This window comes from Pseudoalteromonas fenneropenaei (assembly GCF_042643375.1).
GTDB classification, from domain to species: Bacteria; Pseudomonadota; Gammaproteobacteria; order Enterobacterales; family Alteromonadaceae; genus Pseudoalteromonas; species Pseudoalteromonas fenneropenaei.
On record NZ_JBHRSD010000017.1, the window covers coordinates 115,344 to 172,254 of the forward strand.

Below are 56,911 nucleotides of genomic sequence, written 5' to 3' on the forward strand. Positions count from 1 at the left end.
TTTGCCGCCTCAGACCTTAAATCAGGTCACGATACTTAAGGCCCATCAGCCCTTGCAAACCACCGGTATGGATCATGACGATTTGACTACCACGAGGAAAATAGTCCCGCTCTACTAGCTGCCAAAGCGCATAAAAGTGTTTTCCGCTATAAACAGGTTCAAGTGGGATGGCAAACCGCGCTCTGAATTGTTGGCAAAATTGCCAGAGTTCAGGGCTAAACTTGGCATAGCCACCACCATGAAACTCTTCAAAAATAGTCCAGTTTGCTTGTTTGGCTGCTTCGGGGTTAAGCGCCATAACTTGCTCTTTGAGCGCTGCTGCACCTTTGAGTACCGCTATACCCAATATGTGAGTGTCAGTAGCCACCCCCTGCAGTAGCCCTGCCAATGTGCCACCGCTGCCGACCGGACAACTGATGTAATCAGCTGGCGGTAAAGTCTGAGCAAATTCGGCAACACCTAGCAGGGCAAGCGTGTTGCTGCCACCTTCTGGCACTATATGTAAATCAGGGTGAGAGGCTTGCAATGCTGCTAAGTAGTCTGGATCATGGCGCAGACGATAGCTTTGTCTATCCACTGCCTGTAAAGTCGCACCGCAAGCTTGTGCCACTTTGAGCGTGGGATTGTGCTTATCAATTTGATCGGTTCTTACCATAAGATGGCAACGTAAGCGATGAAGGCGACAGGCCATCGCTGTTGCGTAGAGATGATTTGAAAATGCCCCGCCAAAGCTTAAAATACCTTGAAAGCGCTGTTCTTGTGCATACCGAAGATTATACTTAAGTTTATGCCATTTATTGCCGTTGACGAGCGGATGGCAGAGGTCGTCCCTTACTACTTGGATCTCCAGACCTTTTGCGGTTAGCCAAGGATCTTGCAAAATTTGTCGAGGGGCTGGTGAATAAATCGACATCGGGCTACTTAAAATAGTCATCAAACCTGCCTAGTTTAACAATAGCCTCAGACAAAATGCTAAAAATTCCCAACAAAACTGGTCAGATGTACTCTAATGGTTGTAAACTCAGATATTAATTGCGCAAAGCTTGTGTTTTAGGTGCTAAGTACATAGCATAAAGCCCTAATTATAAAAAATAACAATGACCAAATAATTGCCGCTTTTGGGAATGGAAACTATGCGAATCGCTCCTGTAACTTTTTTTGTGACTGCTGCTTTGCTGGCATCCAGTGCCTTTGCACAGGACACAGCAACAGTAACTGCCATTGAAACTGAATTGTCCAGTAAACAAACCGAACTCGATAATTTCACCCAAATACTTGATAAACATATTGCGGAAGAATCCCGCTTACAAAGCCAGTTGGAATTACTACGCCAGCGTTCAAGCGAGTTAGAAAAAGAAAAGAATCAAGCGCTTGATGCAATGAATGAAATGTATCGACGCCTTATCGACGACCCCAGTCTAGATATCTCTGCGGCACAAGGGAGATATCAACAAGCGGTTGCCACGCATAAACAAAACAAAGACGACATCGCGTTGCAATTAGGAGCAATTGCAGGCCAGCGTAAGGAAATAGAGCAGATCCGCGTCGCCAAACACACTTTGGTCAACACCTTAGAAAGTTTGAAAGATCAATTAAGTACTGCACGAGTTGAACGTTTACGCAACGAGTTTACCCGTGAAGGTACGCTAGAAATAGAGCACACCGTAAACTGTAAGCGCACCGAAACACTAGCAGCGTGTGAGCAGCGCGGTCAGCAATTAGGGCTACAAAAAGCCACAAAACGCTTTATCGACCAAGTTTTTGCAAATTTATCTGAGCAACGTACCGTTGAGCCAAAGCGCAATATTGCAGGCGCTCAGGTACAAGTGATGAGCAGTCATGTAGTGAATAGCTCATTCAGTGGTCAAGGAAACTACAGTGTTAACTTAAGCGTCACGATGCGTGGCGATATCAATGGCAGCCGTTTGTGTAGTTTACTGAATATCGACAATCGCTTCTGTGCTGAATATGGCACGCCACTGGCGATAGGTTACCAGCCTAGCTACCCTAGCACTTTTAGTGACACCCAAATTAATTTCAGCGACGAGCCAGGCACAGCCTCTTTCATCACCCCAGCAAGTAATAATGAGGTCGTGAGCGTGGCAAAACTGAGCACCCCAGCCATAGTGGAAACGGTCGTAAAAAAGACCCAGCCTCTACCGGAAAAAAAAACACTGGTAGAGTTAACTATACGTTCCAACGTACTTGACGATGAAGTGTTTATTAATGGCGTGAGCTTTGGTTCAACTAAACTCGTAACTAGCCTTGCGCCTGGCTTGCATAATATTGAAATCCGTAAACTGGGTTACGAAACTTATTCAGCGCAACTGGATTTAAAAAAAGCGAAAACATTACGCGCTAAATTAGTTAAAAAGCCAGAAGCAATTGCGGCGGCAACGCCAACTGCAAAAACCGCTACCAATGTGGTTGCAACGGATAACAAGCCACAAAACAAAGTAGTGGTAATCCCAGCGGGCCAATTCAAAATGGGTGATTTGACGGGCAATGGTTTAGCGAATGAGCGGCCAGTTGTGGAAAAAGTGCTCAGTCATTCATTTGCGATGCAAAGTACAGAAGTTACAGTGGCGCAATTTCGTCAATTTATCGAACGTACTGGCTTTGTCACCGAGTCTGAAAAAAGTAAGGGCTGCGCCTATTACAAAAATGGTGAGCCAGTATGGGAAATTGATTATAACTGGAAGAATCCAGGTTACACCCAACAAGAAAACTTTCCCGTTGTATGTGTCTCTTATGAAGATGCCAAAGCCTACTCAGAGTGGCTTTCTGGTGAAACGGGGCTACAGTACCGGTTGCCAAATGAAGTGGAGTGGGAATATGCCGCTCGCGCAGGCAAAGATTCTGAATACCCTTGGGGTAACGAAATCGGCCGCAACCTCGCAAACTGCGGGTGGTGTGGCTCTGAGTGGTCAAACAAAAGCCCTGCAGCTGTTGCAGAGTTTGCGCCTAACGGATTTGGGCTTTACGACACCGTGGGTAACGTCTGGGAATGGACACAAAAGCGTGCATCTCAAGAAGATGTCACGGTTCGCGGTGGTGCTTGGAATTTTGCACCTAGCCTAGCGCGTGTTTCTACGCGTTTAACATTAGCGCCAGATTTTCGCGCTAATTACATCGGTTTTAGGTTGATCCGAGAAAGATAATTGAGCTTACAGCAGTGAGCGGGATGGCGGCTGTGGCTGCCAATAGAGTAAAGATTTCAAAGGTTGTTCAGCCTCATGTTTAAAAAATTACGTGGTTTATTTTCAAATGATTTGTCTATCGATTTAGGTACGGCAAATACCCTGATCTATGTTAAAGAAGAAGGTATCGTGCTTAACGAGCCTTCGGTTGTTGCGATTCGTCAAGAACGTGCAGGGGGTCCGAAAACGGTTGCTTCTGTGGGTACTGCGGCGAAGCAAATGTTAGGTCGTACACCGGGTAATATCAAAGCGATTCGGCCGATGAAAGATGGTGTTATTGCCGACTTTTACGTGACTGAAAAAATGCTTCAGCATTTTATCAAACAAGTACATAACAATAACTTTATGCGTCCTAGTCCACGTGTGCTTATCTGTGTGCCATGTGGTGCCACTCAAGTTGAAAAGCGTGCGATTCGCGAGTCAGCCATGGGGGCGGGTGCGCGTGAGGTATATCTGATTGAAGAGCCAATGGCGGCGGCAATTGGCGCTGGCTTACCAGTATCAGAAGCAACCGGTTCAATGGTCGTTGATATTGGTGGTGGTACGACAGAAGTTGCGATTATCTCGTTGAACGGTATTGTGTATTCATCTTCGGTACGAATTGGTGGCGATAAGTTTGATGAAGCGATTATTAACTATGTACGTCGCAACTTTGGTAGCTTAATTGGTGAAGCTACGGCTGAGCATATCAAGCATGAAATTGGTTCAGCGTGGAAGAGTGAAACGCCTGTTGAAATCGAAGTACGTGGTCGTAACTTGGCTGAAGGTGTGCCTCGCTCGTTTATCCTTAACTCCCATGAAATTTTAGAAGCATTACAAGAGCCATTGATGGGCATTGTAAGCGCGGTGCGCGTTGCACTTGAGCAATCGCCTCCAGAGTTGGCGTCTGATATTTCAGCCCACGGTATGGTCCTCACTGGTGGTGGTGCTCTGCTTAAAGACATCGACCGTTTGCTGATGGAAGAAACGGGCATTCCAGTGGTAATAGCGGATGATCCGCTGACTTGTGTTGCTCGTGGCGGTGGTAAGGCACTAGAAATGATTGATATGCACGGTGGTGATGTTTTTAGTTACGACTGATGAATTTACTCTTTGGCCGCACCATATCTTTACAACTGCGACTGACTGTCGCAGTTGTGCTTAGTATTGCCTTGATCGTCGGTGATAAATACACCGTTGGTGGCTCGCTGGTGCGCACAGGGTTGAATACCTTGATTAGTCCAGTGTTGTATCTCGCCAATGTGCCATACGAGATGCTGACTTTTACGGTGCAAGGCTTACAAACTAAAGAGCAACTTCGTGAAGAAAACGAGGCGTTACGCTTTAAGCAGTTGCAACTCAGTGAACAGCTCCAACAACTCGCATTCTTACAAAAAGAAAATGCTGAATTGCGCGCCTTATTAGGTTCATCCGCGCGGCAGGCAAATCGTCGCTTGATAGCGCAAGTGCTTTCTGTGCATTCCAATCCATATAGCCATCAAGTGGTGATTAACCGCGGCACTAATGACGGCGCTTATGAAGGTCAGCCTGTTATTGATGAAATGGGGGTTGTTGGACAAATTCTCCAAGTTGGGACAACTACCTCTCGGGTGATCTTAATGACTGACACCACCCATGCTACCCCAGTGCGGATTTTGCGTAATGATGTTCGTACTGTGGTTGAAGGTATCGGCAAAATAGACAAGTTGCGGCTCTCTCATGTACCGCATAGTTTAGATATTCGCATTGGTGATGTATTGGTGACATCTGGGCTTGGGGGGACTTTTCCGGAAGGCTATCCGGTGGCTGTGGTCACGGAAATAAATCGCGATGAAGGACGACCATTTGCTCAGGTGTATGCCGAACCGGTTGCTCAATTAGACCGTATTCGTTTGCTGGTGATGCTGTGGAAACAAAACAGTGAGGAACCGCAATGAATCGTTCTAGCCATTTGCTAATCGGCTTTTCTGTCTTTTGCGCGCTGGTAATGGCATTGATGCCTCTTCCTTTATCCGTTGAGCCGTTTCGACCAGATTGGGTACTGTTGGTGCTGATGTATTGGTCCTTAGCTGTGCCGCACCGAGTGAATTTGGGTTGGGCGTGGTGTACTGGGCTTATCATGGATTTAGCGATGGGCTCAACCCTTGGCGTGAATTCCTTGACGTACTCTGTTTGTATTTATATCACTGCCAGTAACTATCAGAAAATTCGCAATTTTTCCCTCTGGCAACAAGCGTTTTTAATCGGCTTGTTCCTGACTCTTTATCATTTGCTGCAGTTCTGGCTCAATCACTTCTTGATTGATATCTATTTTAATCCGCAATACCTCTGGCCTGCTGGGGCTGGTATGGTGTGCTGGCCATGGATTTTCTTACTGCTGCGTAAATATCGTCGTCATTTTAGGATCCGTTAATGACAGTGCAAGTTTATCTCGCTTCTGCATCGCCGCGCCGCCGTGAGCTGTTGCAGCAATTAGGTTATGAGTTTCAACAATTCAGTGTGGATGCCGACGAAAGCCAGTTTCCTGATGAGTCGCCAACTGTTTACGTCGAGCGTTTAGCCCGTTTAAAAGCCCAGACTGGCGTGGCTATGGGTTATTGCGACTATCCTGTGCTGGGTAGTGATACCGTAGTGGTCATTGATGGCCAAGCACTTGGTAAGCCAAAAGACTACGCTGATTTTAAGAATATGATGACGCGTTTATCTGGCCGCAGTCATCAAGTCTTAACCGCCATTGCATTTGCTACACCAAGCACTACGGTCAGTCGGGTGGTCAGCACAGAGGTGACTTTTAAAACCCTAAGCGAGGCGGAAATTGCTGCTTATTGGCAATCAGGTGAACCACAAGACAAAGCCGGCGGCTATGGTATTCAAGGGCTTGCAGGACGTTTTGTCACTGAGCTCAAAGGTAGCTATTTTGCAGTGATGGGCTTACCTTTAAATGAAACAGATGAATTATTAAGCCTTTGCCAGCGAGCGTGAGATGAGTAGCGAACTATTAATTAACGTAACGCCCAGCGAATGTCGGGTAGCTTTGATAGAAAATGGCGTGCTACAAGAAATTCAAGTAGAGCGTCAGGGCAATCTAGGTATTGTTGGGAATATTTACTTAGGTAAAGTCAGCCGAGTGTTACCAGGAATGCAAGCTGCGTTTGTCGATATAGGATTAGAAAAAGCTGCGTTTTTACATGCGTCAGATATCGTCAACAGCGCCTCTTTTGAAGAAGGTGTAGAAGAGCAACCAGTCAAAAAGGTTCAAGATATCCGTGAATTGGTAAAACAAGGCCAGTTTATTATGGTGCAAGTGGTAAAAGATCCGCTTGGCACTAAAGGTGCGCGATTAACCACAGATATCACTATTCCATCGCGTTATTTGGTGTTTATGCCAGATGCCACGCATGTCGGGGTCAGTCAGCGGATTGAAACTGAGCAAGAGCGTCAGCGCCTGAAAGTGATAGTACAAGCGTATAATGACGAGCAAGGTGGTTTTATTGTCCGCACTGCCGCAGAAGGCGCGAGTGAATCGGAATTGCAACACGATGCTGAATTCTTAAAGAAGGTTTGGCAGAAAATCATCACCAAACGCCGCAAAACCAGCAAAGCCACTATTCTGCATAAAGATTTAACCCTCGCGTTTCGTACCTTGCGGGATTATGTCGGTGAAGACATGGAACGCATCCGCGTTGACTCTAAACTCAGTTATCAAGAGTTAAAGCAATTTACCGAAGAGTTTGTGCCACAGCTTAGTAATGCGTTGGAATACTATCCGGGCGAGCGGCCAATTTTTGACTTGTTTGACGTCGAAAACGAAATTCAAAAAGCCTTACACCGCAAAGTGGAATTAAAGTCCGGTGGTTATCTTATCATCGACCAAACCGAGGCCATGACCACAGTGGATGTGAATACCGGAGCATTTGTTGGTCATCGCAATCTCGAAGAAACCATTTTCAATACCAATATCGAAGCTACATCGGCGATAGCAAGACAACTAAGGCTAAGAAACCTCGGTGGTATCATCATTATCGATTTTATCGACATGATTTCTGATGAACATAAGCGTCGCGTATTGCACTCTTTGGAAGTTGCCTTGTCTAAAGATAGGGCTAAAGCCAATATTACGGGTTTGTCGGCGTTAGGTTTAGTGGAAATGACCCGCAAACGTACGCGCGAGAGCTTAGAGCATATTTTGTGTGATACTTGCCCAGTGTGTTCTGGCCGCGGCTCATTAAAAACCGTGAAAACCGTGTGTTATGAGATCCTAAGAGAAATCGTGCGCGTTAACCGTGCTTATGCTGCGGATAAATTTATGGTTTATGCATCACCTGCGGTGAGTGAAGCGTTGCTCAACGATGAATATCACAATTTGGCCGAATTGGAGTTATTTATCGCGAAGCAAGTAGTGGTGCAAACTGAGAGTTTGTATAGTCAAGAGCAGTTTGACGTCGTCATGATGTAAAGCTTGGATGTGGTATGCGATTAAAGACCGTCGGATTTTATATGCTTCGCAAAGTGTGGCAGTGTTTTGCTGTCACGCTGGTGCTATTGGCGGTTTTGATCTCGGCGCTCAAATATACATTACCGTACGCGAATGACTACAAACAAAATATAGAAAGCATTTTATATCAACAGTTTGATGTTGATATCGCAATTGGTTCTATTTCTGCCAGTTGGCAGGGCAATGGTCCTGCATTAGTGCTTGAGGACCTCTCCTTTGCTGATAACGCCACTTCACCCATCGCACTCACCATAGCCAATACCAGCCTGCAGCTGAATCTATTGGAATCAATCAAAAACGGCCAACTACGCTCCAGTTACTTTGTCATTGAAGGGCTTGCTGCACAAGTTGATGTAGAGCGTTTAGATGCGGGGAGTAGTGGCGATTTTGAGCAGCAAAGCCTGTTAGAAAGCTTATTTTTAGGTGAAACCGGCCGCTTTGAAGTTAAAGATAGTCGCTTACAGGTGCGACTTCGTGACGGTAAACAACGGGTATTGTTGATTGACAGTTTGCGCTGGCAAAACCAGCCGCAGCAGCACCGTGGTTTTGGCAAAATCGCTTTACCAGGCATCAGTGAAGGTGAGATCAGCGCCAACTTAGCTTTAACTGGGCGTTATCTTAAGGATGTTGCCGGTGATATTTTTATCGCCGCCCAAGGGGTGGATGTCGCCACTTGGTTGGCTCCTTGGCTGGATAAAGAGAAGAAAGCGTTAAATACCGACCTTAATGCTAATTTATGGCTAAGCGTCACTGGCGGCAAAATCAATAGTGCACAGTGGCAATGGCAACCGAGTTTTATTCACTGGCAGCAACAGCAGCGGCCGCAGCAATTGAGCCTAGATAGCGGCATGTTCAGTGCACAACTTACCAACCAACATTGGGATATCCAGTCTACCCCTTGGCAATTTAGTGACGGTGGGAGAGCCTTACCTGAGCTGAAATGGCAGGCCAAACTCGGCCCTGAAAACCATGCGCTATGGTTGGAGGAGCTGAGTATTCCGCTGCTTACACGCCTTGCAGACTTAGCTGCGCAGCCTGAGCTTAAGCAAGTCTTAGCGCTGCAGCCAACGGGGCAAGTGAATGTGGCGCGATTTGAATGGCACAGCAGTGCCGATTGGCGCGTCTATGCTGGTGTCGGTGAGTTTGGCTGGCAACCGCAGGGTGGGATCCCCGGCGCACAAAATTTGCGCTTAGAGGTTTCGGCGCGCCCAGATGCGATGCGAGTCACGTTAGACGGCGAAGCCGATTATTTGTTGACTGGCGAACTCTTTAGTCGAGCACTCGCTTTTGACCAACTTCATGTCAGTGCCGATATTTATACCACAGAGCAAGGCTGGCAAGTCAGTAGCCACGATATTTGGTTTGCCAACCCAGATTTAACTGTAGCCGCAGAGCTTGGTTTAGCGCTCAGCGATACTCCTAGTATGGCGTTGTATGCCGAAGTTAATGGCGGCAATGCCAACATTGCTGAACATTACTTTCCGCTGACAGTGATGGATGCTGATTTGATTGCGTATTTAAAGGGGGCAATCCAAGCAGGGCAACATCGTAAATCACAAGTGTTGTTCAATGGCCCTTTTGCACATTTCCCATTTACGACCGAAAGTGGCCAGTTCGAAGTGCGCTCGCAGCTTGAGGAAGTCAAATTTGCCTTTGCCCCAGGTTGGCCGGCGGTTGAACAAGCCTCGGTAGAGCTTGCTTTTGTCGACCAGCGTATGGATATTTATGCCCATAGTGGCAAGCTTATCAATCAACAAATAGCGACGCCTGTCACAGTCAGTATTGCCGACTTAATGGACGCCAAAACCCTGTTTGTCGATATCAAACATCAAACCGAAGCGGCGAGTTTACAGGCTTTTTTTACCGAAACACCGCTTAAAAAGCCGCTAGCCGAAGTGCTTAATGTTGTCCAGGCAACGGGGCCGGTGAATGGCGATGTGCGGCTTGCTGTAGATTTAGGCAATGGTCACGTAAAAGCCACAGGCGTAGTGGATTTTGTCAATAATGTGGTACATGTCACTAAACCGGGTCTGGTTTTAAAACAAGTCAACGGACAACTTGAATTTGCCGATGAGCAAATCACTTTAAATGCGTTGTATGCCAATTGGCTTGGGCAGCCATTAGAGTTAAAGCTAACAGGACAAAGTGATGCGCAGAAAAATTATCAGTTATTGCTAAGTGCCAATTTACAAGGCGATGCAGAGCGGCTTGCCGATGCAAGCCAAGGCTTAACACGCTCATTTATCGTTGGTAATACCGCAGTGAATACGGCCATTGAGCTTAACTTTACTGCGCAAGGGTTTAACTATCGCGCCACGGCAAGTTCAGATCTTACCGGATTGAGTAGTAGTTTACCGGCACCTTATGGCAAAACCAGTCAAACCAAGTTACCACTCAATATTGAGGTACAAGGTGATGACATTTCCAATCTCATTACGGCCAACATTGATAAAAAACTGTTTTTCAATGGTATTTTGGACAACCACAATGGCGTTTTTGCCAATGCGCAGCTTGTCGTGGGTGAAAAGGACTTGGGTCTGACGAATCAAGGATTCGTGGTCGCAATTGAGCAACCACAATTTGAGCTTGAACCTTGGCTGCCATTTTTAGATAACCTACTGACAGTGACCAGTGGCGTTTCACCTAGTGGTGTGCTGCCGCCACTTAGTTTAGTGAGTGGTCAATTTGCGCGTGTGCAAGCTGGACCTTTGCCGTTTAATGACGTGGAATTTAGTCTAACGCCCAGCACGGATGGCTTTAGCGCAAAAATTATCGGTAAGGAGTTACGTGCGACGGTGGCTATCCCACGGCACGGCTCGTCACGCCCAATCCTGATTAATGCCGACTACCTACGCTTACAACCTGAGGTTGCAACACCTAATTCTAAACCTGCACCGCAACCACAATGGTTAACACGCTTGCCGGCGATTGAAGCGACTTGTCTTGATTGTAAATTAGCGCAATACCAACTGGATAAAGTGAACTTGTCACTATTTGGTGATGGCCAGCAATTACAAGTTACGGAACTGCGAGTTGATAAAGGTGAGCATGTGCTGAGCGCCAATGGTCGCTGGGTCGATGGTCGCAGTGAATTTACTGGTAAGCTGAATAGCAAAAACGTCGGCATGTTACTTGATGAATTTGACATCACCACCAGTATTAAAGATGCCAGTGCTGAAGTGGACTTCACGCTTAATTGGCAAGATGCGCCGTATAGCTTCGCGTTGCCAACACTTGGTGGGGAAATTAACTGGCGTTTGGGTGAAGGGCATTTGAGTGAAATTAGCGATGGCGGGGCTAGGGTGTTTTCTTTGCTGAGTATGGATTCTTTGGTGCGTAAGTTGAAACTGGATTTTCGTGACGTATTCTCCAAGGGGTTTTTCTTCAACCAAATGCAAGGCAATATGCAATTGCAAGCGGGGATAGCTTATACAAAAGATGCCAAGCTTGATGGTGTGCCTGCCGACCTCACTATCAGTGGACATGCTAATTTAGTCAGCAAAGAGATCAATTACGACCTTGCGGTTGCACCGCAAGTGACCTCTAGCTTACCTGTGATAGTGGCATGGATGGTCAACCCCGTGTCTGGACTTGCGGCACTGGCACTGGACAAAGTGATCCATTCCGCACGAGTGATCTCAGAGATTAAATTTAAAGTCACAGGCACTATGGATAACCCCCAAGTGCAGGAAATTGACCGTAAGAGTCGTGAAGTTGAGCTACCGCAAGCCGCGCAAAATCAGCCTTCCGCAGAGCCGCTAGCCGCGGATGTCCCACAGGCACCAGATAATCAAGGACCCGCAACATGAGCGCAACGATTTACCTGATCCAAATGACCACCAGCTGCAATGCGTTAGAGAATGTGGAGTTTGTTGCTGAACAATTGGCAAAACTTCCTGCTGGTGGTGAAAAGTTAGTGTGCTTGCCAGAAGCTTGTTTGGCATTTAACCGCTCAATTGTAGAGAATCAGCAGTTGGCCGAAAACCATTTACACTGGCGCGCAAGGTACGCCGAATTGTGCCAAACTTACGGCGTATGGTTAGCCGTTGGTAGTATGCCGGTGCCCGCTGCGGATGGGCGTTACTATGCAGCCTCGATTTTATTTAATCGTGAAGGCAAGGCTGTGGCTGAATATCACAAGCTTCATTTGTTTGATGCCGATGTCAGTGATGGTACTAAGCGTTATCGTGAGTCGCAAGGTACAGCACCTGGACAACATCTTGAAGTGGTGGATACGCCATTTGGCCGCATCGGCATGGCGATTTGCTACGATATGCGTTTCCCAAGTTTGTTCCAGCAGTTACGCAAGGCAGGTGCTGAGTTGATTTTAGTCCCCAGTGCATTCACCACAGTAACTGGCGCCGCCCATTGGGAAGTGCTACTGCGTTCCCGAGCAATTGAAACCCAATGCTTTGTGATAGCGGCAGCGCAAGTGGGGGTACATCAAAATGGCCGCGAAACCTATGGCCACAGTATGGTGATTTCGCCTTGGGGGACAATCTTGGCTGAAGTACCAAAAGATGTCACAACGCTGGCCGTTGAACTAGACTTTACAGAATTACAGCGGGTAAGGCAGGCAATGCCTTTACCTGAGCATAGCCGATTTGCAGAGCAGTTAATATGAATCAAGTAGAACAGCATTTATTAAGTGACAGCCAGTTATGTCGAGAGCAATTAGCCGCGACCTTGGCCTATATTCACGGCCATAAAGTCGATTATGCCGACTTATACTTTCAATCTAGTTACCACGAGACTTGGGTATTGGAAGATGGCTCGGTTAAAGAGGGGACTTACAATATCGAACGCGGTGTTGGCGTGCGCGCTGTAAGCGGTGAGAAAACCGGGTTTTCTTATTCAGATGCTATCAATATCGAAGCACTCACGAAAGCGGCAGAAGCGGCGCGCAGTATCGCCCAAGCAGGCGAAGAAAAGCGCATTGAAGTATTTAGCGACGTAACCGCGGTGCAACAGTTCGCACCGCGTCAGCCGCTTACCTCGATGAGTGACGCAGAAAAGGTCACTTTGCTGCGCGAGGTAGAAAACGCCATTCGTGAATTAGCCCCCGATGCTGAGCAAGTGGTGAGCTCTTTGTCTGCGGTATATGAAGAAGTGCTAATTGCTGCCAGTGATGGCACCTTTGCCACTGATATTCGCCCGCTGGTGCGGTTAAATTGCTCTGTGCTGCTGAAGCGCGATGGTCGCCGTGAGCGTGGTAGCGCAGGGGGTGGCGCGCGTTTGGATTATCACTACTTCCGCGAATTGGATAATGGCGAACCGCGCTGGTTACAGTATGCAAAAGAAGCCGTGCGCCAAGCGCAGGTGAATCTTGATGCTGTTGATGCCCCAGCAGGTGCGATGCCTGTGGTACTCGGTTCAGGCTGGCCAGGCGTGTTGCTCCATGAAGCGGTTGGTCATGGCCTAGAGGGCGACTTTAACCGTAAAGGCGCTTCTGCGTTTAGTGGCAGGATAGGTGAGCAAGTCGCGTCCAGCCTTTGCACTGTGGTTGATGATGGTACTTTGCCAGATCGCCGTGGTTCGCTGAACGTGGATGATGAAGGTACACCTGCTGCGTACAACGTGTTGATTGAAAAAGGTATTCTCAAAGGCTATATGCAGGATAAACTCAACGCTCGGTTGATGGGGGTTGCGCCAACGGGTAATGCGCGGCGCGAGTCTTACGCCCATTTACCTATGCCACGTATGACTAATACCTATATGTTACCAGGTCAACATAGCCAAGCCGAACTTATCAGCAGTGTCAAAAAAGGGATTTTTGCCAGCAACTTTGGTGGCGGGCAAGTCGACATCACCTCAGGTAAATTTGTGTTTTCTGCTTCTGAAGCTTACCTCATTGAAGATGGCAAAATCACTCGCCCAATTAAAGGTGCAACTTTAATCGGCAATGGCCCAGAGGTCATGCAAAAGATCTCTATGGTGGGTAACGATCTGGCGCTTGATAAAGGTGTTGGGGTGTGTGGTAAAGATGGTCAAAGCGTCCCGGTTGGAGTTGGTCAGCCAAGCCTCAAGATAGACGAAATCACCGTCGGCGGTACTGCCTGATAAACATCGAAAAAGCCCGTCGTGACGGGCTTTTTCGTATTTAGCGTCCAACCACAGGGCTTAAGGTAGAATCGCTTCTTTCAAATATTGGAACAGTTCTTTGTAGCTTTTTGCGGGCTTTTCAGCCTGTACTTCTTTGCTCGCAGCGCGGATCAACTGACGCAATTTTTGGCGCTCAAGTGCTGGATATTGCTCAAGCAACTCGTTGGCTTTGTCATCGCCATTTTTCAACAGTGCGGTGCGGATCTGTTCAATTTTATTGATTAACACATCCGCTTGGTTATTTTTGTTCATCAATACGTCAAGCGCAGCTTGGATCTCAGCCACGTTTTCCGTGGTCCGTAAAGTCTTAGAAATATAATTTAAATGACGGCGATATGCTTCGTGTTTGCCTTGCAGTTTATCTGCCATCGCCATGGCTTCTTGTAACACTGGCGATAACGGCAAACGCTCGCGCTGCTTTTTACCTAATGCCACAAGATCAAGCCCCAATTGATGGAGCTCTTGAGCGTCACGTTTTAGCTCGCTTTTGGAGACGTAGATGATCTCTTCATCGTCATGGGGTGGTTGGTTATTTGCCATGGTGGCCATTCCTAATCTAACTTTTAAGTTATTATACCAGAGAGTGCGCTAAGCGCAGCAAGCAAAGTAATTCAATCAGTGGAGATTCGTGTGGTTTTCAAAACGCGAGGGCGTTATCAAGCGTAATAGCGCGGCTTATTGGTGTTGAAACCTATGCCGATGTGGTTTGCCTAAGCGTTGCAACTAAGGGCAAATTTGTATATTTGTGATAGCATTAAGATAACCAACAGCGAAAAGAGTATGACCATGAATGGTGCGACGAGCGATCCCATTTTTCATCGAATAGAAGAAGTTAAACAAGCAGTTGCAGAAGTTTTGGCACATGCCAAAAGCTTAGGTGCAACAGCCGCTGAAGCGGCTATGTCGAGTACTTCTGGATTATCGGTAAGCACTCGCTTAGGCGAAGTAGATACCATAGAGTTTAACCAAGACGGTGGTTTAGGGATTTCCCTTTATGTTGGCAACCACAAAGGCAGTGCTTCAACCGCGGATTTAAGCCCACAGGCATTGCGTTCTGTGGTTGAAAAGGCGATTGAAATTGCTAAATTTACCTCGGATGACCCATGTAATGGTCTAGCTGAAGAAACGTTAATGGCGTTTGATTACCCTGAGCTGGATTTATACCACCCCCATGCAATTAGCCCCGAGCAGGCCATTGAGTTGTGCCAAGCCGCGGAGCAAGCTGCACTCAACTTTGACCCCCGTATCGTCAACTCAGACGGCGCGAGCTTTGCGAGCCATCAAGGATTACGGGTTTACGGTAATAGCTATGGCTTTATCGCCGGCTTCCCGCGTACACGCCACACTTTAAGCACTTCAGTGATAGGCAAAGACGGCGAGCAAATGCAGCGCGATTCGGCATATACCATTTCTCGCCAGTTCAACGCGTTAAAAGCGGCCGAAGCAGTGGGTATTGAAGCTGCGCAAGAAACCTTAGCAAAATTAAATAGTCGCCGCATCGGCACGCAAAAAGTGCCTGTGCTATTTCGTGCAGAAGTGGCGAGCAGTTTATTTGGCCATTTAGTGAGTGCCGTCGGTGGTGGTGCACTGTATCGTAAATCGAGCTTCCTGTTAGATAGTTTAGGCACTCAGGTATTTAATCCGTGTGTGACGATATTAGAACGCCCACACCTCCTTGCAGGATTGGCTTCTAGCCCCTTTGATAGCGAAGGGGTGAAAACCCAAGACCGTGATATTGTGCTTGGCGGTGAACTACAAACCTATTTACTTGCTAGCTATGCTGCGCGACGCCTAGGTATGCAGGCAACGGGTCACGCGGGTGGCATTCACAACTGGTTGGTGCAAGCCACCGAGCCCAATTTAGCCGCGTTATTAACACAAATGGGCACAGGTCTATTAGTGACTGAGCTGATGGGGCAAGGCGTGAATCCCGTAACTGGCGATTATTCTCGCGGAGCGGCGGGTTTTTGGGTGGAAAACGGCGAAATCCAATACCCAGTGAGCGAAGTGACCATTGCAGGTAATTTAAAAGAGATGTTTAACAATATTGTCGCGATAGGTGGCGATATTGAAACCCGTGGCAGCATTCAAACCGGTTCAGTACTGGTGGCACAAATGCAAGTGGCGGGTCACTAATCCGTTAGGCAGGTTCATGATTATGTTCGAGCCTGCCATACTCTACCTTATCTATGCTTATGGGGATTTACTCTTCTGGCGCGTGCCTGCAACTCCTAGTAGTTTGGCACAGTCTTCTAGTTTTATACTAAAAACCAGGTTGCAGTACCAAGGAACGCAAAGATCCCGACAATATCTGTAACTGTCGTCAACACCACACTGCCAGCCAAAGCTGGGTCGATTTTCAGGCGTTTAAGAATAAGCGGCACACTGGCGCCTGCAATACCTGCTGCTAATAAGTTCATAAACATCGCAAAAGCGATAACTGCACCAAGTTTGAAATCCCACTGCCAAATGGCGATGACACCCGCAATTAATACTGACCAAAGTAAACCGTTGAGGGCACCGATAGCCAGTTCTTTTCCGAGAATAAATCTTTGGTTAGCGCTATTAATATGACCAAGCGCAATACCGCGGATCACGAGCGTTAGTGTTTGGCTACCCGCAACGCCACCCATGCTAGGGACGATGCCGTTAAGCACCGCCAAGATAGGTAAAAGGTCGAGCGTGCCTTCAAAGAAGCTGGCGACAAATGCAGCCAATAGCGCAGTCAATAAATTGATCCCAAGCCATATAGAGCGGCGTTGGCTGGACTTCATTACTGGTGCAAAGGTATCTTCTTCATCATCAAGACCCGCCATACTCATCAAACTGTGTTCGGCGTCTTCGCGGATAACGTCAACGATATCGTCGATGGTGATCCGTCCCAGAAGATGCTTGTTGTCATCGACAACAGGGGCAGAGATCCAGTTATGACGTTCGAACAACTGTGCCACGTCACTTTCATCCATGGAAATCGGGATAGCTTCTTTTTCGAGATCCATGAGGTCGCGCACGATTTTATCAGGCGAGTTGGTCAGTAGCGTACTCAGTGGCAATGAACCTAAAAAGCAGTTGTCTTTGTCAACCACATAGAGGTCGTCCGTACCATCGGGTAATTCGCCTTTTAGGCGCAGATAACGGAGCACCACATCTAATGACACATCTGGGCGTATGGTCACGGTATCGCTGTTCATCAACGCACCAGCGGTACGCTCCTGATACGAGAGCGCTTGCGTTGCCCTTTGCCTATCTGTGGTGTCCATAGCGCTCAAAACGTCTTGATAGACAGGCTCGGGCAGGCTACGAAGTACTTCACCAAGGTCGTCATCATCCATGTCTTCGGTGGCGGCGGCGATAAGCTCGGGTTCCATTTGCGCAATAATGCCCAAACGTACGTCTTCTGAAAGCTCTTCGAGGATGTCACCTTGAATATCAGGATCGACCAATTGCCACAATAATGTCCGGATCTTATGTGGTGACGATTCTAAGAGGAGGGCAGTATCGCATGGCGCGGTTTCGGCGAGCATGCGACGGACCTGAACAAACTGTCCACTGTTGAGCGCTTTAGTGACCTGTTTTAGTTGCTGCAGTGTATAGTCTTGTTCGAAGGTCTCTGGCATAGGCATTCCGCAAAATGGGTGATGATTGGCGCGTATAGTATAAGTGTAACCAATTAACCTGCGCTTACCAAGCCAGATTTAAGGCGTAAATCAGCGACTTATTCAGCTTCGTGGAATCGGTCGGCGATTAATTCGCCAATCGCTGCCAAAGCGGGTTTTGCATCTGGGCCTTCGCACACTACGCGCACTTCCTTACCTTGGCTGCTTTCAAGTAACATCAGCGCCAGTACGCTATCCCCTTCGGCCATTTTATCGTCTTGAAAGAGGGTTATTTGCGCATCAAACTGCATCGCTAATTGCGCCAGCACAGTAGCGGCACGGGCGTGTAAACCGAGCTTATTTTTGATTAGAAAAGTGTTTTCAACTTGCATGGACAGGTTGTTCCCGATGACGGATTTTCACATTACTATGGGTACGCTGGAAACTCTCACCGATAGTTTGAGCTAAGTAAACAGAACGGTGCTGCCCACCCGTACAACCAATCGCTATGGTTAAGTAGCTTCGATTATTACGCTCTAAATGCGGTAACCAAGTTTGCACAAAGGTTTGGATCTGCCAAGTAAACTTCTGCACTATGCTATGGCTGGCAAGATAATCCTTAACGGGTTGATCAAGCCCAGTAAGCGGTTTTAGTTCAGGTTCCCAATGCGGGTTAGGTAAAAAACGTGCGTCAAACACATAGTCAGCTTCTTTGGGCAAACCATGTTTAAAACCAAATGACATAAAGGTCACTATAAGTGACTTGTCTTTTTTGCCAAGGATTTTTTCACGTATGGTTTCTGCCAGCTGATGTACGCTCATCCCTGTGGTATCTAAAATCACATCGGCGCGAGTGATAAGTACATCTAGCAGGATTTTTTCTTCGGCGATCGCCAAATCCAGCGGCATATTATTGATAGACAGCGGGTGTAAACGTCTCGTTTCTGAATAACGTTTGATTAAGGTTTGGTCGTCACTGTCGAGATAGAACAAAGTGGGCTTGGCAAACGCGGGCAAATATTCAATGATGTCATTGAATTCTTGCTGCTCTTTGGGCAAATTACGGACGTCGATACTGACCGCAATTTTGTCATAGCTGTCAGCCGCAATACGGACCAAAGACGGCAATAAATTGACGGGAATATTGTCGACACAATAAAAGCCCAAGTCTTCTAAAACCCGAAGTGCGACGGATTTACCCGAACCTGAGCGACCGCTGACAATAATTAGTTCCATCTCTTTACCTTACTTAGCTCGACAATATTTCAAAGAGTTGTTCGTCACTTTGCGCCTGACGCAACATACGACAAAATTCTTTGTCCCTCAGTTTATCAGCGATTGCGGCTAAGGTCTGCAAATGAGTTTGATTATCGCCCTCAGGTACGATGAGTGCCACGAAAATATCGACGGGGCGATTGTCGATGGCATCGTAATCAATGGCTTCTTGATTAACCAAGACCATCACTAGCACTTTATCGACTGCGGCCATACGACCATGTGGCAGTGCAACGCCTTTACCAATGCCAGTACTACCGAGTTTTTCACGGGCTAATAAAGCGTCGAGGATATCATGTTGATCAAGGTCGGGAAGCTGTTGGTGGGCCAGTTCACTGATGTATTCGAGAATGCGTTTTTTGCTACTAAAAAGGACTGCAGCTTTGCTGCAGTCCTTTGAAATTAATGCACTTAGTTTCATTTTAGTGTCGGATCATCTTTTCTTTATGTTTTATGACTTGCCTATCTAACTTATCTAATAACAAATCGATGGCCGCATACATGTCTTGATGCTCTGTCGAAGCAAATAACTCTCCGCCATTCACATGAAGGCTTGCTTCCGCTTTATGGATCAATTTTTCTACATCAAGGATAACATGTACATTGTTGATATGATCGAAATGTCGCTCCAGCTTCGCAAACTTGTTGGTGACATAATCCCTGAGTGAATCGGTAATTTCAACGTGACGACCAGTTAGATTTAGTTGCATAAGCATTCTTCCTTCTTTGTTTTACGTCTCAGATCAGGCTCTTGCGCTGATTTGACGGTGGTATAGCCAGAGACTCACGATATTTTGCAATAGTGCGTCTCGCCACTTGAATTCCTTGTTCCGCTAATATATCCGCGATTTTACTGTCGCTCAATGGCTTAGTAGGTTTTTCCGCGGCGATTAGCTTTTTAATGAGCGCCCGAATTGCTGTTGACGAGCACTCACCTCCGTTTTCAGTACTTACATGGCTTGAGAAGAAATATTTCAGCTCAAAAATGCCACGCGGGGTGTGCATATACTTCTGGGTGGTAACCCGAGAAATGGTAGATTCATGCATTTCCACCATTTCAGCCACATCATTTAGCACCATAGGACGCATTGCCTCTGGGCCATGTTCAAAAAATGCCTGCTGTTGCTTCACAATACAGTTAGCCACTTTTAGCAAGGTTTCGTTGCGGCTTTCCAAACTTTTTATAAACCACTTCGCTTCCTGTAAATGGGAGCGAATAAACTGACTATCGCTTGATGAGCGCACCGAGCGGCTCATCGCGGCATATTGATCGTTAACACGAATTTTCGGCATACAATCTGGATTCAGTTCAACTACCCAACGACCTTTGACTTTTTTGACCGACACATCTGGGATCACGTATTCTGGTTCTTCGTGGATCACGGTTGCAGCTGGTTTTGGGCTTAAACTGTGAATGAGCGTCATGACTTCTTTTAGCTCATCTTCCTTTAGCTTAGTCTTTTTCATCAAAGTGCGATAGTCGCGACTGGCTAAAAGCTCAATATGTTCGTTGAGGATCTGTTTGGTTTCGCTCAGCCAAGGTGTAGTTGGGTCATATTGATTGAGTTGAATGCACAAGCATTCCTGCAAGCTGCGTGCGGCAATTCCAATCGGATCAAAAAGTTGTACACGTTTAAGGACGGCTTCTACCTCGTCCAGCTCAATCGGTTCAGCTTCTTCACTACCCTCATTAAGGCTGTGCATAATGTCTTCAGTGCTAACCGTCAGCATACCTGACTCATCAACGGCTTCGACAATTGCCACGGCAATGGCGCGATCGGTGGGGCTAAACGGCGTGAGCTCCAATTGCCACATCAAGTATTCGTGTAAGGTTTCGGTGGTTTCACCTTGGTAGACGGTGTCTTCGTCACTCATAGCACCAGAGCCACTGCTGGGCGCTGCGCTCATATATTCGTCCCAAGTGACATCCATCGCTAATTCGTCGCTGACAGTATCCTTATTGAGTGCATCACCAGCTTCCATTTCATAATCGCTGACCGATTCTTCAAAGTCATTGCCTGCTTCGAAATCGTTGCCTTCAAATTCATTGTTTTGCTCTTCACCACTGCTACTCGAGACGCTAAAATCAAAGTCGTTGTCAGCTGAACCGGTTTCTGCGTCACTATCTTGCTCATCCACTTCTAAGAGTGGATTGCTGTCGAGCGCCTCTTGGATTTCTTGCTGGAGATCCAACGTACTGAGCTGCAGCAAGCGGATAGCTTGTTGTAACTGTGGCGTCATTGTGAGTTGCTGGCCCATGCGCAGCTGTAATGATTGCCTCATGTATCTCTAACAATCCTTTTTCTAAGTGTTCAATTCAAATAGGCGACTGTACTACAAAAACTATAGCCTGAATTGTTCGCCTAGGTAGACGTCGCGCACAGTTTGATCTGCGAGTACGTGTTCGGGAGTGCCAGCGGCGATTAGTTCACCATGCGAAACAATATATGCCTTCTCACAGACATCAAGGGTTTCGCGCACGTTATGATCTGTGATCAGCACTCCAATACCGCGATTCTTTAAGTGCTCGATTATTTTCTTTATATCTAACACTGAAATCGGATCAACGCCAGCAAAAGGCTCATCTAAGAGAATAAATTTTGGATTTGCGGCTAAAGCGCGAGCAATTTCCACTCGGCGACGCTCACCACCCGATAAAGCCATCCCTAAACTATCTCTAATATGTTGAATATTAAACTCATCTAATAGTTCATCGAGGATCTGTTCGCGTTGATTGCGTTTCAGCGATTTGCGTGTTTCTAAAATCGCCATCAGGTTTTGGTAAACCGTTAACTTCCTAAAAATAGAAGATTCTTGCGGTAGGTAACCAATCCCAAGGCGAGCGCGGCTATGCATTGGCAGCAGCGTGATGTCTTGTTCATCAATATGGATTGAGCCTTTATCGCTTGGCACAAGCCCTACAATCATATAAAAGGTAGTGGTTTTACCCGCGCCATTTGGGCCAAGTAAGCCGACTATGCTGCCCGCTTCAATGCTTAATCCGACGTTTTTAACAACCTCGCGGCCCTTGTAGCTTTTTGCTAAACAATTTGCAGTTAACACACTCACGGTTTACCTTGCTCCTTGTTTTGCTTCTTATCTTTTTGCTCAGGCACTAAAATAGTCTTTACCTGACCTTTGCTATTGCTGCTGCGCTCAGCATTAATCAGTTGCTTAGCCATGTCGTAAACAATCACATCGGCATTGATTTTTTGCCCAGCCTGCATGATTTCTGCATTACCACTGATAGTAAGAGTACGATTGGCAACGTCGTAGCGGACTTCTTGCGCTGAAGCGCTGATCACACTGCCGTCACTTTGCTGTTCTTGAAAACGCGCGGGGTTTCCGGTGGCAACCAACAGCTCAGAATTTTCTCCTAGCTCTTCACGACGGTGAACTTCGAGCCGGTCGGCACTAATTTTACGACTACCATGCACAATCTCGACATTCTCCTCAAAAATACCTATGTTGGATTTAAGTTGAGCTTGTTGCTTGCCCGAAGCGATAAATACAGGCTCTGTGGTGGTTGTATTGGCAATGGCCGCATAACTTAACAGTAGAGCGACGCCGCTGATGAGCAACTTATTGGTCATAATATGTAGTTCGCGTGTGATTATTCAGTTCAATAATATCTGTGTTTAAATCTGCATGTAAGCCTTTACCTGTTATTGTTAGGTTAGGGCCGCTGATCACCACAGGTTGTTCCGAAAGCAACGTCTTGTTGTTGATGTCCACACGGATATGAGCCGCAGTGATTTTCTCAACCATACTGGCTTCTCCTTGATTGGTGGCAACAACATTGCCTTCAAGTATCAGAGTATTATTTTCATATAACGTTGCTTCATTGGCGGTAAGTTGCCAACTTTGCTGCTGGTTATAAATTGTAAAAATGGGATACTGGAAGTGTGAAAACCCCAGCCCTTGGTACATTTCTACTTTTTGCGCTTTTACTGAGTGGCTCAATTTGCCAATTTTATTATAGGCAGATTGCTGCAAATCCATGGCGATGTAGTCAGGCGTAACTAACAATTCGTTTTCTGGTTTGCTGGCCACTATATTGCTGTTGAGGTACGGATACCACAACCAAGCCATGATAGCGATAAAGAAAACCAGTAACAGCGCCCGTGCATGTGTCATGAGCTGCTACCTGTAAACCCTAAGCTGTGACCTTGGGCCAACAGCAATAAATCTGTTAACTCTCGCACTGCGCCAAAACCGCCTGGCAACAAGGTACGATAATGGGCATGACGCAGCACCAGCGGGTGGGCATCGAATGTAGCAACGGCGAAACCCACGCGCATCATTACGGGCAGATCCGGAGCATCATCGCCAATATAGGCAATTTCGTCATCCTCAAGCTGAAGTTGCGTTTTTAACTGCTCATAAGCTTGCAACTTGTCTTCCTGCCCTTGAAAAATATACTTCACCGTTAAACTAGTCATGCGCTGCTGAACAATTTGTGAATGTCGCCCAGTGATCACTGCGACTTCAATTCCTGCATTGATAAGCGCTTTCACGCCAAAACCATCTTTAGTATTAAAGGCTTTTAACTCTTCACCTTGGTTGCCTAGGTAGATACGGCCATCGGAAAATACGCCATCAATATCACAAATAAGTAATTTAATGGCTTTGGCGCGCTGCTCTACGTTGCTAGAAATGGCTTGGTATAAATCTGCAAATTGCATTGCTTACAATACTCCCGCGCGCAGTAAATCTTGAGTGTTTAATGCACCAATCGGCTTATTACTATCATCGACCACAATCAAACCATTGATACGTTTCTTTTCCATGATATTGAGCGCTTCAGCCGCGAGCATATTGGCTTTGGCGGTGGTGCACTTTTGTGTCATAACAGTAGCAATAGACGTGGTGTGAATATCGACTTTCTGCTCAATCACACGACGTAAGTCACCGTCAGTAAAAAGTCCTAGCAAACGGCCAAATTCATCAACAATGGCAGTCATGCCAAGGCCTTTGGCGGAAATTTCAAATAATGCGTCAGTGACAGTGCTGTGCTGGCTAATACAAGGCACGCGCTCTGCTTTATGCATAATATCATCTAACGTTAGCAGCAAACGTTTACCTAAGCTGCCGCCAGGGTGAGAAAGTGCAAAATCATCAGCGGTAAAGCCACGCGCTTCCAGCAGTGCCACTGCTAAGGCGTCGCCAAGTACTAAGGTCGCGGTGGTGCTCGCAGTAGGTGCAAGGCCAAGAGGGCAAGCTTCTTGAGACACCGTAACTTGGAGATGACAGTTGGCCAGTTTCGCCATAGTGGAAGAGGGGTTACCAGTAATGGCGATGGTGTAACAACCGAGGCGTTTAATCACTGGGAAAATATTGACCACTTCAGCGGTTTCGCCAGAATTGGAGATAAGCAATACCACATCTTCTTTGGTGATCATGCCCAAATCGCCATGGCTGGCTTCACCCGGGTGGACAAAAAATGCCGGGGTGCCTGTCGAAGCCAGCGTAGCTGCTATTTTATTGCCGATATGGCCCGATTTCCCCATACCGATAACAATGGTTCTGCCTGAACACTTTAGCATGGCTTCACAGGCGGCAGTGAACTGACCATTGATATACTGACGGATTTCATTGATAGCTTGTAGCTCGATATCAATCACACGTCCTGCACTGGCAACAAAATTAAATTCAGACATCTGCCTTCCTGTTTTAGATGATGAAATACATATAGCCGACAAATGAAGTGACCAACAGCCCGCCTTCTAGACGATTAATGCGGCGCGCGCCACGGAAATTCAAGCTCATCACCACTAATACCAATGCTGCTGCAAGCATAAAGTAAATATCACGGCTCGCAACCGCAGGATCAATAGTTGCGGGATTAATCAGGCCACCCAGTGACAGTACCGCGAGGATGTTGAAGATATTTGAACCTATAATATTGCCAAGCGCTAGGTCATCCTCTTTTTTCAGTGCACCCGCAATGCAGGCTGCCAGCTCTGGCAGACTCGTCCCAACCGCGATAATGGTTAAGCCAATTAAGAGGTCACTCATGCCAAAATATTTTGCGATATCAACGGCGGCATCAATCAAAAGCCCAGAACTTACAGGTAACAACACCATACCAATCACTAGCCATAGCAACGCTTTAGAAGTGGGTACGCCCTGTGGTACTTCTTCCAACGTTTCGCTGACGAGCGGATCATCAAGGTCTTTATTGTTTTTGGTGATGTAAATTAAACCCAACAAAAACAGTACAAAGCCGACCATTAAAGCAGCCCCTTCCGCGAAGCTAAAATGGTTGTCACTGACGATATACCAAGCTGCCAATGAGACTAAAATCAGAATCGGCATTTCCCGCTTAAGAATGCCAGAGCTTACTGCTAACGGTCTAATCAAGGCCGTTACACCCAATACTAACAATACGTTAGCTATATTAGAGCCAACCACGTTACCGACCGCAGTATCGGTTTTATCTGCTAAGGCAGCTTGTGCGGCGACCATCATTTCTGGGGCTGATGAACCCATTGCAACAATGGTAAGACCAATGATCAAAGTCGGGACACCAAAATTACGTGCCAGTGCCGCAGCACCAAATACGAATCGGTCAGCACTCCACACGAGCGCGGCAAAACCAAGAATGAGAACAATAAGTGAAGTCAACATGTCAGTTCAGGGTAATAAAGCCAATGGGTAATGCATTAAATAGTAACAAATTAGCGCATAAAAGTATAAGCAAAAGCGTGTAATCTGCCTGTCATACGGCTAACTCAGGTTTGCAATTCGAGATTAAGGTAGATTATAATTGAACGATTATTCAAGATTACAAAATTTTACGAATTCTGTTTTCCCATGGGATTTGAAAGAACGTATCATGGGCGCCAGTCGAGGAATCAGATATGGAGCGCGAGTTGTCACAAGCAATTGTTGAAATTAAGGATCTGACCTTTTCGCGCGGTGACCGTATTATATACGAAAATATGACCTTTACTGTGCCAAAAGGGAAAATCACCGCCATTATGGGCCCTAGTGGCATTGGTAAGACCACCATGTTGCGTCTGATCGGTGGTCAACTTAAACCAGATAGCGGCGACATTCTTTTTGAAGGCGATAGCATTCCTGCTATGTCTCGTGCCCAGTTGTACCACACGCGTACCAAAATGAGCATGCTGTTCCAAAGTGGCGCTTTATTTACTGACATGTCGGTTTTTGACAATGTGGCTTTCCCACTGAGAGAACACACTAAATTAAGTGAATCCTTAATTCGTTTAATCGTTTTGATGAAGCTCCAAGCGGTAGGCCTACGCGGCGCTCGAGATTTAATGCCTGCGGAGTTGTCTGGTGGTATGGCACGTCGTGCGGCACTGGCACGGGCAATAGCGCTCGACCCAGAACTGATTATGTATGACGAGCCTTTTGCCGGACAAGATCCAATCTCCATGGGGGTGTTGGTGCGTTTGATTAAGTCTTTGAACGAAGTGCTGGGCTTGTCGTCGTTAATTGTGACGCATGATGTCAGCGAAGTCATGAGTATTGCAGATCATGTGGTCATTATTGCCAAGCAAGGGGTGATAGGTGAAGGCACGCCAGCGCAAATGCGCGCGCATAGTTCGCCACTGGTACAGCAGTTTTTACAAGGCCAGTCCGATGGGCCTGTGCCATTTCATTATAGTGCTGCGCCTTATGCCGAAGAATTATTAAGCGGAGGTCAAGCGTGATCTCGTTATTACAAAAGTTAGGCCACAAGACGCTGAGCCGTTTTGCTGCACTTGGTCGTGCTACCCAAGTGTTGGTGGGGGCGCTCTGGAACCTACCGGAACCGCGCAAAGGCGTACCACTTTTAGTGCGCCAGCTGTATATGGTCGGCCACCAGTCACTATTGATCATCATGGTCTCTGGGCTCTTTATCGGTATGGTACTGGCGCTACAAGGCTATACCGTGCTGGTTGATTATGGTGCGGAAGATAGTTTAGGTCCGTTGGTTGCGCTGAGCTTATTGCGTGAGCTTGGGCCTGTAGTTACGGCGCTGCTATTTGCCGGACGTGCTGGAAGTGCGCTCACTGCAGAAATAGGTTTAATGAAAGCCACTGAGCAATTGTCGAGCTTAGAAATGATGGCAGTTGACCCGCTAAAACGTGTGATAGCCCCGCGTTTTTGGGCAGGATTTATTAGTATGCCATTGTTAGCACTGATTTTTTCTGCCATTGCAATTCTTGGTGCGCATTTGGTTGGGGTTGACTGGCTTGGCGTCGATACTGGCAGTTTTTGGTCAATCATGCAGGCACAGGTGTCGTTCGAAAAAGACATTTTGAATGGCCTAATTAAGAGCTTTGTGTTTGCACTCGTGGTGACTTGGATTGCGCTTTATAAAGGGTACGACTGTATTCCGACGTCAGAAGGAATTAGTAAAGCCACCACGGAAACTGTGGTGCATTCGTCACTGGCAGTATTAGGGCTTGATTTTGTTCTAACCGCTGTGATGTTTTCGAATTAATGGGTTGAGATATGAATACACGGAAAATAGAGATTTTAGTCGGCGTGTTTGTTGCCTTGGGGATTGCAGCTTTCACCATGCTGGCACTCAAAGTTGCTAATGCTGGGTTAAGCGGTAGTGGGGAAATATTCCACATCGAGGCTAAATTCGACAATATCGGGTCGTTAAAAACCCGTGCACCGATTAAAGTCGGTGGGGTGGTGATAGGTCGAGTAGAAGGGATTTTTGTCCACCCACGTGAGTTTGTGCCTGTGGTGCAAATGAGTATTGATAAACAGTACGAATGTAAGTTTGCTGACACAACCTCGGTCTCCATCCTAACTTCGGGCATTTTGGGTGAGCAATACCTAGGTATTTCGCCTGTAATTGCATCACACCATGCTGAACAAACCTGTTTGGGTAATACGGTGAGCAAAACGGATGACGGTCTTGACGAATTATTCGGTGTAGAGAGCAAGGCGCTGAAAGAAGGCGATATGTTCAGAGATACTAAGTCAGCTCTGGTATTGGAAGAGTTGATTGGACAGTTTTTATTTAATCAAGGGGGCGAGTAAGTTATGTTCGCACGTATGTTAACAAATTCAATGCGCAGTCTAGTTGCCGCTGCAACATTAGCAGTAACGACAATGGCGCCTGCCTATGCCGCGGTTGATACCGCAGATCCATTTAAAATGGTGCAGCAGGTTGCTGACCAAACTTTTAAGCGCATCACGCAAGATCAACCTGTGATAGCTAAGGACAAAGAACATTTGCGCGTTATCGTCGAGCAAGAGTTACTGCCATATATAGATTATAAGTATGCGGCATACCGTGTACTAGGCAGCTATATTCAAAAAGTGCGTACCATTGAAGACGAAGCGGAAAAGAAACAAGCGGTAGAACATATCAAGCAGTTTATTGACGTGTTTAAAAACTACTTGGTTGCCACTTACGCTGGGGTATTTACTCAGTACACCAATCAGACCGTGGAATTTTCTGCGGATAGAGACTTCGCTGCGGAAGATATCGCCATTGTGCGGACCAAAATTGTCGAAAGTGGCAAACCTGATATCCGCATTGATTTCAAAGTGCGCCGTGACAAAGACAAAGAATGGCGTGCTTACGACATGATGGCAGAGGGTATTAGCTTACTAGATGCGAAGCAAACTGAGCTGCACGGTATTTTACGTCAGCAAGGTATTGAGTATGTTATTGAACTACTCGACAAGAAAAGTAAGCTACCAGTTCAGTTCCGTGGTGGGGACGGTAATGAGTAATGTTGTGCTGAAACAGCTCGACGCGAATACTTGGCAGGTGAGTGGTGAACTCACCCGCAATAGCCTTGGGAATGAACGGCTTCTTAACCAACAGCTAGAAAATACGCAAACAACACTCAAATTAGACCTTTCTGCGGTGTCTAGGGTTGACACCGCGGGCTTAGCTTGGTTAATTCACACATTAGGCGAATTAAAAGTTCGAGGCGTCCGTCTCGAGCTAACCAATCAACCTGATCAACTATGCAAATTAATGGCATTAGGTCAGGTCAGTAACCTTTTTGAGTGAGTACGATGGAAACAACCCAAGTTGAAGCTTTGCTTCGCGAACAATTGACCTTAGATGAAGTCATCGTTAAAGCGAATGGCAACCACTACGAAGTGATTGCTGTTGGTGAGTGCTTCGATGGCTTGAGTCGTGTGAAAAAACAACAGCTGATCTACGGTCCGTTAATGCAAACCATTAAGGAAGGTACGATCCACGCCCTCTCTATTAAAGCGTTTACGCCGACAGAATGGCGCCGTGAGCGCAAATTTATCCTGCCACAATAACTGGAGCCACAATGGATCAATTTGTTATCCAAGGTGGCACGCAGCTAGCCGGAGAAGTTACTATCTCCGGCGCTAAAAATGCCGCCTTACCGATTCTTTTTGCTGCTTTGTTGGCAGATGGTAAAAGTACCTTTCGCAATGTGCCACAACTTCGTGACATTGGCACAACCGAAGCATTATTAAAAACCTTGGGCGCAGAAGTCGCTTGGCAAGGCGATACGTTAGTGGTTGATGGTAGTTGCGTCGACAAAGTGCTTGCGCCGTACGAGCTAGTGAAACAAATGCGCGCCTCAGTGTTGGCACTTGGACCGCTGCTAGCAAGATTTGGCCAAGCACAAGTATCGCTACCTGGTGGTTGTGCTATTGGTGCTCGCCCGGTTGATTTGCACATTCAAGGCCTAGCTCGCATGGGTGCAGACATCAAAGTTGAAAACGGTTACATCCACGCCAAATCGGCAGGTCGACTTAAAGGCGCTGAGATTTTTATGGACATGGTGAGCGTTGGCGCCACTGAAAACTTGCTAATGGCAGCAACGCTAGCGGATGGCCGTACTGTACTTGAAAACGCGGCGCAAGAACCAGAAGTGGTGGATTTAGCCAATTGTTTAATCGCCATGGGCGCTAAGATCTCAGGTGCAGGTAGTAAATGTATCGTGATTGATGGTGTTGAGCGGCTACAGGGTTGTGAGCATGCGATTTTACCAGACAGAATTGAAACCGGTACTTTCTTGGTTGCAGCAGCCATGAGTGGCGGTGAGGTTTTATGTCGTCATGCCGATTATCATAGTTTAGAGCCGGTTATTGAAAAACTGCGCGCAGCCAACGCCTTAATTGAACTCAGAGATGACCAAATCTATCTTGATATGCGTGGTCGTGAGCTAAAAGCAGTGAACATCAAAACCATGCCACATCCGGGTTTTCCAACCGATATGCAGGCGCAATTTACCGCGCTGAATGTGGTGGCGAAGGGGAGTGCAACTATCACAGAAACGATTTTTGAAAATCGCTTCATGCACGTGCCTGAGTTACAGCGGATGGGGGCAAATATCCGCCTTGAAGGTAATACCGCGATTTGTGGTGATACCACGCGCTTAACTGGTGCACAAGTGATGGCAACGGATTTACGTGCCTCAGCGAGTTTGATTTTGACGGGGATTGTGGCTGAAGGTGAAACAGTGGTGGATCGTATCTATCACGTTGACCGTGGTTATCAGCGCATCGAAGACAAGCTCAGTCGCTTGGGTGCTAACATCAAACGTCGTCATAACTAAGCGACGCTTGACCTCCAAACGCGCATTATAGGTAAATGCAAATTATCTAAATGCGCGTTTCTAATTCTGCCACTTCAACTAGCACTTCTTGATATAGGCCATCGCGGAAAATTTCAAATGTCAGTTTAGTGCCAGGGCGGGTATTACCGACCAAATTTAGTGCGCTTTGTGGGTTTGTGACGGCTTGCCCTGCCATTTTAACTATGATGTCACCGTCTTTCATGCCTGCTTGCCACGCTGGGCCGAGTGGATCTAAATCACTGATACGAATACCAAATACTTGCGTATAGCGGTCGGTGATCTCATTGCCATTTTTGTCTACTGGCGCGCCATTAAAGCCGAGATAACCACGCACTACGCGCCCATCTTTAATCAGTTTCGCCATCACATCTTTTGCCAGCGCATAGGGTACTGCAAACGAAATGCCTTGGATATCTATGTTATAGCGTGTGCGAAACTGTGCAGAAGTGATCCCCACCAGTACCCCGTTTGAATTCACCAATGCACCGCCAGAATTACCCACATTGACCGCAGCATCCATTTGCAGCAAGCTGTTATAAGGGCTGTCGGTAAGTGTTTGCTTACCGGTAGCGCTAATAATACCTTGAGTAATGGTTTGACCCAAATTGAGTGGATTGCCGATAGCAAGCACTACATCGCCGACGCGAGGTGCGAAATTGTCATCAATGGGAATAACAGGTAGGTGTTTGGCATCAATTTTTAATAGTGCCAAGTCTGTGATGGTATCAAATCCAATTAACTGTACATCAGAAAAACGTCTACCATCGGTCAGGATGACCATAATGAGATCGGCATTATTCACCACATGGTAGTTAGTCAGGATATAGCCGTCCGAACTCATGATCACGCCAGAGCCTAACTCTTGGACGGTATTTTGCCGTTTATAACGTGGTTGACTAGAGATCCCTTCAGAAAATATTGTAACGACTGCGGGCGCTGCTTTTTCTACCCCTTCAGCAAAACTCATATGATTGCTGCGAATTGGATTGGATACAGGAATATTTGGCAAGATAGCCTGGCGTAGCGATGGCACCGTTAAAGTTACGACAAATGCGACAGCCAGCCCAGCTAGCAATGGCGGTAGGACAAACTTAATGAATTTCAGCACGATGTTCTAATTGTTGTGATCGTAATGGTGCTTATGATGGCACAAAAAAAAACACAGCGGCAAGTGCCGCTGTGTTTATCCGTTATTGAATTAACAAGAATACCGATTCACGGCCACGTTTAATGCCGAGTACCACGTTACCTTTAATGTCATCGATGATCTTACTCATATCACGCACTGTGGTAACGCGTTGGCGGTTGACCTGCATGATCACATCACCTTCTTCCAGCCCAACGCGTGCTGCATTAGAACGGGCTTCTACGGCTGTGACGACGATACCCTCGTTACCATCACGCTCACCACTTTCTAAGGTGGCACCTTGTAAAGCAGGATGTATGCGCTGTGCATCTGCCGTTTTTTCGCTTTGGCCTTTTAAAGTCACTTTAAATTCTTTGGTTTTACCATCGCGATGAATGCCCATCACAACGGTTTTACCTTCACCGAGAGTCGCGACTTTCCCGCGTAGCTCTTCAAAGCTTGCCACTGGGTCATCATTCACGCTGACAATCACATCCCCAGCCTTAATGCCTGCTTCATCGGCTGCACCATCAGCCTCAACTTGCATGACGTAGGCGCCTTGTTTAACTTCAATACCTTGCGCTTTAGCGATACCAGCGTCTAGGGTACGACCTGATAAACCAAGTGCACCGCGTCGGACTTGACCATATTCAACAATCTGATCAACCAAGTTCTTCATCATATTCGAAGGAATAGCGAACCCTATGCCAACGTTGCCGCCTGAGGCACCTAAGATAGCGGTGTTAATACCGATTAATTCTCCGTTGAGATTGACTAGAGCGCCGCCTGAGTTACCTTGGTTGATTGCCGCATCCGTTTGAATAAAGTCTTCATACCCTTCGATATTTAAACCACTGCGGCCAAGCGCACTGATGATCCCCGAGGTCACTGTATGACTTAAACCAAATGGGTTGCCAATGGCGACAGAAAAATCACCCACACGGAGTTTGTCTGAGTTGGCCAATTTTATCGCAGTCAAGTTTTCGGCTTCTACTTCAAGCAGCGCAATATCAGACTCTTTGTCGGTGCCGACCAATTTAGCTTCAAATTCACGGCCATCTTGTAAGGTCACAACAATTTTTTCTGCATCTTCAATAACGTGGTTGTTGGTAACGATGTAACCTTCGTCAGCATCGATGATTACACCAGAGCCTAAGCCACTGAAGGGGCGTTTTTGGCTGCGTGGTTGTGGCTGGCCAAAGAAAAAATCAAATGGGTCGACGCGACGACGCACCTCTTTTGCGCCAGACACTTGGATGCTGACAACGCCCGGCGTTACACGCTCAAGCATAGGGGCTAAAGTCGGCAGGTTTTGCCCATCAACCGCCACAGGTAATTTTGCCTCGGCAGTAACTGGGCCAAGCAGCATAGTAGAGGAAAGAATTGCTGCACAAAGAACGGATAATTTCATTTTCATAGTCTGATTCTGCTCCCGTTAAGAGAATATAAGTTCACTTGGTGCGCTTAGCTCTATGGGTTTTTAACGCAGCTTAACTGATGCGAGGAAATGGCCCTCGGTTTTGCAAAAAGTTAATTTGCTGAATTAAAAAGCGTTATAGAGATAGTGAAGCACCAGTTAAGAAAAGACGTTCACTATCCCTAAAGACTATGGGGTCAAAAAAAAGTTCATCAAGAGGCTTTTATTTGCTCATTTTCTGCACTGTGACCGGAAAATATCCCTGACGTGCCTGCGGCAAAGTCACTAGGTTGGGAGCTGGCAGTAGAGCGGTCACCGCGACGCTCAGGGCGACTTTTCAGTGAAGCTTGCAATTGTTCCGTGGTTTCCTTAGAAAAGAACGGATCGGCAGGATGAACCACTTTTTCAATCACCAGCAATTGGTTGGTTTCTTCAACCTGATTCAGCAGTTGAGTGTAGTTGTCTTGCATTTTATTCACTAACTTACGGGTGTTATCAAGGTGATCTGCAACATCTTGACGAAATTGCGCCAGTGCATGTTTGGCATCTGCCGCTTGTTGTTCCAATTCATCTTGCTTGAATTTCTTCTTGGTAAATAGGGCGCCAAGAAAAAAGGCAGCTACAGCAACTACAACGAGTAAGCCTACCCAAGCGAATGTATTCATATGTTGACTCCTTAAAAGAATGCGCAGCGCTGTCACTTTCAACTTTGAGGCGGGCAGTGTGAGGGGCAGAGCTTGCATTGGCCTCACTGCTAATCTCAGAGAATTAAGATACACAGCAAATATGTAGCGCTAATATACGCTGAGACGGGTTGCGTGTTAAGATAAGTGTTAAATTTCAGTCCTATTGCAAAACACTTAAATTATGACGCCTTGGCAAAAATATCAGCAAGATTTGACTCGTGATGACTTTCAATATGACGCCGCACAAGAAAATGCCGTAAAGCAACTGCAGCGCCTGTATGACGATTTGCAAGCGGCACAACGCCATCAACCGAGCTGGCTTGACCGTCTCTTAGGTAAAGATAGCACGCCAAAGGTAAAAGGGCTGTATTTTTGGGGCGGGGTAGGCCGTGGTAAGACCTATCTGGTTGATACTTTTTACGAAAGCTTGCCGACATCACGGAAAATGCGCGTGCATTTTCACCGCTTTATGCACCGCGTCCACGATGAGCTGAAACTGCTAAAAGACGTCACTAATCCATTGGAGCTAGTAGCAGACAAGTTTAAGGCCGAAACCGACATTATCTGTTTTGATGAGTTTTTTGTGCAAGACATTACTGACGCGATGTTGCTAGGTGGTTTGATGCAAGCCTTATTCAAGCGCGGTATTGTACTGGTTGCGACTTCTAATATTGTGCCAGATGAACTCTATCGCAATGGCTTACAGCGCGCGCGTTTCTTGCCTGCCATTGAACTGGTTAAGGCCAACACTGACGTTGTAAACGTCGATTCAGGCATTGATTATCGCTTACGTACATTAGAACAAGCGGAAATTTATCACAGCCCATTAGATGCTCAGGCTGATGCAAACTTGTTTGAATACTTTGACAAGCTCTCGCCCGAGCCAGGTGTATGTGATTTAGCGATTGAAATAGAAGGCCGGCAAATAAAAACCCGTAAAGTCTCGGATTGTATCGTGATGTTTGATTTCACTGCGATTTGCGAAACTGCTCGCAGCCAAGTGGATTATATGGAGATCAGTCGTTTGTATAACACCGTACTGGTTTCTAACGTCAAACAAATGGGCCAGAATAACGATGATGCCGCTCGGCGTTTTATCGCCTTGGTTGACGAGTTTTATGAACGTCATGTCAAACTGATCATTTCAGCGGCTGTGCCAATTGAACAGCTATATACCCAAGGTACACTGAGTTTTGAGTTTCGCCGTTGTATCAGTCGATTACAGGAAATGCAGTCGCTGGATTATCTTGCGCGTGAGCATTTAGCTTAGGCCTAAGCTAAGCTGATAGAGGTAGGTATAAGGTTCGCAATACCTACCTAAACACCAAATAATTGGCTTGAACAAAATTCCACCCAATTGATGTAAACATCCCCTAGCATTACTAATTTCGAGCTGCTATAATTCGCGGCCTGCCACGTTGCGTTCTATTCCTTTCGTCGGTTTAGCCTCTGGCGTCAGGGTATAAAGTCTTCAACTCGAAGGGGTTAAAGCACCAAGTAGAGCGGCAGTTAATTCTGCCTGTGGTTTTAATTGAAACATTGGATTTTTATAAATGAAAACGTTTGTTGCTAAACCAGAAACTGTAAAACGTGACTGGTACGTAGTTGACGCTGAAGGTAAAACTTTAGGTCGCCTTGCTACTGAAATCGCTCGTCGCCTGCGCGGTAAGCATAAAGCTGAGTACACTCCACACGTAGATACTGGTGATTACATCATCGTTATCAACGCTGAGAAAGTGACTGTAACTGGTAATAAATTCGAAGATAAAATGTACTGGTCTCACACTGGTTACCCAGGTGGCATCAAGTCTATTAACTTCGCTAAGTTACAAGCTAGCAAGCCTGAAATGATCATCGAGAAAGCTGTTAAAGGCATGTTACCTCGTGGTCCTCTAGGTCGTGAGATGTTCCGTAAGCTTAAAGTTTACGCGGGCAACACGCACAACCACGCTGCACAGCAGCCTCAGGTTCTTGACATTTAAGGAGCACTAACATGGCAAATCAATACTACGGTACAGGTCGTCGTAAAAGTTCAAGTGCTCGCGTATTCCTACGCCCAGGCACTGGCAACATCGTAATCAATAAGCGCTCTTTAGAAGAGTACTTCGGTCGTGAAACTGCTCGTATGGTTGTTCGTCAACCACTTGAGCTAGTTGAACTAACTGAAAAGTTTGACCTATACGTCACTGTTGAAGGTGGTGGTATCACTGGTCAAGCTGGCGCAATCCGTCACGGTATCACTCGTGCACTTATGGAGTTTGACGAGTCTCTTCGTTCAACACTTCGTAAAGCTGGCTTTGTTACTCGCGACGCTCGTAAAGTTGAGCGTAAGAAAGTGGGTCTACACAAAGCGCGTAAGCGTCCACAATTCTCTAAGCGTTAATTTATTACGTTTCAAGAATGCGAAAACCCAGCACTTTGCTGGGTTTTTTACTTTCTGTCAGCCTTTACCTGCAAAATCTTCATTTTGGTGATTTTTTACAACAATTAATCTCGAATTCACCACCCAGCCAGATTTTTTTTTGCTACAATTGCGAGGCAAGTAATACGAGTAAGATCAAGGCACCACATCAATGACACAAAGAATCGTGGTTGATCTTGGTCAGTAAATTGTGTGCCAAAAAGTGCTATCATAATTTGTCAGCTAAGCAATGCGCTGATGCAGTGGTGAACACCGCATTTTGTGTGGCTTGGAATGAGGAATAACCTTGTTTTAATAAAGGCTTTTCTTTATGATCGCTTCTATTTTGTAATTTCTTGAAAATTAACCTGCTGTAAATGATGTTCTCAATATAGCAAGTGTTGAGGATCATAGTGGAGATAAGTGGATGAGCAATGCGCCTGTAGACAACAGCCGACGTCGCTTTTTAACCATTGCTACCTCAGTTGTGGGTGGTGTGGGTGCGGTTGGTGCTGCTGTTCCTTTTATTGCGTCTTGGAATCCAAGTGAGCGAGCTAAATCTGCAGGTGCGCCTGTAGAAGTAGATATCAGCAAACTGGAGCCGGGGCAACTAATTCGTGTTGAGTGGCGAGGCAAACCTGTTTGGGTTGTGTATCGTACACCGAAAATGCTTGAGCAAATGAAAGCTCATGAAGATAAACTTCGTGACCCTAATTCTGATGAGCCGCAACAGCTAGATTCAGCAAAGAACGCTTATCGTTCTAAGCGTCCTGAAATATTTGTCGCGGTAGGTATTTGTACTCACTTAGGATGCTCTCCAACGTTCCTGCAAGGTGGTTTTGGTGAGAAGGTAGAAGGTACTCAAGACGGTTTCTTCTGTCCATGTCATGGTTCTAAATTCGACATGGCTGGCCGTGTATTCCAAGCTGTACCTGCACCATTAAACCTAGAAATCCCACCTTACACCTTTATTGATGAAACAACCATTTTGGTTGGTGAAGAAGAGGTTGCATAATGGCTGGCAAACAAGAAAACGCATCTACAGGCGTAGTTGGAAACGTGATCAACTGGATTGATGAACGAATTCCAATGACGCGTGTCTGGAATATGCATATTGCACAATATCCAGCGCCAAAGAACTTTAATTTCTGGTACCTATTTGGTTCGCTTGCCATTTTAGTGTTAGTAAACCAAATTCTAACTGGTATTTGGTTGACCATGAACTTTGTTCCATCAGCGGAAGGCGCTTTTGCCTCGGTTGAATACATCATGCGTGATGTGGAATATGGTTGGTTACTACGTTATTTACACTCAACAGGGGCTTCGGCATTCTTCGTTGTGGTCTACCTACATATGTTCCGTGGTATGATCTACGGCTCTTACCAAAAGCCGCGTGAACTATTGTGGTTGTTCGGTATGTTTATTTTCCTAGCGCTTATGGCAGAAGCCTTCATGGGGTACTTATTACCTTGGGGTCAAATGTCGTTTTGGGGTGCGCAGGTAATTATTTCTCTATTTGGTGCTATTCCGGTAATTGGCGGCGATTTAACGCAGTGGATCCGTGGTGACTATGTTATCTCTGGTGCAACGTTAAACCGTTTCTTCGCTTTACACGTTATTGCTTTACCTTTGGTATTGGTGATTCTGGTGTTCCTCCACATCGTAGCGTTACACGAAGTCGGTTCAAACAACCCAGATGGCGTTGAGATCAAACGTAAGAAAGGCTCAGTTGCTGAAGCTGACAAGCCGAAGTTCCAATTCCATGAATACTATACCAGCAAGAAAGACATCGTGGATGCGATTCCTTTCCATCCTTATTACACAGTTAAAGATATCCTTGGTGTTGTAGGTTTCCTTATTTTCTTCTGTTGGGTGGTTTTCTTCGCGCCAGAAATGGGTGGTTTCTTCCTTGAAGCGCCAAACTTTGAAGCGGCAAACCCACTTAAGACACCTGAGCACATTTTCCCTGTATGGTACTTCACACCGTTCTATGCGATTTTACGTGCTATTCCAGATAAGTTAACGGGCGTTATCGCAATGGGTGCTTCAATTGTGGTGTTGGCGTTACTACCTTGGATTGACAGAGGATCAGTACGTTCAATTCGCTACCGTTGTGGCTGGCACAAACTGAACATTGCTCAATTCGTGGTAACATTCGTTATCTTAGGTTGGGTTGGTGCGACACCACAAACTGATTTCAAAACTTTACTATCGCAAATTACGACAGTGACATACTTCATGTTCTTCGTACTATTGTGGTTCTACAGTAAGAATGAAAAAACTAAGCCATTACCAACGAGGTTGACGAAATGATGAAAAAGCTAATTGTAGGTTTATTCGCATTATTGCCAACTCTTTCTATGGCGGCTGGTCCATCAGTACCTTTGATGGATGCGAATATCGATTTGACAGACAAGGCTTCTTTGCAACGTGGTGCAAAGTTGTTCATGAACTACTGTTTAGGCTGTCACCAAATGCAATATCAACGTTACGAGCGTACGTTTCGTGACATCGGTATTCCAGTTGAGATCGGCAAAGAGCAGTTAATTTTTGATGGTTCTAAAGTGGGTAGCCACATTTTGAACGCAATCGACATTAAAGATGCGGCAAAGTGGTTTGGTGCACCACCACCAGATTTAACTCTGATTGCGCGGGTTAAGTCACCGGACTACATCTACACCTACTTAAAGTCTTTCTATAAAGACGAAACGCGCCCATTTGGTGTGAACAATATTGTGTTCCCATCAGTGGGTATGCCTCACGTACTACAAGAATTACAAGGCCTACCAACGCCGGTAATGCAAGAAGTTGAAGAACACGGCCATAAAGTGACTAAAGTAGTAGGCACTGAAGTGGATGGTTCTGGTGAAATGAGCACGGACGAATACGACCAAGCTGCTCGTGACATCACTAACTTCCTTGAGTATGTAGGTGAGCCGTCTCGCTTAACATCTGAAAGCATTGGTATTAAGGTACTAGGTTTCTTAGTTATCCTATTTATCCTTGCGTTCTTATTGAAGAAAGAATACTGGAGAGATGTTCATTAATATTGAACTCTCTTTGCGGTAAATTGTAATAGGGGCTCTTGCCCCTATTGCTGTTTACAGAATTGCTTATGTAATGATTTGGAGGTAAGCATGGCCATTGCTGCCAATAAGCGCCCTGTTATGACGTTGTTCTCTGGTGCAAACTGCATGTACAGCCATCAAGTACGTATCGTACTTGCAGAAAAAGGCGTCAGTGTTGATATTCATCTGGCTGAGAAGGACAATTTGCCAGAAGCGCTACACGAGATTAACCCTTACGGTACAGTACCTACATTGATTGACCGTGAACTTGGTTTATATCAAGCCAACATCATCAATGAATATCTGGACGAGCGTTTCCCTCATCCTCCGCTAATGCCTGTTTACCCAGTAATGCGTGGCCGTAGCCGTTTGATGATGTACCGTATTGAAAACGATTGGTACAGCCTTGCGGATAAAATCAAAGCAGGTGGTGCAGACGCAGAGCAAGCACGTAAAGAGCTGACTGAGGCGTTACTGGCGATTGCCCCAATTTTCACTGAAGCACCATTCTTTATGAGTGAAGAATTCAGCTTAGTGGATTGTTTCCTTGCTCCATTGTTATGGCGTTTGCCAGAACTTGGTATTTCTTTGAGCGGTGCTGGTAGCAAAGAAATGAAAGAGTATATGGTCCGTCTATTTGAGCGTGAATCGTTTAAAGCGTCATTGACTGATGCAGAGCGCGAGATCCGTTCGTAATGAAGATGACACCAAACCGACCGTATCTGCTGCGCGCTTTTTTGGACTGGATCATTGATAACCAGTGCACTCCACATGTTGTAGTGAATGCGGAATATGCTAGCGTGCAGGTGCCGCGTCAGTTTGTACAAGATGGCCAGATAGTGTTAAACATCAGTCCATCAGCGGTGACACAGTTCAGCATGGACAACCAAGCTTTAAGCTTTAACGCACGTTTTTCAGGGCAACCAATGCAAGTGTATGTGCCTATGGGCGCTATTCTGGCGATTTACGCACGTGAAAACGGTGAAGGTACGGTGTTTACACCGGACACTTATTTTGATGAACAAGATGTCGTTGTAGAAGAATCTGAACCTGTTTCAGCTGCTGAGACAACACAAGAGCCCGATAAGAAAAAGGGCTCTCATCTGCGTATCATCAAGTGATAAGCGAATTAAGCATATAAAAAACCCCAGTTTACTGGGGTTTTTTCTACGCGGTTGCAAAATTTGAATACGTGAGATGATGGTTCCGAGTGGCGTTTAAAGATATTCAAATACCTTGATCACGCGCTCTACCCCATTGATATTACGAGCAATATCAACCGCGAGGTCAGCTTCTTGTTGACTTACTAAACCGAGCAAGAATACCTCCCCATTTTCAGTCACCACTTTAATGTTGTTACCACTTACATGTTTGTCCGCCAGTAAGCGCGTTTTCACTTTAGAAGTAAGCCAAGTATCGTGAGTTTGGGTGCTAAGCGTAATATTACTGCCGATCCGCACTTGATTATGGATCTGGCGAATACCGTTAATGTCCTTCATCGCTGCTTCCGCGGCTTGACGCATTTCTTCATTCGGTACTTGGCCGACCAACAGCACAATGCCATTGAGGCTTATCACGGTAATATTGGTGAACTCCGCAAGCTGAGGCTTGCCTTTAATCGCTAAGGTCGATTTGATCTCAATATTGTTATCATCAATCTGTGCGCCAATGGTTCGACGATCATTCGCTGCGGTAACCGCGCCTGTAGTACCTACTACGACAGCTGCTGCACAGCCTTGCAATAACGCCAATGCACAAAGTAAGGTCGCTAAACGGGTCTTTATCATGCTAAATCCTCCTGCGGGAACAAGGTGGCGTCGATCAGCTGGCCAAGGCAATGCAAATTAAACAAATGGGCTTCAATAATACGAGCAGGGCGTTTACTTGGCACGCGGATCTCGACATCATGAGGGCCAAGCAGGCCAGTTAATTCGCCACCGTCATCGCCAACTAAAGCGATGATTTTCATGTCTTTGGTGAGCGCTGCCTCAACTGCTGACACCACGCTTTTTTCATAACCGTCGATACTGATAGCGAGTAACATATCGCCACTTTGGCCAAATGCACGTACTTGTCTGGCTATAATGTCCAGCTCTTCGCTTGCGCTCGCGTAACTAAGCTGACGCTGCTCATTGCTCAGCGCAATCGCGGGTAAGCAAGGGCGTTCAGTTTCGAAGAAATTCACCAATAAACCAGCGAAATGTTGCGCTAGCATATCGCTACTGGCAGCACCGCAGCACAGCAACTTGTTGCCATTCAATAAAGTTTGCGCAATCGCGAGGGCGCCTGATTCCAGCGCATCTGAGAGTACTTCTGCTGCTGCTATCTGAGCTTGAATACTTTCGGTAAAGATTGTCTTTATAATATCTTGCATAATATTGATGTGTTTACAGTATGTTTTGTAACCAGTGAATGTTATCAGTGCCTTCAATTGCGACGAAATCGACTCGCACTGGCTGATTGCTGGCATGATGTGCTATTAAATAATGTTCAATGCTACGACGCAAGCGCTGCTGTTTGGTAGCCGTTAAGCTGTGTAATGCTCCGCCAAATTGGGCACTTTTGCGGTATTTCACTTCCACAAACACCAACGTTTGCTGATGACGCATGATAAGGTCAATTTCGCCATATCGGCAGGTATAGTTACGCGCCACAAAGTTGAGACCTTGGTTGGTCAAATAGTGCTCGGCTAGCTGTTCAAAATGTCCGCCTTTATCTCGGGTATTTTTAAACCAGCTACCTAATCCCATTAGCGAGTGTTACCCACAAGCGTTACGCTATCTGTTTGTGGTTGCATAAATAACGGAGTAGGTGCTGTTTCTGCTAATTCCACGCGCTCAATACTTTTGCTGTGATAGCGTGCCCAGCTCAAACGGCGCCATACCATATGTTGTTCCTTGACTTTAAGCTTGCCGGTTAAGCCATGAAACTCTTTGCCTGGAATGGCCGCCAGTTGCTTAAGTTCTGGGATTAAGCGTATCGCATCAAATGCCATAGCAAACAGACGTTGTTCGATATCAGCTTGCTCTGGCCACAAATTATCGTAATCGACGCGCAGCTGACGTTGATCGGGTTCAGGTAACATCCAGGGTTGCTCGGTAAAATGCAGCCCTTCGAGGTCGCTTTTATCAGTAGTATCTATACGTTTGCTATAACTGCGAGAAGTTGCGAATAAGGGAATACGTTTCGCAAAGGTACTCACATTGACGTCTAAATAAGGCTTTAATAAACGGGTTTCGACCGTATCACCTAAAATATAAATCACATCTATGTCGGCGCGTGAACGGGTTTCGCTTTCGACTTCAGTGCGAAATAGCGATTTAATATCGCGGATGCGGGCTTTAGAACTATCCACTTCAAGTAACTGTGCAACGATATCAGCCATATTTTTACTGTCGGTGTAAAAGCCTATTTCCGCAGTCGTCGCACTATATTTTTGCCACTCGGTAGTAAACTTTTCGACTAAGCGCTCACCATTGATATTTTGAGGTGCAAGTAACATCGGCTTTTTATAGCCAGCAGTGAGGAAATGTACCAACGCTTGCTCAACTTCATGTTCCGGATTAAGCGCAAAATAGAATTGGTCAGGCTTAACCGTCACTATATCTGGGGTGTTCAACATCAGGGCTGGCGTAGCTGCTAATGCATCGAGCTCAGTCAATTTATTGATATTGGCTTTAAGGAGAGGGCCTATTACAAAATCAATTTGCTTACTCGCGAGTTGCTGTGCAATCTCCGTTGCTGGCAGCATTTCATCAATAAAAAACACTTGCTCGATGGCGTAGCCATCTAATGCCGCGAGTGCTCCATTTTTTAGTGCTGCACCTAAGCGTTCATTGGCGCCAGACTGCGGTAACAAAATTGCTAATCTTTGGCTAGTATAAGGTTCTAACGTTACCGTTTGCTGGACTTGTTCAGGCACTATAGATTGCGCCGGATGGTTGACAAAACGACGTTGCCAGTTATTTAGCGCTTGTTCTAACAAAGATCCTTTACCAACATAAATTTGCTGATACATAGCCAGTTTGACCCAACCTTGCTGCAAGGTTGAGCCGCGGTCAAAGCGCTCTAGTGCATAACTTGAAAGTTGCTGCAGTGCTTGCCAGATCTCATCATTTAAGCCAACAATCGAAAGTTGGTGTTCAGCACATAGATCTGCTGCCGCAAAAAAGTACGGTAGCGCTTTTTTTGGTAAGTCCTGGGAGGCGTAGATACTGCCGCTGAGATATTGGTGCCAGGCTTGATGAGCTGGTGAAGATAGTTGTGACTCAATATCACCTAACATACTCAGCGCGTTACTAAATTGCCCTTGTTGTTGGCGCGCTAAGGCAATATAGAGTTTGTTTTGAATTTGGTCGACTTGCGCAGTGTTGCCTAAATGCTCAGCGACTTGTTCGAGCAAAATCCAGTTGCGTTCTTGCAAAGCAGCATCTCTTGCGGCATACAGCAGCTGAAATTGTTTGGCGCCAGCTGAGGTTTGCGCTTTTTGCCATAAACCTTCGGCATTGAGCGCAGTTATCGCATTGGCGGTCGAGACAGACGCTTGTTGTTGAGGCTGAGTTGATTTTTGGGTTGTACTGCAGGCAGATAACCCTGACAATACCACCACTAGCAGACTTACAAGTTTCAGTCGCACACTGCACCTTTAGTTAATTTAAGCGATTGGTCGAGACCCAAGCTATTTCGTTATACCCGTTAGACGTTTATCCACCCGCTTAGTTTATGGGTGATAAAGGATAATCGCTTGGCATAATAAAAGAGTATGGGTATATCTTACTGACTGACGCGGGAGACCACAATGACAAATACGGACAATGGCAACAAAATTGGCACTCTTTATATCGTTGCCACGCCAATTGGAAACTTAGCCGACATCAGCGAACGTGCCCTCGACACCTTACGCAGTGTTGACTTAATCGCGGCTGAAGATACTCGCCATACAGGCAAGTTGCTGAGTCATTTTGGCATTAAAACCCGTACCTTTGCCCTGCATGATCACAATGAAAAACAAAAGGCGCAGCAACTCTTAGATTGGTTGCAGGAAGGGAAAAACATCGCCTTAGTGTCTGACGCAGGTACACCTTTGATAAGCGACCCTGGCTATGCGGTGGTAAATTTATGTCGTCAGCAAGGCGCGCACGTAACGCCAGTACCCGGTGCTTGCGCAGCGATTGCGGCTTTGTGTTGCTCGGGCTTACCGACCGACCGCTTCCAGTTTATTGGTTTTAGCCCAGCGAAAAGCCAAGCCCGTCAACAGTTTTTTAAAACCGCTTATGAAAGTGGCATCACCAGCATTATGTACGAAAGCACTCATCGCATTATGGCCAGTCTTGAAGATCTGCAAACTGTGCTTGGCGCAGAGCAACAAGTGGTATTTGCCAAAGAGCTGACCAAAACCTACGAAACGTTTTTTAGCGGAAGTGTTGCGGAGCTCATCACATTTTTAACCAATGAACCTGAGCGTCAACGAGGCGAACTGGTACTTATGCTACCAGGAAAACCTGCGCAAACAGAAGAAATTCCAGCTGAAGCAAAACGCATGTTGGAACTCTTAGCTCCGGAAATGCCATTGAAAAAAGCCTGTGGTGTGGTAGCAGATTATTTTGGCCTGAAAAAAAATGCACTGTATAAGGTCATGATTGATGACAAAGACGCATAAAGCACTGTGCATCGCGCTGAGTTACTGTATAATGCGCGGCGAGTCGGCTAGATAATCGCTGCCTGTGACGAAAATGATCAGGGGGAGGAAAGTCCGGGCTCCACAGGGCAGGGTGCCAGCTAACGGCTGGGGGGCGTGAGCCTACGACCAGTGCAACAGAGAGCAAACCGCCGATGGCCTTCGGGCACAGGTAAGGGTGAAAGGGTGCGGTAAGAGCGCACCGCGCGACTGGTAACAGTTCGTGGCACGGTAAACTCCACCCGGAGCAAGACCAAATAGGGTTCCTTAAGGTGTGGCCCACATCGGAACCGGGTAGGTTGCTTGAGCCTAAGAGTGATCTTAGGCCTAGACGAATGATTATCCACGACAGAACCCGGCTTACCGGCTGACTCACTAAATTATAAAAAAGCCTCGCATCTCGCGGGGCTTTTTTATTGGTGGATAAATCCACTTCATACTTGCCAAAATGCGACTTACTGGCGCGCTAAAACTCAATTTTAAGTAAAAAGCGCCTTTATCTGAGTTATGACTTTCAGAGTTGAATTCAGGCTTTAATCTTGCTCCAAACTAGAAATCATCAATATGACTTGAAGCGCACTTGAGAATAGCTTTAGTAATTAAAACTTCTCATCAGCGAGAATAATTTTTGTACCTGTATTGTGTGCGGTTTGTTGTAGTGTTATTTTATCTTTGATGTTGCTGTATTGAATTATTAAGAAGCATTAGTTTTAAAATTAAAGGATTATCTATGATGAGTTTATTGAAATTATCTGCTGCTGCACTTTTTGTTAGTGTATTTAGTCTAAATGCGCAATCGATCAACAAATCAGTTGAAATGGCATCACAAATTAAGCGTAATATTTCTAGTAATAGTCAGCTTTTGGGATTGTCTGAGGAAACATACAAATATGCAAACGATCAGTTCTTGAGATTGCATTTTGGAACGCTGGACCACAATATTCCATTGATTTCAGAAATACCAGAATTTATTTCACCAGAAAATTATTCAGAAAGTGAATTGAATGAAGCCATGAATATTCAGAAAGCAAAGTTTGCAAGCTTGCTAGGTTTACCAGTAGCTAAGTTAGATTCTTTCATAGAGCATATGTCAGTTGTCTATAAGTCTGACCTTTTTAGCCGAAAAGTTGTTACTTCAGATGCTCGTGAGGTAAGTGATATGGAGTCATCACGATAACTTTTAATACGCAATGCTACTTTAGCGAGGACAATGGCGGACTTAGACTTATGTTTCTATTTATCAAACAGCGATGGATGCAGACATTGGTCAATGCGTCGAGTTCAAGGTTCAGTTTGTTGATAAATAAAAAGTGATGGCAGAAGTGTGGAAATATAATAACTTCTCTGAGGCTTGGAAGGTTGCTGAGATTTGCCATAATTGAGAAATGGACTCTCTTTGCTAAATTAGACAAATTACTAAGGGCTCTTTCAATTTTTCAATCTTCTTATTACTCACTAATTGACCTATTAAGATTGCCCTAAGTCGAGCCCCGCATCTAAACGTGCAGGGCGATATTTTTTGAACACTGCTGAAGTCTCACCCAGCCCGCACTTGTCTTAAACCAATTTATTGTTTCCTTGCTTTCTGCATGAGTAAGTTGCGAATTTGAGTGCGAAGATGTATTTGTTAAAATTAAGCAATTTGGCACCTTGCTGTTAACGCGGTCATTAGTCGTATTGATAATGCTTGCTCTTATAGGCGTGAGATACAGTGCCACATACTCCATAATACTTAGTGGTTTATAAATGTGCAGCAACCCCTGTTTATTGTTGAATTTGGGATTTTATTTGCTACTTTATTATGTGTTCGAACTACATGTGCTTTTTAACTTGTCACAATTATTTATAACAACACAATAATGGTTGTGTCAGATACAGGTATTCGGTTAGGATAACCCACTTTAACAGTGAGCTAGAATGGATTTTTCATGTATAAAAACAATAAAATACCGCGTTCAAAGGGGTTTTTAATCGGCACGATACTGGGAGCAATTTGTTTTACTTCTATAGTGCAAGCTGAGCCAGTCGATGACCATATTAAACATATCATTAAAGAAAAACATATTCCTGGGTTGCAACTCGCAGTGGTGAAAGACGGTAAAATCATCAAGCAGGCCAGTTATGGTTTCGCCGATTTACAACATCAAGTACCAGTAACAGCACAAACGGTATTCCCGATTAACTCCATGACCAAAGCCTTTACTGGGGTTGCGATTGTGCAGTTGGCAGAGCAAGGTAAACTAAGTATTGACGATGAAATTGGCAAGCATTTACCAGAGTTGCCGAAGCACTGGCATGCACTGAAAATTAATCAATTAATGGCGCACACCACAGGTCTTCCGGCTATTTTAAACAATGCAAGGCCGATTGTGGCCAATGACGCCGAAGCATCTTGGCAGGCAGTGTTACAACAACCTTTTCAGTTTACGCCTAATTCGCGTTTTAGCTATAACCAAACGGGTTATGTGATCTTAGGTAAACTCATTGATAAATATGTACCTGAAGGTTTCACTGCGTTTATTGAGAAGATGCAGTTTAACCCCGTAGGCATGCCGCAAACCGCACAAGCCGGTTTTGATTATATGGATTTTATTGTGCCACATCAGTCACGCCAGTATATCGACATGGGGGACGGAAAATACAAAAATCTTTACCTTGAGTTTGCACCTATGTTGCGTACTGCTGCTGGTATGAGTTCGACGGCGACAGAGCTGGCCAAGTATCTGATTGCGTTGCAACAAGGGAAATTAGTTAAAGACCGTAACTTATTGTGGACGCCCGTACGTTTAAACAACGGTCGTACAGAAGGGTTTAGCTTACTAGAAAATGGTTATGCGATGGGTTGGCAGGTAGTACAACGTAAATACCATCCCGCAGCGAGTGCAAGTGGGGCTGATGCTGTGACTATGATCACGTACCCTGAAGATAATATTTCAATCGTGGTGTTAACCAATCTTTTAGGCTCGCTACCGATTGCGTTTGTTGATGAAATTGCGGCTTACTATATTCCTGACTTTAATGCCGAAGAAAAACAAAAGGCGTATCACCCGATGGCATACCTTGAGGATCTTACCAATAAAGTGGGCTTTGACAATTTTGCTGCTACCCTTGCACAAGCAGAGACGGACACCGGGGTGATGTACGATTTAGAGATTTTGACTGAGTGGGGCAACAAGTTAGCTGAAAATAACCGTGCAACAGATGCTATTGCAATCTTTCAGTTTGGTCTTACGCAGAACAACGAGCATACCTATATTGTAAACAGTTTGGCCGAAGCGTATGAAGCCACTAAGCAGTATGCACTAGCACTGAAATATTATCAGCGCCTGTTGGAACTACGCCCTGCTAGTGAGTACGCCCAAACGAAAGTGGCTGCGCTGGGTAAACTTTTATAATTCGCGGTTGGCACGGCCAGAATTAGCCAATCTCAGGTCATTTCGCGTCGGATTTGGTCATACCTATTTTACAGGGTATGACCAAACTCTACTTGGTTACGTGTGGCTCGCACCCATGAGCAATGTTGCCGCTTTTGCCAAGCGCTAGTTCGACAGTAGTAGCTCTACAACTTCTTTCTTGGCTCTCACACGTAACGTCATCAGTACCTCAACGCCATTTACAGCAGTAATATTGTCGATGTTGTTAGGCACTCGGCCTAAAACTTCAAATACTTGGTCGTTAAGTTGATAAGACCACAATTGATTGGCTTCGTTGATGCCGTACAACGTATTGTGATGGATAACAAATTGCTTGTCGCTGCCTTGTGCTTGTAGTGCTGCAATATGCTCATCCTCAACCGCGCCAGAGAGCCAAAACCTATCCATATGGTCGGTATAAATCAGTTTACCGTCTTGGCTTTTTAGTGCGCGTTTGACTTGATGATGATTTATCACTTGGATAGCAGCATCGGCAAGGTTCAGCTGCGCAAAACGGCTGACGCCGTTGATTTCTATTAGGGCTAACGCGGTTTGGGCGCTGCTATCCCAATAAAACAATTGTTTGATCGGCGCGGCAAAAGCCAAGCGCTGTGATGTGCCGTCTAAGTGTAGTTGTATCAGTTCTTTGTCAACATTGGCCAGCACACTTTGACCATCTTTAGCAAAGAGGAATTCATACATAAAAGCATCAGTAGGGAAGTGGCTGAGTTGTCGCGTGCTAGTCGCGTTAGTAAGCCAAATTTGTCTTTGGCCGGTACGACTTGATGTAAATGCCACTAAGTCTCCATGCGGTTGAAACTGCGCGTGACTCTCACCTTGAGTTGAGCGCGCTAATACTTTACCCGCGCTATTGGGTTGATCGCTTGAAACAAAGCTGTTTAAAGGTGTTAAGGTGATATCACTGTCGTAATGGCCTTTAGTCACCAACATGCGACTACCATCGGGGTGGAACTCTGGGGAGCTCATAGGTTCATCAATGGGTAAATCAATGGTCTTAATTTGCCCTTGGTAAGACAAGGTAAATAACTGTCGGCCAGTGCTAAATACCAGTAGGTCTTCAAAGGGTGAAAACCTCGGGTATATTGCTCTTAAGCGCGCGATTTGCGGTGGGTATTGTATCGGGTGGCTTGATAACAACTCACCGTTAACTGATAACTTATTGATATAAAAAGTGCCGTCTTGTTGCTGCGTGATTAAGGCAAGTACTGCGTCTTTATGCGAGTAGGTATAATGGACAATACTACCTTCAGCCAGCTGATAAATGACGTCGCTGGTTTTATCATGAATTGAATAGCGAATGAGTTGCCAACGTTCGGAAGTCTTTTGTAGTAAAGCGATGTGTTCGTTATCTAACCATTCTGGGCTTTTAATTTCTGAGTTTTTGCATTCCAACAATAGTTTAGGTGTTTGTGGTGCTTGTAGGGCTGTCGCAAAATCTAAGCTCATGAGGTGGTAGCAGGTTTTTTGCGTGATAGGCTCGGTGCAATTAACCGTTTGTATAAAGGCAAGTGTTTTACCATCCTTGGAAAAGCTATGTGGTCCGTTGGTATTTAAATTGTCGGTAAGTTGGAATTCCTGCTGTGTTTCGATGTTTTTTGCCCAGATATTGTTACGGCAAAACTCATCGGAATAACGATGAAATACAATGTATTTACCATCCGGAGAATAAACCCCAGCAACTTCTTTGTTATCGGTTGCGGTCAGTGGACGATATTCACTGATTTTAAATTGTGTTGCGGGTTTGGCGGCGAATAGCTGAAAAGCAAGTAGTGCAAAAACGAATAGCATACAAGCTAAGGCAATGACTCTAGTATTCTGTTTAAGTGCTGGGAGCGTGGTTGAGGCGTTTGGGTTATACGTATCCGTTGCAAATGGGGCAGGGTTGCTTGCTGTTGGCGTTAAGCGTTCAATGTTTAGTTCAGTGTTTAGTTCAGTGTTTAGTTCAGTTTCGTGCTGCCAACGTACCTCAGCTTCTAAGCTATATCCTTTTTTGGCATGAGTTTTAATCAAGTCTTGCGCTTTGCCATCGTCACCAAGGGCTTTTCTAAGTTGGGTAATACAGCGCTGTAAGGTATTGGGGGTGACTATGGTGCCTTGCCATACTTGGCTCAGTAACTCGTCTTGGCTTACTACTTTGCCTTGCTGCTGTGCTAAATAAGTCAGTACCGCGAGTGCTTTTGGGGCAAGGAGCGTGGTGTCGTTTTGGTAGGTGATTTGATTGCGCGACAAATCAATATAAAAATCACCAATCCAATATTGTTGTGTCATAGATTCCTTACCTACCAAAAGTGCCGAATTATAGCCTTGCTGGCTGCCTTCACGTGCCTCAATTGCATAACAGATTTATGCGTATAGAGAGTCGCTTTTTGCTGCCCAGCAACTACTGCAAATAATCAAGGTATAGCATCAGCAAGTATACCTAGTCTCTCTAGATTAAATCGCAATAGCAACGAATGCAAATATTCAACCAGATGATATTTAAAGGTTTTTATAAAATCAGCGAAAAGTCAGTGAAAACTCAGGCAAACATCCAGTGTTTTTGTTGTTATCCCGTAAGTTAGGTTTCGTCCAACCATTGTGTATCGCACAACATGAGTATAACGCCAACAGGCGAAGCGACTTTACATGGTGCCGCACAGCAAATAACGAACAGGATTTTTTATGAACTATCAGCTGAAATTGAACACTTTATGTATCGCAACCTTATTGGTGGGGGTGAGTTGCTTGAATGTGGCACATGCGGAGCCAAACCAGAAGCTTGCACCTGAGGCTAGTGCACCCGAGGCGAGTGCCGCTGAAGCTAAACTTGGATATCGCGAGTTGCCAACGCTTAGCCAAGCGTTTATCGATGCCTCACCCGAACAACGCAAAGATGGTATTCAAGTCGGCAAATTAGGCGTGGATGGCGGCAACAAAGACATGATTGTTAAGCTTGCCAAAGACATCGCCGCAGGTCAGTTTGGTGTATACGACAGCCTGTTGATTATCCACCAAGGTAAGTTGTTATTTGAATCTTACTATTCTCGCGGGCGCATTAATTTACCGCATGGCCAAGCTTCTGCTACCAAAGCTTACACCGCGCTGGCACTAGGTCGCGCAATTCAGCTTGGTTACCTAAGCATGGCGGATTTAGATAAGCCTATTTATAGCTTTTTAAAAGATCTAGAGCCGGCAAAATTTGCCCAAGGGGTGGAGAAAATCACTTTGGCTGATGCGCTCACGATGAGAACGGGACTGCGGATCAGCAAAGAACAAGAGGAAGAGCTGAAGAAAAATCCCGCGCGTTTAAAAGGACAAGGGCAAATTCAAGCTTATTTTGAAGTGACAGAGCCGGTCACCGCGGCGGGCCAAACTTTTAAATATGGTGATGGTCCTGAGTTTGTCATGCACGTGCTTGAAGCTGTGGTGCCAGGCACAGCGCAAGACTTTATTAAAAAAGAGTTGCTCGACAAACTTGGCATAGTGAATTACCACTGGCGAATGAATGAATTCACTGGCTTACCTGAGGCTGGGTGGCGCACAAAGATGACCTCGCGTGACATGGCTAAGTGGGGCACTTTAGTGATGAATAAAGGCAAATGGCAGGGCGAGCAACTGATCCCCACAGCTTATATTGCTGCCGCAACCAGCCCTCAACTATTGACCGGTGACGAGGATATTTACGGTGGCGGTAAAGATGTGGCTAAGCAAGGTTATGGCTATTTCTTTTGGAACTCAGAGTTAAGAGTGGGTAACAAAAGCTATTACAGTGCCTCGGCGCAAGGTGGAGGTGGGCAGTTTATTGTGCTGCTGGAGGAGTTGGATTTAATGCTGGTGGTGACGGCTAACAATAATGATAACAGCACCTTACAGCTTGTTGCTGAGCGGGTGATCCCAGCGTTTACGCTGTAATGAGTCGCTTTATCCGCGCAAGTTGTAAGAACGACCAAGATAAGGAATAACATGATGCACATGCAAAACTCAAACCCCGTCTTTTCCCTCCTGTTATTGTGCTGTGTCAGCGCTACTTGCATTGCAGGCGAGCCGGCCCAGCGCAATGCTGCGCCGCGAGCCTCTGCCGAGGAGGCGCAGTTAAAGCATTGGCGGATGCCAGATATTAAACGCACCTTTTGGGATATTAGCGAGCTTAGTCAAGCTTATATCGATGTGGCACCAGCGGCATTGCAAGATGGCGTAGTGACAGCGCAATTGGGGCGTGACGGTGGCAATCAAGCTTTGCTAGTTAAGCTTGGTCAAGAAATCGCTAATAAACAGCATCAACAAGTCGATAGTTTACTGGTTGCCCATCAAGGCAAGTTAGTATTCGAATCGTATTATGCGCGCGGGCGGATTGATCTGCCACACCCGCAATCGTCAACAACTAAATCTTATACCAGCTTAGCGTTAGGTCGGGCGATGCAATTGGGTTATTTGTCCATGGCGGATTTGCACAAACCATTACTCGAGTTTTTGCCAAACTTAGATACTCGTAGCTTTGTTAAGGGAGTTGAGACAATCACGCTACATCAAGTCTTGAGCATGAGCTCTGGGCTTAAATTTAGCAGCGAAAAAATCCAGCAATATGGCAGTGAGCCTGAGCGCTATTATGGGCTTAAACGTGTGCAGGCGTTTTTTAGCGATAGTGAGCCTGTTAGTAGCGACGCTAAAACCTTTAACTATCAAGGGCCAAATCCAGATCTGGCGATGCAAGTATTAGAAGCCGTCGTGCCGGGTTCAGCGCAGGATTTTATTAAACAGGAGCTATTCGGCAAGCTTGGTATTGTGAACTATGATTGGCGTGTTGAGCAAGATGGGGTACCGACAGCTGGCGCGTTATCCAGCCTAACATCGCGGGATATGCTGAAGTTGGGCAGCTTAGTACTCAATAAAGGTAAATGGCAGGGCGAGCAGCTTATTCCTGCGGCTTATATTGCTAAGGCAACCGATAAAATAGTCGCACTGAATGATGAGCAAGTAAAAAACTTTTACGCTGGAGATAAATTATCAGACTCAGGCTATGGCTACTTTTGGTTTCAAACGCGACTTAAGGTTGGTGATAAATACTACGTGGGCAAATCAGCCCAAGGAGGAGGAGGTGTGACTATTTTAGTGGTTGAAGAACTTGAACTCGTTGTCGTCGTGACAGCCCATGCGCGGCAGGCTTATTTGCAAATGGCAGCAGAGCATGTGTTGCCTGCATTTGTGCAGTAAGCCATAGCTTTGCATAGCGTATATAAGTGAGTTAATAAGTAAGCGCATGGCGGGTTATGCACACCTGCCAAGCGTTTATTGAAGAGTTTGCACATATCGACTTGAAAATCGGCAAGGTTGACTATATGTCTAGGCAAGAGTTAAGAGGATGCCGTTAACGTGTTGCGAATAATATTGGCCATATTGCTGTTTGGTACGCTACTCAATGTGAGTAGTCGTGAAGCCGTGGTTGCAACTTGGCAAACGGTATCGATTGCACAATCAACTCCACAATCGTTCACACAACAGCTTAGCGAGCCTGTGGCCTCGCAGCAGCACATTGATTTAGTTGCTTATAGCTCAGCTAATAAAAGTAATCATGGCCATATCGGTAAAGCTAGTTTTGGTCAGTCGCCGCTATCAGGGCAAGGGCTAAAGCACCAGTTGCCAGCCCCTCATCCCGTTGAGCTGCCTGAGCGGAGTCGCTTGACCCATCCCAGTTACTTTTTACACCCCGAACAGCAACCTGATTATCAACTGCTGTATGCCTTGGCTGAGCCAGATATCCCGCGTGTGTTGCGGTTTCGTCAAAGTAAACCACTCGCACCACCTTGGTATAAATGCGCATCTAGACCGCGCACTGGTGCAATTGATAACTGCCAACCAGCCAATTTAACCTATCGCGCCAGACTGACTTACCAGTTAAATGCCTGATCTCTATTCATAACACAAGTTAAGCCGCGGCTTAGCAGAATGGAATTTTTATCAGGTATCAAGCTGTGATGTGAATAGCGTTTCGCTTCACTGAGCAGCTAAGTGAGTCAAATATGTTTGTACCAACAACTTCATCGTGCCCTTCATGGCAAGCGCGGTTTAAGCGCATCTGTATCGCCCTAGTTATAGTGGCGCTGGCGCTCTGTGCCATGCCTAACTTTTATCAAAACAGCACAGTGCTGAGTATTAGCCCAATAGCGGCAGAGCATGTGTTACCCAGCCATGATGTGCTGCAACAGATCTTACAGCGCAACCACTTTAACGTAGCCGAAATTACCTCGCTAGCCTCACCAGAGCAAAAAAGCACTGTGGTGACTTTAACTCCGCAAACGGCATCTGCTGCGGCTCAAGTTGTTCTTGCCGAAGCGCTACGTGACCAAGCTGTGGTCAAAGTGACGGAGCAAGCAACGGCGCCAATGTGGCTGCAAAAACTCGGTTTATCACCAATTAAATTGGGTTTAGATTTAAATGGCGGAGTGCTGTTTGTGCTTAAAGTCGATACCGCCAAAGCACTTGAAAAGCGCATGGAAAATATCGCGTTGGAAGCACAAGCCCTCAGAGTAAAAGAAAAGCTACACGGCGTGCGAATTGAACGTAGCTCCGCTGCTGGTGTTGAGCTAGTTGCCTTGCCACAGGGGCAAACGGCACTCAAGCAATTACAAGCGGCGTTAGTCACGCAATTTCCGCAGTTGAGTGCCACCACTCACCAACAGGGCAGTTTAATGCGCACAAATTTGCATTATAACGAAGCTGGCATTGCTGCGTTTGACAAACAAACTATGACACAAGCACTGACTACGCTGCGTTCACGTATTGAAGAGCTCGGCATTACCGAAGCGGTCACCCAGCGCCAAGGTGCAAACTATATCCGCATTGAGTTACCTGGGGTGCAAGACCCAGCCGCGGCTAAACGTATTATTGGTGCCACAGCGCAATTGTCCTTTCATGCATTGCAAGAGGTTGGCGGTAAGCCAGTTAAAGCCGAACACGGCACAGTGAATTTAAACCCATTAGCGATTTTCACGGGCGCCGATATTGATTCGGCGCAAGCGGGTCGCGATGAATATGGTAAGCCTTTGGTACAACTCCATTTGTCGTCTCAAGGTGGCGCAAAAATGTTACGTTTCTCCAGAAGTAACGTTGGTAAGCCGATGGCGACCTTGTACAGCGAATATATTGCTGATAGCCGCGGGGAAATCCAAGAGAACAGCAATGTCATTTCTGTTGCCACGATTCAACAAGTTCTGGGACAAAGATTTAGCATTACCAATATGGGCTCATGGCAAAAGGCAGAAGACTTAGCGCTGCTACTACGGGCCGGCTCGTTAGATGCGCCTTTAACTATCGTGACCGAGCGCACCATTGGCCCAAGCTTAGGCGCACAAAATATCAATAGTGGTTTCCAAGCATTAGCGCTCGGATTATCACTAACCTTAGGGTTTATGTTGCTGTGGTATCGCAAACTTGGGGTGATTGCTTGCATTGCCCTCGTGGCAAACTTGGTGTGTTTACTGGGTTTAATGTCACTGTTGCCAAGTGTGGTATTAACCTTGCCGGGTATTGCGGGGTTAGTACTGACTATCGGTATGGCGGTTGACACTAATGTAATTATTTTTGAGCGCATTAAAGAAGAGCGCAAACAAGGGAGCAGTATGTTGACGGCGCTACAGCGCGGCTATCAACAAGCACAAAGCAGTATAGTGGATGCAAATTTGACGACTATGATCACCGCTTTAGTATTGATGGCGATAGGGTATGGCCCAATTAAAGGGTTTGCTATTACATTGGCGCTTGGCATTGTCACCAGTATGTTCTGTGGTGTGGTGGTATCAGCGCAGTTATCGCAGTGGTTTTATCGTGTGCCACGAGCCGCAGCCAAAGTCGTCAAAAATAACCCGGTAAAAGAGGTGCAACATGGTTAATTTTTGGCAAAAAATCCGCACTTCAGGACTATGGCTAAGTATTATTGCGGTGGTGTTGAGCTGTGTATTGATAGTTGAACACGGCTTGGTACTGGGTCAAGATTTCACTGGCGGTTATGTCACTGAATTTCAAATCGTACAAGATCTTTCAGCAGACAATTTACAACGTGAGCTAGCCCCGCTGGTGGCGGGTGAGTTTCGTTTAACTCACCAAGGAGAATTACAGTGGCAATTGTTTCAGCCTCCCCAAAGTGACATCGCGGAACCTCTGGCATGGCAATCACAACTGCCGGAAAATCTCGGCCTTAAGATCCTCGATAGTCGCTATATGGGGGCGCAAGTCGGTGCAGAGCTAATCGAGCAAGGTGGGCTTGCCTTATTGGTCAGTTTGCTTGCCGTGGGCCTGTATCTTATCGTGCGTTTTGAATGGCGTTTAGCTTTGTCAGCCAGTTTAGCGCTGCTGCATGATATTGTGATCACAGTCGCGCTGTTTGCTGTTACAGGTATGGAATTTGACTTAACCGTGCTGGCGGCACTTTTGGCGATTATCGGTTATTCGCTCAACGATTCGATTATCATCGGTGACAAAGTCCGTGAGTTGGTGCGTATTCGCCCGCAGGCTGCGGTGAGTGAGACCATCAATGAAGCGCTGGGTAGCACACTAGGTAGAACCACCATCACTTCATCGACGACTTTGACCACAGTCGCGGCAATTTGGTGGTTAGGGGGAGCGAGTTTACAGGGTTTTGCCAGTGCGTTGTTTGTTGGTATTGCGGTCGGCACTTGGTCGTCTATTTTTGTCAGCGCTACTTTGCCGCAGTGGCTGGGGCTTAGTTTTGCTAACTATCAGCGCAACTTGAGCGAGCAAGAGCAGCAACAACTGGCAGAGCCGTAACATCAAGTTATTGAACTAACTTAGGAGGGCAACGGCGTTGCCCTCCTAAATGTTCTGCGATTGAGTGTGGAGCTTAAATCAAGTCTTTGCCTATCCATACGACTTTGCCGATAATCTCTAACTGGTCCAGCTCATTGGCT

At 46.1% G+C, this 56,911-nt stretch carries 56 protein-coding genes and 1 other RNA gene (1 of these 57 running past the window's edge); 35 read left to right on the forward strand and 22 right to left on the reverse strand.

Features of this window, described 5'->3' with window-relative positions:
* Positions 1-39 carry the final stretch of an EAL domain-containing protein gene (locus ACFOEE_RS10685; RefSeq protein WP_377124019.1) on the forward strand. 1,608 nt of this gene lie to the left of the window's left edge, so the window shows 39 of its 1,647 coding nt (coding positions 1,609-1,647); its start codon lies off the left edge, out of view; the stop codon is at positions 37-39.
* On the opposite strand, the gene ACFOEE_RS10690 is transcribed toward ACFOEE_RS10685, so the two are convergent.
* Positions 17-934, reverse strand: a complete 918-nt coding sequence (locus ACFOEE_RS10690) for a 1-aminocyclopropane-1-carboxylate deaminase/D-cysteine desulfhydrase (RefSeq protein ID WP_377124021.1) — start codon at positions 932-934, stop codon at positions 17-19. The two genes, ACFOEE_RS10685 and ACFOEE_RS10690, sit on opposite strands and share 23 nt — an antisense overlap.
* Before the next feature lie 199 nt (positions 935-1,133).
* On the opposite strand from ACFOEE_RS10690, the gene ACFOEE_RS10695 reads away from it, so the two are divergent.
* The 9 genes from ACFOEE_RS10695 to tldD all read left to right on the forward strand — a co-directional run bounded on the left by ACFOEE_RS10695 (position 1,134) and on the right by tldD (position 13,734).
* Positions 1,134-3,161 (forward strand): SUMF1/EgtB/PvdO family nonheme iron enzyme, encoded by a 2,028-nt coding sequence (locus ACFOEE_RS10695; RefSeq protein WP_377124023.1) that lies wholly within the window; start codon positions 1,134-1,136, stop codon positions 3,159-3,161.
* Positions 3,162-3,236: 75 nt separating this feature from the next.
* Positions 3,237-4,280 (forward strand): rod shape-determining protein, encoded by a 1,044-nt coding sequence (locus ACFOEE_RS10700; protein WP_377124025.1) that lies wholly within the window; start codon positions 3,237-3,239, stop codon positions 4,278-4,280.
* Positions 4,280-5,116, forward strand: a complete 837-nt coding sequence (gene mreC / locus ACFOEE_RS10705; RefSeq protein WP_377124027.1) for a rod shape-determining protein MreC — start codon at positions 4,280-4,282, stop codon at positions 5,114-5,116. Before ACFOEE_RS10700 ends, mreC begins: the two co-directional genes overlap by 1 nt.
* A complete protein-coding gene (mreD, locus tag ACFOEE_RS10710; protein WP_377124029.1) occupies positions 5,113-5,592 on the forward strand; it encodes a rod shape-determining protein MreD in 480 nt (159 codons plus the stop codon). The genes mreC and mreD overlap by 4 nt, the downstream gene beginning before the upstream one ends.
* Positions 5,592-6,161, forward strand: coding sequence for a Maf family protein (locus ACFOEE_RS10715; protein WP_377124031.1), 570 nt, complete (start codon positions 5,592-5,594; stop codon positions 6,159-6,161). Before mreD ends, ACFOEE_RS10715 begins: the two co-directional genes overlap by 1 nt.
* Before the next feature lies 1 nt (position 6,162).
* Complete coding sequence (gene rng / locus ACFOEE_RS10720; protein WP_377124033.1) at positions 6,163-7,635, forward strand: ribonuclease G; 1,473 nt, start codon at positions 6,163-6,165, stop codon at positions 7,633-7,635.
* Positions 7,636-7,649: 14 nt separating this feature from the next.
* The gene (locus ACFOEE_RS10725) at positions 7,650-11,483 is read left to right on the forward strand and encodes a YhdP family protein (protein ID WP_377124035.1); all 3,834 of its coding nucleotides are present in this window, start codon (positions 7,650-7,652) and stop codon (positions 11,481-11,483) included.
* Positions 11,480-12,298, forward strand: coding sequence for a carbon-nitrogen hydrolase family protein (locus tag ACFOEE_RS10730; RefSeq protein ID WP_377124037.1), 819 nt, complete (start codon positions 11,480-11,482; stop codon positions 12,296-12,298). Before ACFOEE_RS10725 ends, ACFOEE_RS10730 begins: the two co-directional genes overlap by 4 nt.
* Positions 12,295-13,734: a metalloprotease TldD gene (gene tldD / locus ACFOEE_RS10735; RefSeq protein ID WP_377124039.1), complete on the forward strand. Its 1,440-nt coding sequence runs from the start codon at positions 12,295-12,297 to the stop codon at positions 13,732-13,734. The genes ACFOEE_RS10730 and tldD overlap by 4 nt, the downstream gene beginning before the upstream one ends.
* Before the next feature lie 60 nt (positions 13,735-13,794).
* Here the strand turns inward: tldD and yjgA are convergent, their stop codons facing one another.
* Positions 13,795-14,316: a ribosome biogenesis factor YjgA gene (yjgA, locus tag ACFOEE_RS10740; RefSeq protein ID WP_377124041.1), complete on the reverse strand. Its 522-nt coding sequence runs from the start codon at positions 14,314-14,316 to the stop codon at positions 13,795-13,797.
* Between the two features lie 246 nt (positions 14,317-14,562).
* Between yjgA and pmbA the strand changes: the two genes are divergently transcribed.
* Complete coding sequence (pmbA, locus tag ACFOEE_RS10745; protein ID WP_377124043.1) at positions 14,563-15,912, forward strand: metalloprotease PmbA; 1,350 nt, start codon at positions 14,563-14,565, stop codon at positions 15,910-15,912.
* Between the two features lie 122 nt (positions 15,913-16,034).
* Here the strand turns inward: pmbA and mgtE are convergent, their stop codons facing one another.
* From mgtE to ACFOEE_RS10805, 12 genes are all read right to left on the reverse strand, one after another.
* Complete coding sequence (gene mgtE / locus ACFOEE_RS10750) at positions 16,035-17,393, reverse strand: magnesium transporter (protein ID WP_377124045.1); 1,359 nt, start codon at positions 17,391-17,393, stop codon at positions 16,035-16,037.
* Positions 17,394-17,491: 98 nt separating this feature from the next.
* Positions 17,492-17,764 carry an HPr family phosphocarrier protein gene (locus tag ACFOEE_RS10755; RefSeq protein WP_377124047.1) on the reverse strand — a complete coding sequence of 91 codons (273 nt, stop codon included), beginning with the start codon at positions 17,762-17,764 and terminating at the stop codon, positions 17,492-17,494.
* Positions 17,754-18,608: an RNase adapter RapZ gene (rapZ, locus tag ACFOEE_RS10760; RefSeq protein WP_377124049.1), complete on the reverse strand. Its 855-nt coding sequence runs from the start codon at positions 18,606-18,608 to the stop codon at positions 17,754-17,756. The genes ACFOEE_RS10755 and rapZ overlap by 11 nt, the downstream gene beginning before the upstream one ends.
* 13 nt (positions 18,609-18,621) lie before the next feature.
* Positions 18,622-19,068, reverse strand: coding sequence for a PTS IIA-like nitrogen regulatory protein PtsN (gene ptsN, locus ACFOEE_RS10765; RefSeq protein ID WP_377124051.1), 447 nt, complete (start codon positions 19,066-19,068; stop codon positions 18,622-18,624).
* Between the two features lies 1 nt (position 19,069).
* Positions 19,070-19,357 carry a ribosome hibernation promoting factor gene (gene hpf / locus ACFOEE_RS10770; protein WP_377124053.1) on the reverse strand — a complete coding sequence of 96 codons (288 nt, stop codon included), beginning with the start codon at positions 19,355-19,357 and terminating at the stop codon, positions 19,070-19,072.
* Positions 19,358-19,385: 28 nt separating this feature from the next.
* Positions 19,386-20,930, reverse strand: coding sequence for an RNA polymerase factor sigma-54 (locus ACFOEE_RS10775; RefSeq protein WP_377124055.1), 1,545 nt, complete (start codon positions 20,928-20,930; stop codon positions 19,386-19,388).
* A 60-nt stretch (positions 20,931-20,990) separates the two neighbouring features.
* Positions 20,991-21,716 carry an LPS export ABC transporter ATP-binding protein gene (gene lptB, locus ACFOEE_RS10780; RefSeq protein WP_377124057.1) on the reverse strand — a complete coding sequence of 242 codons (726 nt, stop codon included), beginning with the start codon at positions 21,714-21,716 and terminating at the stop codon, positions 20,991-20,993.
* Positions 21,713-22,240, reverse strand: coding sequence for a lipopolysaccharide transport periplasmic protein LptA (lptA, locus tag ACFOEE_RS10785; protein ID WP_377124059.1), 528 nt, complete (start codon positions 22,238-22,240; stop codon positions 21,713-21,715). The genes lptB and lptA overlap by 4 nt, the downstream gene beginning before the upstream one ends.
* Positions 22,230-22,784 (reverse strand): LPS export ABC transporter periplasmic protein LptC, encoded by a 555-nt coding sequence (lptC, locus tag ACFOEE_RS10790; protein WP_377124061.1) that lies wholly within the window; start codon positions 22,782-22,784, stop codon positions 22,230-22,232. The genes lptA and lptC overlap by 11 nt, the downstream gene beginning before the upstream one ends.
* On the reverse strand, positions 22,781-23,332 hold the full coding sequence (gene kdsC / locus ACFOEE_RS10795; protein WP_377124063.1) for a 3-deoxy-manno-octulosonate-8-phosphatase KdsC: 552 nt from the start codon (positions 23,330-23,332) through the stop codon (positions 22,781-22,783). Before kdsC ends, lptC begins: the two co-directional genes overlap by 4 nt.
* Before the next feature lie 3 nt (positions 23,333-23,335).
* Complete coding sequence (locus ACFOEE_RS10800) at positions 23,336-24,307, reverse strand: KpsF/GutQ family sugar-phosphate isomerase (RefSeq protein WP_377124065.1); 972 nt, start codon at positions 24,305-24,307, stop codon at positions 23,336-23,338.
* Positions 24,308-24,320: 13 nt separating this feature from the next.
* The gene (locus ACFOEE_RS10805) at positions 24,321-25,277 is read right to left on the reverse strand and encodes a calcium/sodium antiporter (RefSeq protein ID WP_377124067.1); all 957 of its coding nucleotides are present in this window, start codon (positions 25,275-25,277) and stop codon (positions 24,321-24,323) included.
* Between the two features lie 233 nt (positions 25,278-25,510).
* On the opposite strand from ACFOEE_RS10805, the gene ACFOEE_RS10810 reads away from it, so the two are divergent.
* The 7 genes from ACFOEE_RS10810 (at position 25,511) to murA (ending at position 30,181) form a co-directional block, all read left to right on the forward strand.
* On the forward strand, positions 25,511-26,329 hold the full coding sequence (locus ACFOEE_RS10810; protein WP_377124069.1) for an ATP-binding cassette domain-containing protein: 819 nt from the start codon (positions 25,511-25,513) through the stop codon (positions 26,327-26,329).
* Positions 26,326-27,105: a lipid asymmetry maintenance ABC transporter permease subunit MlaE gene (gene mlaE / locus ACFOEE_RS10815; protein WP_377124071.1), complete on the forward strand. Its 780-nt coding sequence runs from the start codon at positions 26,326-26,328 to the stop codon at positions 27,103-27,105. The genes ACFOEE_RS10810 and mlaE overlap by 4 nt, the downstream gene beginning before the upstream one ends.
* Before the next feature lie 11 nt (positions 27,106-27,116).
* A complete protein-coding gene (gene mlaD, locus ACFOEE_RS10820; RefSeq protein WP_377124073.1) occupies positions 27,117-27,659 on the forward strand; it encodes an outer membrane lipid asymmetry maintenance protein MlaD in 543 nt (180 codons plus the stop codon).
* A gap of 72 nt (positions 27,660-27,731) precedes the next feature.
* A complete protein-coding gene (locus ACFOEE_RS10825; RefSeq protein WP_377124423.1) occupies positions 27,732-28,361 on the forward strand; it encodes an MlaC/ttg2D family ABC transporter substrate-binding protein in 630 nt (209 codons plus the stop codon).
* Positions 28,354-28,647, forward strand: coding sequence for an STAS domain-containing protein (locus ACFOEE_RS10830; protein WP_377124075.1), 294 nt, complete (start codon positions 28,354-28,356; stop codon positions 28,645-28,647). The genes ACFOEE_RS10825 and ACFOEE_RS10830 overlap by 8 nt, the downstream gene beginning before the upstream one ends.
* 5 nt (positions 28,648-28,652) lie before the next feature.
* Positions 28,653-28,910 carry a BolA family protein gene (locus tag ACFOEE_RS10835; RefSeq protein WP_377124077.1) on the forward strand — a complete coding sequence of 86 codons (258 nt, stop codon included), beginning with the start codon at positions 28,653-28,655 and terminating at the stop codon, positions 28,908-28,910.
* Between the two features lie 11 nt (positions 28,911-28,921).
* The gene (murA, locus tag ACFOEE_RS10840; protein ID WP_377124079.1) at positions 28,922-30,181 is read left to right on the forward strand and encodes a UDP-N-acetylglucosamine 1-carboxyvinyltransferase; all 1,260 of its coding nucleotides are present in this window, start codon (positions 28,922-28,924) and stop codon (positions 30,179-30,181) included.
* Between the two features lie 46 nt (positions 30,182-30,227).
* Here the strand turns inward: murA and ACFOEE_RS10845 are convergent, their stop codons facing one another.
* The 3 genes from ACFOEE_RS10845 to ACFOEE_RS10855 all read right to left on the reverse strand — a co-directional run bounded on the left by ACFOEE_RS10845 (position 30,228) and on the right by ACFOEE_RS10855 (position 33,410).
* Positions 30,228-31,310 (reverse strand): trypsin-like peptidase domain-containing protein, encoded by a 1,083-nt coding sequence (locus ACFOEE_RS10845; protein WP_377124081.1) that lies wholly within the window; start codon positions 31,308-31,310, stop codon positions 30,228-30,230.
* A gap of 82 nt (positions 31,311-31,392) precedes the next feature.
* Positions 31,393-32,745, reverse strand: coding sequence for a DegQ family serine endoprotease (locus tag ACFOEE_RS10850; protein WP_377124083.1), 1,353 nt, complete (start codon positions 32,743-32,745; stop codon positions 31,393-31,395).
* 212 nt (positions 32,746-32,957) lie between these two features.
* Positions 32,958-33,410: a ZapG family protein gene (locus tag ACFOEE_RS10855; protein WP_377124085.1), complete on the reverse strand. Its 453-nt coding sequence runs from the start codon at positions 33,408-33,410 to the stop codon at positions 32,958-32,960.
* A gap of 202 nt (positions 33,411-33,612) precedes the next feature.
* Here ACFOEE_RS10855 and zapE point away from each other — a divergent pair, with 202 nt between their 5' ends.
* From zapE to ACFOEE_RS10895, 8 genes are all read left to right on the forward strand, one after another.
* Positions 33,613-34,701 (forward strand): cell division protein ZapE, encoded by a 1,089-nt coding sequence (gene zapE / locus ACFOEE_RS10860; RefSeq protein WP_377124087.1) that lies wholly within the window; start codon positions 33,613-33,615, stop codon positions 34,699-34,701.
* 283 nt (positions 34,702-34,984) lie between these two features.
* The gene (gene rplM / locus ACFOEE_RS10865) at positions 34,985-35,413 is read left to right on the forward strand and encodes a 50S ribosomal protein L13 (protein WP_377124089.1); all 429 of its coding nucleotides are present in this window, start codon (positions 34,985-34,987) and stop codon (positions 35,411-35,413) included.
* An 11-nt stretch (positions 35,414-35,424) separates the two neighbouring features.
* Positions 35,425-35,814 carry a 30S ribosomal protein S9 gene (rpsI, locus tag ACFOEE_RS10870; protein WP_377124091.1) on the forward strand — a complete coding sequence of 130 codons (390 nt, stop codon included), beginning with the start codon at positions 35,425-35,427 and terminating at the stop codon, positions 35,812-35,814.
* Between the two features lie 445 nt (positions 35,815-36,259).
* Positions 36,260-36,847 carry a ubiquinol-cytochrome c reductase iron-sulfur subunit gene (gene petA, locus ACFOEE_RS10875; protein WP_377124093.1) on the forward strand — a complete coding sequence of 196 codons (588 nt, stop codon included), beginning with the start codon at positions 36,260-36,262 and terminating at the stop codon, positions 36,845-36,847.
* Entirely contained in the window at positions 36,847-38,145 is a 1,299-nt protein-coding gene (locus ACFOEE_RS10880; protein WP_377124095.1) for a cytochrome b, read from the forward strand. The genes petA and ACFOEE_RS10880 overlap by 1 nt, the downstream gene beginning before the upstream one ends.
* Positions 38,142-38,879: a cytochrome c1 gene (locus tag ACFOEE_RS10885; protein WP_377124097.1), complete on the forward strand. Its 738-nt coding sequence runs from the start codon at positions 38,142-38,144 to the stop codon at positions 38,877-38,879. The genes ACFOEE_RS10880 and ACFOEE_RS10885 overlap by 4 nt, the downstream gene beginning before the upstream one ends.
* Before the next feature lie 90 nt (positions 38,880-38,969).
* Positions 38,970-39,596 carry a stringent starvation protein SspA gene (sspA, locus tag ACFOEE_RS10890; RefSeq protein ID WP_377124099.1) on the forward strand — a complete coding sequence of 209 codons (627 nt, stop codon included), beginning with the start codon at positions 38,970-38,972 and terminating at the stop codon, positions 39,594-39,596.
* Between the two features lie 5 nt (positions 39,597-39,601).
* On the forward strand, positions 39,602-40,021 hold the full coding sequence (locus ACFOEE_RS10895) for a ClpXP protease specificity-enhancing factor (protein WP_377124100.1): 420 nt from the start codon (positions 39,602-39,604) through the stop codon (positions 40,019-40,021).
* 96 nt (positions 40,022-40,117) lie between these two features.
* Here ACFOEE_RS10895 and dolP read toward each other — a convergent pair whose 3' ends face one another.
* The 4 genes from dolP to ACFOEE_RS10915 are packed head-to-tail and all read right to left on the reverse strand — an operon-like array spanning position 40,118 to position 43,536.
* Positions 40,118-40,687, reverse strand: coding sequence for a division/outer membrane stress-associated lipid-binding lipoprotein (gene dolP / locus ACFOEE_RS10900; RefSeq protein ID WP_377124102.1), 570 nt, complete (start codon positions 40,685-40,687; stop codon positions 40,118-40,120).
* Positions 40,684-41,274: an SIS domain-containing protein gene (locus tag ACFOEE_RS10905; protein ID WP_377124104.1), complete on the reverse strand. Its 591-nt coding sequence runs from the start codon at positions 41,272-41,274 to the stop codon at positions 40,684-40,686. Before ACFOEE_RS10905 ends, dolP begins: the two co-directional genes overlap by 4 nt.
* A 13-nt stretch (positions 41,275-41,287) precedes the next feature.
* On the reverse strand, positions 41,288-41,650 hold the full coding sequence (locus ACFOEE_RS10910) for a YraN family protein (RefSeq protein ID WP_377124106.1): 363 nt from the start codon (positions 41,648-41,650) through the stop codon (positions 41,288-41,290).
* The gene (locus tag ACFOEE_RS10915; protein WP_377124108.1) at positions 41,650-43,536 is read right to left on the reverse strand and encodes a penicillin-binding protein activator; all 1,887 of its coding nucleotides are present in this window, start codon (positions 43,534-43,536) and stop codon (positions 41,650-41,652) included. Before ACFOEE_RS10915 ends, ACFOEE_RS10910 begins: the two co-directional genes overlap by 1 nt.
* Positions 43,537-43,698: 162 nt before the next feature.
* Between ACFOEE_RS10915 and rsmI the strand changes: the two genes are divergently transcribed.
* The 4 genes from rsmI (at position 43,699) to ACFOEE_RS10935 (ending at position 47,972) form a co-directional block, all read left to right on the forward strand.
* Positions 43,699-44,559 (forward strand): 16S rRNA (cytidine(1402)-2'-O)-methyltransferase, encoded by an 861-nt coding sequence (rsmI, locus tag ACFOEE_RS10920; RefSeq protein WP_377124110.1) that lies wholly within the window; start codon positions 43,699-43,701, stop codon positions 44,557-44,559.
* 39 nt (positions 44,560-44,598) lie between these two features.
* Positions 44,599-44,956, forward strand: an RNA gene (gene rnpB / locus ACFOEE_RS10925) — RNase P RNA component class A.
* Positions 44,957-45,307: 351 nt separating this feature from the next.
* A complete protein-coding gene (locus tag ACFOEE_RS10930) occupies positions 45,308-45,754 on the forward strand; it encodes a hypothetical protein (RefSeq protein ID WP_377124112.1) in 447 nt (148 codons plus the stop codon).
* A 751-nt stretch (positions 45,755-46,505) separates the two neighbouring features.
* Positions 46,506-47,972, forward strand: coding sequence for a serine hydrolase domain-containing protein (locus ACFOEE_RS10935; RefSeq protein WP_377124114.1), 1,467 nt, complete (start codon positions 46,506-46,508; stop codon positions 47,970-47,972).
* Positions 47,973-48,116: 144 nt separating this feature from the next.
* Here ACFOEE_RS10935 and ACFOEE_RS10940 read toward each other — a convergent pair whose 3' ends face one another.
* Entirely contained in the window at positions 48,117-50,279 is a 2,163-nt protein-coding gene (locus ACFOEE_RS10940) for a winged helix-turn-helix domain-containing protein (protein ID WP_377124116.1), read from the reverse strand.
* 393 nt (positions 50,280-50,672) lie between these two features.
* Here ACFOEE_RS10940 and ACFOEE_RS10945 point away from each other — a divergent pair, with 393 nt between their 5' ends.
* From ACFOEE_RS10945 to secF, 5 genes are all read left to right on the forward strand, one after another.
* Entirely contained in the window at positions 50,673-51,902 is a 1,230-nt protein-coding gene (locus ACFOEE_RS10945) for a serine hydrolase domain-containing protein (protein WP_377124118.1), read from the forward strand.
* Between the two features lie 51 nt (positions 51,903-51,953).
* Complete coding sequence (locus ACFOEE_RS10950; protein ID WP_377124120.1) at positions 51,954-53,201, forward strand: serine hydrolase domain-containing protein; 1,248 nt, start codon at positions 51,954-51,956, stop codon at positions 53,199-53,201.
* Positions 53,202-53,360: 159 nt separating this feature from the next.
* On the forward strand, positions 53,361-53,894 hold the full coding sequence (locus ACFOEE_RS10955) for a hypothetical protein (RefSeq protein ID WP_377124122.1): 534 nt from the start codon (positions 53,361-53,363) through the stop codon (positions 53,892-53,894).
* A gap of 113 nt (positions 53,895-54,007) precedes the next feature.
* Entirely contained in the window at positions 54,008-55,876 is a 1,869-nt protein-coding gene (gene secD / locus ACFOEE_RS10960) for a protein translocase subunit SecD (protein WP_377124124.1), read from the forward strand.
* Positions 55,869-56,771, forward strand: coding sequence for a protein translocase subunit SecF (secF, locus tag ACFOEE_RS10965; RefSeq protein WP_377124126.1), 903 nt, complete (start codon positions 55,869-55,871; stop codon positions 56,769-56,771). Before secD ends, secF begins: the two co-directional genes overlap by 8 nt.
* Positions 56,772-56,911 lie beyond the last annotated feature (140 nt).

What these genes read in the sequence shown, in the direction of transcription:
- ACFOEE_RS10910 (WP_377124106.1), bottom strand. Translation starts at nt 41,650, where the DNA reads ATGGGATTAGGTAGCTGGTTTAAAAATACCCGAGATAAAGGCGGACAT.
- ACFOEE_RS10885 (WP_377124097.1), top strand. Translation starts at nt 38,142, where the DNA reads ATGATGAAAAAGCTAATTGTAGGTTTATTCGCATTATTGCCAACTCTT.
- kdsC (WP_377124063.1), bottom strand. Translation starts at nt 23,332, where the DNA reads ATGCAATTTGCAGATTTATACCAAGCCATTTCTAGCAACGTAGAGCAG.
- ptsN (WP_377124051.1), bottom strand. Translation starts at nt 19,068, where the DNA reads ATGAAACTAAGTGCATTAATTTCAAAGGACTGCAGCAAAGCTGCAGTC.
- ACFOEE_RS10755 (WP_377124047.1), bottom strand. Translation starts at nt 17,764, where the DNA reads ATGCAAGTTGAAAACACTTTTCTAATCAAAAATAAGCTCGGTTTACAC.
- ACFOEE_RS10930 (WP_377124112.1), top strand. Translation starts at nt 45,308, where the DNA reads ATGATGAGTTTATTGAAATTATCTGCTGCTGCACTTTTTGTTAGTGTA.
- murA (WP_377124079.1), top strand. Translation starts at nt 28,922, where the DNA reads ATGGATCAATTTGTTATCCAAGGTGGCACGCAGCTAGCCGGAGAAGTT.
- rng (WP_377124033.1), top strand. Translation starts at nt 6,163, where the DNA reads ATGAGTAGCGAACTATTAATTAACGTAACGCCCAGCGAATGTCGGGTA.
- ACFOEE_RS10775 (WP_377124055.1), bottom strand. Translation starts at nt 20,930, where the DNA reads ATGAGGCAATCATTACAGCTGCGCATGGGCCAGCAACTCACAATGACG.
- rplM (WP_377124089.1), top strand. Translation starts at nt 34,985, where the DNA reads ATGAAAACGTTTGTTGCTAAACCAGAAACTGTAAAACGTGACTGGTAC.
- ACFOEE_RS10715 (WP_377124031.1), top strand. Translation starts at nt 5,592, where the DNA reads ATGACAGTGCAAGTTTATCTCGCTTCTGCATCGCCGCGCCGCCGTGAG.
- lptC (WP_377124061.1), bottom strand. Translation starts at nt 22,784, where the DNA reads ATGACACATGCACGGGCGCTGTTACTGGTTTTCTTTATCGCTATCATG.
- mlaD (WP_377124073.1), top strand. Translation starts at nt 27,117, where the DNA reads ATGAATACACGGAAAATAGAGATTTTAGTCGGCGTGTTTGTTGCCTTG.
- ACFOEE_RS10895 (WP_377124100.1), top strand. Translation starts at nt 39,602, where the DNA reads ATGACACCAAACCGACCGTATCTGCTGCGCGCTTTTTTGGACTGGATC.
- lptA (WP_377124059.1), bottom strand. Translation starts at nt 22,240, where the DNA reads ATGACCAATAAGTTGCTCATCAGCGGCGTCGCTCTACTGTTAAGTTAT.
- ACFOEE_RS10940 (WP_377124116.1), bottom strand. Translation starts at nt 50,279, where the DNA reads ATGACACAACAATATTGGATTGGTGATTTTTATATTGATTTGTCGCGC.
- ACFOEE_RS10835 (WP_377124077.1), top strand. Translation starts at nt 28,653, where the DNA reads ATGGAAACAACCCAAGTTGAAGCTTTGCTTCGCGAACAATTGACCTTA.
- dolP (WP_377124102.1), bottom strand. Translation starts at nt 40,687, where the DNA reads ATGATAAAGACCCGTTTAGCGACCTTACTTTGTGCATTGGCGTTATTG.
- yjgA (WP_377124041.1), bottom strand. Translation starts at nt 14,316, where the DNA reads ATGGCAAATAACCAACCACCCCATGACGATGAAGAGATCATCTACGTC.
- mgtE (WP_377124045.1), bottom strand. Translation starts at nt 17,393, where the DNA reads ATGCCAGAGACCTTCGAACAAGACTATACACTGCAGCAACTAAAACAG.
- rsmI (WP_377124110.1), top strand. Translation starts at nt 43,699, where the DNA reads ATGACAAATACGGACAATGGCAACAAAATTGGCACTCTTTATATCGTT.
- ACFOEE_RS10935 (WP_377124114.1), top strand. Translation starts at nt 46,506, where the DNA reads ATGTATAAAAACAATAAAATACCGCGTTCAAAGGGGTTTTTAATCGGC.
- ACFOEE_RS10855 (WP_377124085.1), bottom strand. Translation starts at nt 33,410, where the DNA reads ATGAATACATTCGCTTGGGTAGGCTTACTCGTTGTAGTTGCTGTAGCT.
- ACFOEE_RS10825 (WP_377124423.1), top strand. Translation starts at nt 27,732, where the DNA reads ATGGCGCCTGCCTATGCCGCGGTTGATACCGCAGATCCATTTAAAATG.
- tldD (WP_377124039.1), top strand. Translation starts at nt 12,295, where the DNA reads ATGAATCAAGTAGAACAGCATTTATTAAGTGACAGCCAGTTATGTCGA.
- pmbA (WP_377124043.1), top strand. Translation starts at nt 14,563, where the DNA reads ATGAATGGTGCGACGAGCGATCCCATTTTTCATCGAATAGAAGAAGTT.
- ACFOEE_RS10850 (WP_377124083.1), bottom strand. Translation starts at nt 32,745, where the DNA reads ATGAAAATGAAATTATCCGTTCTTTGTGCAGCAATTCTTTCCTCTACT.
- zapE (WP_377124087.1), top strand. Translation starts at nt 33,613, where the DNA reads ATGACGCCTTGGCAAAAATATCAGCAAGATTTGACTCGTGATGACTTT.
- rapZ (WP_377124049.1), bottom strand. Translation starts at nt 18,608, where the DNA reads ATGGAACTAATTATTGTCAGCGGTCGCTCAGGTTCGGGTAAATCCGTC.
- petA (WP_377124093.1), top strand. Translation starts at nt 36,260, where the DNA reads ATGAGCAATGCGCCTGTAGACAACAGCCGACGTCGCTTTTTAACCATT.
- ACFOEE_RS10695 (WP_377124023.1), top strand. Translation starts at nt 1,134, where the DNA reads ATGCGAATCGCTCCTGTAACTTTTTTTGTGACTGCTGCTTTGCTGGCA.
- ACFOEE_RS10700 (WP_377124025.1), top strand. Translation starts at nt 3,237, where the DNA reads ATGTTTAAAAAATTACGTGGTTTATTTTCAAATGATTTGTCTATCGAT.
- ACFOEE_RS10810 (WP_377124069.1), top strand. Translation starts at nt 25,511, where the DNA reads ATGGAGCGCGAGTTGTCACAAGCAATTGTTGAAATTAAGGATCTGACC.
- ACFOEE_RS10880 (WP_377124095.1), top strand. Translation starts at nt 36,847, where the DNA reads ATGGCTGGCAAACAAGAAAACGCATCTACAGGCGTAGTTGGAAACGTG.
- mreD (WP_377124029.1), top strand. Translation starts at nt 5,113, where the DNA reads ATGAATCGTTCTAGCCATTTGCTAATCGGCTTTTCTGTCTTTTGCGCG.
- ACFOEE_RS10725 (WP_377124035.1), top strand. Translation starts at nt 7,650, where the DNA reads ATGCGATTAAAGACCGTCGGATTTTATATGCTTCGCAAAGTGTGGCAG.
- rpsI (WP_377124091.1), top strand. Translation starts at nt 35,425, where the DNA reads ATGGCAAATCAATACTACGGTACAGGTCGTCGTAAAAGTTCAAGTGCT.
- ACFOEE_RS10950 (WP_377124120.1), top strand. Translation starts at nt 51,954, where the DNA reads ATGATGCACATGCAAAACTCAAACCCCGTCTTTTCCCTCCTGTTATTG.
- ACFOEE_RS10690 (WP_377124021.1), bottom strand. Translation starts at nt 934, where the DNA reads ATGACTATTTTAAGTAGCCCGATGTCGATTTATTCACCAGCCCCTCGA.
- ACFOEE_RS10945 (WP_377124118.1), top strand. Translation starts at nt 50,673, where the DNA reads ATGAACTATCAGCTGAAATTGAACACTTTATGTATCGCAACCTTATTG.
- mreC (WP_377124027.1), top strand. Translation starts at nt 4,280, where the DNA reads ATGAATTTACTCTTTGGCCGCACCATATCTTTACAACTGCGACTGACT.
- ACFOEE_RS10800 (WP_377124065.1), bottom strand. Translation starts at nt 24,307, where the DNA reads ATGTCTGAATTTAATTTTGTTGCCAGTGCAGGACGTGTGATTGATATC.
- sspA (WP_377124099.1), top strand. Translation starts at nt 38,970, where the DNA reads ATGGCCATTGCTGCCAATAAGCGCCCTGTTATGACGTTGTTCTCTGGT.
- ACFOEE_RS10805 (WP_377124067.1), bottom strand. Translation starts at nt 25,277, where the DNA reads ATGTTGACTTCACTTATTGTTCTCATTCTTGGTTTTGCCGCGCTCGTG.
- secD (WP_377124124.1), top strand. Translation starts at nt 54,008, where the DNA reads ATGTTTGTACCAACAACTTCATCGTGCCCTTCATGGCAAGCGCGGTTT.
- ACFOEE_RS10830 (WP_377124075.1), top strand. Translation starts at nt 28,354, where the DNA reads ATGAGTAATGTTGTGCTGAAACAGCTCGACGCGAATACTTGGCAGGTG.
- ACFOEE_RS10730 (WP_377124037.1), top strand. Translation starts at nt 11,480, where the DNA reads ATGAGCGCAACGATTTACCTGATCCAAATGACCACCAGCTGCAATGCG.
- ACFOEE_RS10905 (WP_377124104.1), bottom strand. Translation starts at nt 41,274, where the DNA reads ATGCAAGATATTATAAAGACAATCTTTACCGAAAGTATTCAAGCTCAG.
- secF (WP_377124126.1), top strand. Translation starts at nt 55,869, where the DNA reads ATGGTTAATTTTTGGCAAAAAATCCGCACTTCAGGACTATGGCTAAGT.
- hpf (WP_377124053.1), bottom strand. Translation starts at nt 19,357, where the DNA reads ATGCAACTAAATCTAACTGGTCGTCACGTTGAAATTACCGATTCACTC.